Here is a 57671-nt window from a genome sequence, read left to right on the forward strand (position 1 = left end):
CAATCTGCGGCAATACCTGGATTTGTCCAGCATATCAGGCACATATCCTTTCAGCTTCATAAAATGGCGGGCGTTGTCCTGATGGCCTCCAAAATACAAGGCTGATACAAATGCCGTGGTGATAATTTCTGCATCGCTTACTCTTACTCGCAAATCCTCGGTATGCTGCAATGACTTTAAAATATCATCTACAATACAATAAAGAGCTATAATTTTACGGTCTGAAAGCATGGCTATAATTTTTTAGATGTGGTAATCCAAAATTATTATAACATGCTTTCTCTTTTTATTCTTTTATAACTAGCAACTTGGGTTATTTTAGATTATTGAGCCGGGGTATGCTGGTTGAAAATCGTATCCAATTCTTCATAAATACTACTTTCAAGGAAATATTTTTCAAACATTTCTATTCCCTCCTTCCGTTTTTTTTCATAGAAAAGATCATCGCTGATTAAACGGATGATCCCATTTGCAAATTCGGCTTCGGTTCCGGCCAATAAACAGCCATTGTCTTTTTTCTGCGGCAAGCCATCCAGGCCCCGTAGCGTACAAACCACCGGTAAGCCAAATGAAAGGGCTTCTACCACTTTTACTTTAATGCCGGTTCCCTCCAACATCGGGCATATTGCAATACGACTCTGATGATAATACTCCTTTAAATCCTTTGCAAAGGGAATGCTGGTTACATTGGGTAAATCCGGGGGGATAAAGTTTGTGATGCCGCCAATAACACAAATGCGTATACTTTTTGAAAGTAACGGATATACGTGGCTAAAAAACCATTTTGCAGCAGCCTGGTTATGCGGATTAATGCTGGATATATAGATCAAGTCAAAATTAACTGACCCTTTATCAATATCCGCCACATTATTCTTAAACATTACCGGTACAAAACAATGCTTTACCGTTGGTACAAATTGAGAAAAAACATACAATTCATCGGAAGAGATGGACCAGGATTCGTGAAATTGCTTTATAATATTAATTTCTTCTTCAAAAGAAGCACCCAGTTGAAATTTTTTATTATGCTTACACTGAGCCGTCATAAAATCGTGCGTATCGATCACCAACCTGGCATTGCCCACATAAGGGTTATCTCTTATTAACGCAGCACTGTAAACGTAGCTAATGATGATGACATCATACTTTTTCTTCTTTAGCAGATTGTTGAATTGTTGTTTTGCAAAATGGGATATTTCCGACGCTATATAGCGGTGATATTTTTCCTGCCGCTTCCTGTCTATGATAGAAGGGATTTTGGCATTAAAAAAATACTTAAAGTAGTTATCCTTCGCTCCTTTCCTTCCAAGAAAAAATGCGTTTATTTCAGGAAACATTTGTTGTAACGAACCCTGTTCATCTTCAATTTCATCATGCTCTGCGGTAACAAAGTCAACATCCATGTTCCGGGATATAAAATACTCCAGTAACTGGATGGCTCGGGTTACATTGCCATGATTCCTGTTTACAATCGGATGAGGGAAAAAATACAAGACTTTTATGGCCTGCTTCATTCTTAAATCCCTTTTATATATTTTGGTTTATAGCTCTTTATTTTCGAGCACGAAATATTCCTGAGAAAAGCGATTTTGGTTTATCCTCCACTACAAGCTCCCAATTCCCGGCAAAACCGGATAATAACGCCCAGTTAATTCCCTTTCAAGCGCTCCGTATCACAATACGGCAGTTCCGGTTTAAACTGCTTTTTATAATGATCTACTTAAAAAAAGCATCAATTGGTAAAATATCAATACGCCTGATTCTTTAAAAGGTACGCTTCTTAAATAATAGCCTCCGCAGGTAATGCCGTAAGTTCCATTTCATTATAAAACGCACAGCTGTTATTACGGTTCCCTTATTCCCCGGGGCCGTCCGTTCCTGGTTCTGATAAAACACATCGGCCAGCCCCTTCGGATCTTCCTGCTGAAGCTTTTCTGTCCTGGTCATCCTTGCCTGCAACCACAGATCCGCTTTCTGTCGAATTGCATACTCCATATTTCCAACATCGTTTTAACGAACGGAAGATAATCACTATTCTCTGATTTAAAATTTGAAATCAACTTTTTTTTTTAAGAAAAAAATGGCCGGAATCTTTGAGAATCAAATTTGGCTGTATCTTCGCTTATACTTAACCACAGAGGGATATTTAATTGCTTATGCCAAAATGCTTTTTTTGGTTATTGATCGCAGGAGTATCAATAACACAGGGCTGTAACAAGTCAGAAGAGGTTTTATATGCGGAGGAGGTTCCCCTGGCGATGGGGAATCATCATTATTCGGAGCTGCCGGACTATCTTACAGATATCGGGGATATTAAGATATCTACCCAGGCTAATGGAAACTATAACGGAGTGGCCGACCCCTCTTTTATTAAGAATATTTCGAAGCCCAATGACAGTTATTGTCACCCTGACGTACAATATTTTCCACAGGGCTTTAACGGTTATAAGTACTGGATGGTCTTTACCCCGTATTTCGGCTCCGTAGGTAAAACGCCGCATCCGATACGATTTGAAAATCCGACAGTTGTGGTTTCCAATGATGGTATCGACTGGACAGAACCTGCCGGCATTAAAAATCCGCTGGCCGGTACTCCCTCCATCGAGGAAAGTTTTCTGGAGAATAAAAAAGGACACAAACAAGGTTTTTGGTCGGATGTGGACTGGATCTTTACCAATAATACCTTTTACCTCTACTACCGGGGCAGTTTTATTACCGCGCAGGCCTTAAAAAAACGAGGAGCCAAGAGTAAGAACAATGAAGAAAAGCTAAAGCAAAGTGCCCAACGTACAATTGTACGGCAAACTTCTACAGATGGTGTGCACTGGACACCGCTGGAAGTGGCTTTCACCAGCAATCAGCCCTACACTCCAAAAAATGATCATTTGGTGTCTCCTTCATTTATAAAGACGGGGAATACCTTTCTGAGCTACGAAGTTGAGCTGAACCGCGGTGGTAAAGTTTTTAATGGAAAAGAGCCCTCTTATGTAATTCAAAGAACCTCAACCGACGGGCTGAACTTCAGTCTCTTTAAAAAGAGCAAGATTGTCAATTTTATAAACAGCCCCTGGAAAGATATCAATCCCAAATATTCACCCTGGCATTTGCAGGCCACCTATGTTGACGGCTTTTATTTTCTTTGCCTGGCAACGGGCGACGTTGAAAAATATACGGCGGATGCGTTGTTCCTCGCCTATTCCAAAGATGGTGTTAACTTTACAGTATTGCCACAAGCGATGGTGACACAGAATGTTTACCGGTCGGCCGTGTTCCCGATGAAGAGCGATGACAAAACCATTGAGTTTGGCGCCATCATTGGCTATAAAACCGGGCAGTTCAAATACCGGGAGTTTTCCCTCCAAAAAGCGGAACTGAACAGTACATTAAAATAGAGGGGATACTACCGGTTTTATTTGCTGCAGTTAAGTTACCAGCGCTGGCTCAAAAATCGAAACAATTTATTTCTGATGACAACCCAACCGGAAAAAATAATCGTATCCGTTATTATGCCGGTGTACAATGTGGAAGCTTTTTTAGGTGAGGCCATTCAAAGTGTACTGAACCAGCGCTTTAAAAACCTGGAGCTCATCCTGGTAAATGACGGAAGCACGGATGGTTCGGCTTCCATTTGCCAAACCTATTTGCAAATAGATCCCCGGGTACAATTTATCAGCCAGGAAAACTGTGGTGTTTCCATCGCCCGGAACAACGGGTTAAAACATGCTACAGGATCCTACGTATTCTTTATGGACTCGGATGATACGCTGGATCCGGAATTCATTGAAACTTCTGTTCGAATTGCTCAAAAGGAAGCGAGCGATATCACCGTTATAGGAGCATTCTTCTGCAAGCGGGAGCCTTTTTTTACACCGCTGCCTACCTGCGCACAACTGATCCGGATGGATTTTTTAAAGCAGCACCCGGAGATCCGGTTCCCGGCCCATATTCAGCCCTGCGAGGATGGTTTATTTTCGCATCAACTGCTGGCGTTTACAACAAAGATCGGGTTGAACCCTGATGGTTTTTATCACTACCGGCAACATGCCCAGCAAAACCATATCCGGATCAATGATAACTGCTGGAATGTGCTCCGGCAGATTCCCCAATGGCTGCAAATTTTGGAAGACTTTTATACCCGGCACCGGCGGCTTCCTTCGCACACCCTGCATCTGGCGTTTTTTATGCAGCGTGAGCCATTTGAATTACGTTACCTGGGTATGCCCTTAAATACGGAACAAAAAATTTATCTTCATGAGCTGATTATAACGTTCATGAAACGGATGGTACTACCCGCACTTACCAGATCGGAAAAGCAACAACTGAGCAAGCCTTTCCGGTATTTTATCCGTACACAAAATCCCGCTCGTTTCGATGCTTTTTACCGCTTTTACTGCCTTCAAAAAAAAAGGCGCCGGAAGTTCTACCTGTTCCTGACCCGGTTTATTCCGTTTACGCAGCTAAGAAGGAATACAAGAAAGGCAATTGCCGAAAAATATTAGACCATGAAAATCCTGCTCATACAACATCATGGGTTTATTAACGGGCAGGGCGGAACTGAAAAGGTTTGTTCCTTTTTAGCCGATCACTTTGCAGGCGCCGGACATGAAGTGGAGATTGCCACCTGTGAAAATATTACCGGGAAAGCGGTTTATGTACGCCATTCCAACGTGAAAGTCACCAATATTTACTCGCCGGAAATCATTCAGAAGCATCTCCGGCAACTATTTAACTACCCGGGAAAGCATCCCCTGCGCTGGTTTGCGTATAAGATCCGCAAAAAAAGAGACAAGCTTTTGAATCGCCTGCTCTATAAGCGGCTAAAAGGAAATGACGGACTATACCTCTTTAATCTTGAACAACGAGCCAGGGCCTGGAAACAATTTATAGATGCAACAGCTCCGGATCTGATCATCACCATGTCTTTAAGCACTGTTTTGGAAATCACCTATAAAAATAATTACACAATCCCCATCGTTAACTCTACCAATGGCCGGCCCGATTACGACTACACTGACCGGCTCTGGTACCGCAGCCCAATCGACATGCATTGTCTGACTGCTGCATATGGCAACCTTACGGCCATTCAAATATTGTTCGATAGCTACCGGTCGTTTATTCCTGAAACCTTCACCGGAAAATGTTTTACAATACCCAATCCCGTTCCGCAGGTAACAGCGGCAAATCGTGCCAACCTTTTAACAAAAAAAGAACGGTATACAATCGTCAATATCGCCTCGCTTGTCACCAGTTGCAAACAACAGGATCTGGCAATAGAAATTTTCTCCGGGATCGCATATAAATTTCCCCGGTGGGATCTTTCCTTCTGGGGAACAGGTCCCGACGAAGCCGTATTGAAAAACCTGGCTGAAAAAAAGGGGTTGCAAAACCGTATTTTTTTTATGGGATTTACGCCGGCTCCCCTGGAAGCATTAAAACAGGCAGATATTTTTATTTTTCCCAGTAAATTTGAAGGGTTTCCCCTGGCGTTAACGGAAGCGATGGCCGCCGGTTTACCCTGCATTGGCTTCCGTAGCTGTTCGGGCGTTAACGAATTGATACAGCATGGAGAAAATGGTTTCCTGGCGAATGATCCTGCAGAGATGCAGCAACTGCTTGAAACGCTGATTACCCAGCCGGAGCTCCGGCAGCAGATGGGTGCCAATGCCCATCGATCCATGCAAGGCTATGCACCCGAACGCGTTATTGAACAATGGACCGCCCTGATCGAGGCCGTACAGCAGGGTTAAACGCCTGTTAGCGGCGGTCGCCGTTTCCTGGATAATCGCCGGTAGCGCCTTCTTCACAAAGCATACCTTCTGCCATCTGTTCCGGTTTTATGGCGTCACCCGTCTGCAACCTGGCAGCTTTTTTCTCCCGCTCCTTTTTAGCAAGATTGGTAAAAAACACACTGCCAAGAATAATAATCAGGCCCGCAAGCTGCAGCGTTGTAAGGTGGTCGCCATTGATCAGCACGCCCAACAGTACCGCCACCAGCGGGTTTACATAGGCATAACTGCTTACCTGGGCCGCACTGCGTACACTTAGCAGAAATACATAGGCACTGTAGCCAATGATGGATCCGAAGAAAATCAGGTACAGCAACGCTCCCCATCCTTCTGCAGGAATGGCCGACCAGTTCACCGTGGCAATGCTTCCATTGCCAAAGCCAATGATAAAGAACACGATACCGGCAGAGAAGATCTGCCAGGCAGAGTTCACGGAGGGCGATACCTCCTTTACTTTATATTTTGAATACAGTGAGCCCGATACCCACCCGATATTCCCGATAAAAATGGCCAGCAGGGGAACCCATCCCTGGCTGCTGTCATCCCCTGCTATCTTTTCATAAAAAAGGGCAATAACGCCCAGCAGCCCGATCGATACTCCCAGCAGCGTATACCGGTTGGTAAAATTATCGGCCCAGTTGGGCTTATCAAATACCAGGAACCAGATCGGGGCAGATGCCAGGAAAATGGCCACAAAGGAACTGTGCAGGTATTGTTCGGCCCATATGACGGCCCCGTTACCTACAAAAAGCATTAAGATGCCGCTGATAACAGAATGCAGGATGGCAGAGCGGTTCCAAACCTTTTCTCCCTTCAGGCCTACCCAAGCCAGCATAATGATACCGGCCGTAACAAACCGGAGCCCTCCCAGCAACATCGGCGGAATAAACTTTACAGCGCGCTCGATAAAGAAATAGGTAGAGCCCCAAATAATATATACTGCTGCAAATGCCAGCACCACCAGTAAAACGGAGGGTGCTTTTTTCTGAGTCATAAATCAGTCGATTGAAATGTGAGAAGATTCTTTTACCGTTTCCAGCACAATGGTCGTACGCATGGAGATAATATTGGCTATTTTGCTGAAGCGCGACCGCTTTAGTTCCATGAGTTCTGTTGGCCCCGAAACCCTGGCCTTTATCAGGTAACAGTCATCACCCGCAATATGATGTACTTCCATTACCTGCGGGATGGATGCCAGCAGCCGGGCCGATTTATCATCAGCAAAACTGTCCTTCGTTTTAATAAAAATAAAAACCAGCAGGTCTTTGTCGATCCATAGCGGATCTACAATAGCACTGTACCCTTTGATCATTCCTTTTTCTTCCAGTTTGCGAACCCGTTCCAGTGTAGCCGAAGGAGCCATTTTCAGTTGCGCAGCCAGGGCCACATTGGTGATCCGCGCATCCTCCTGCAGCAGCCGCAGGATGGCCAGGTCCGTTTCGTCCAGGTTTATTTCTTTTACACGCATGCTTCAAATTTAACAATATTCTGAATAAAATCAAAAAACAGAATATTATTCACGTATAATTCATATAACCAGGCAATAGTTCGAAAATAAAGCTGCTTATTTTTAAGCTGGCTTAACCATCAGTTTTCAGCCATCAGTTTTCAGTTATCAGTTTTCAGTTGATTCGTCCGGGATCAATGATCTTTCGGTTAACATTGAGTATTCCGGGGTCCCCCCAGTCTATATGTCCCCCAAAGCAAGGGCAATAGTGAACAGCCGACAGATCATCAGCCATCAAACGAGAACCAACGTGAAACGGGTTCAGATTTCAGCCATCAGCCATCAGTTATCAGTTATCAGTTGATTCGTCCGGGATCAATGATCTGACATCTGGCATTGAGTATAATACGGATCTAATGTTGAACATTAAACGTTAAACTGAAACAGATCTTTATAAGCGGCTCCTGCATTCTTTATAAGTTTCTTTATTTTTGCATCCGCCTCCTGGCGAGGCCGTAAATGCATTCATTATGATAAAAAGATCTCTTTTTTCGGTACCGGTTATTTTTATGGCATTGCTTCTATCCTGTAACGGGGATGATAAAACACCCGCACCTACGCCGGAGGTACCCCCCGCCAGTAATGTAAAAAACATCGGCATCTCTGTGATCAATACCTACCCGCATGATACGGGTTCATTTACCCAGGGGCTGATCATTTATAAAGGACAGCTCTATGAAGGAACAGGCGGATCGGAGTATGCACCCGAAGGAAGGGCCTCCGAACTGCTGAAAGTAAACCTTCAGACCGGAAAGGCAGAAAAAACCCTTGCCCTGGATAAAAAATACTTTGGCGAAGGCATCACCATCCTTAACGATACCGTGTACCAGCTTACCTGGAGAGAAAAAGTAGTATTCGTTTATACGCTTCCCGACTTTAAAAAAGTAAAGGAATTTCCGATCAATACCGAAGGATGGGGCATTACAACAGACGGTAAGGAACTAATTGTGAGCGATGGCTCCAGCAACCTGTATTATTACGATCCCTCCACTTTCCGGTTATTGCGCACCCAGTCCGTAACTGTAAACGGCGACTTCCTGGATTCGATCAATGAGCTGGAATTTATAGACGGATTTGTTTATGCCAATCAGTGGAACCGCCCTTATATTTTCAAAATTGATCCGGCAAACGGCCTGGCGGTAGGAAAGATCGACCTGGGCCCGATCTGGGACCGGCTGAAAAGCAGGGATCCTAAAAATGAGGAGAACGTGCCCAACGGCATCGCCTATGATCATGATACCAAAAAGATCTATATCACCGGTAAAAAATGGCCGGAGCTATACGAGGTGCAGCTGGGAAACTAACCGTTAAAAAACATACATCTTTTTCAAACGACATTAGCGAATGATAAAAAACGGCCGCCCTGCGCTGGCAACAGCAATTGTTATTTTAATATTGGGGTCCTGTACGAATATCCCTAAAGAAAACAGTGATGCTTCTTCCGGCTCCCCAGGCCCGGATAGCGTAAAGAATATCGATTTTTCAATCGTTCATACATACCCGCACGACACTAGCTCCTATACCCAGGGGCTTGTCGTTTATAAGGGGCGGATGTACGAAGGCACCGGTGGAAATGAAACGAACGTTGTCAGCAGCAAACTTTCCAGGCTGTTGGAAACGGATATCAATACCGGGAAGATCCTGCGATCGCTGGAGCTTGGTAAAAAATATTTTGGGGAAGGCATCACCATCCTTAACGATACCATTTACCAGTTAACCTGGAAAGAACATACCGTTTTCGTTTATGATCTGCATTTTAAGAAGCTCAGGGAATTCCCGGTTCCTACAGAAGGCTGGGGACTTACCAATAATGGAACGGAACTCATAGTAAGTGATGGCACCAGTAACCTCTACTTTTATGAACCGCAGACCTTCCGGCTGCTAAGAACCCTGCCCGTATCCCTGAACGGAGACCTTATCAACTCTATCAACGAACTGGAATTTATCGATGGCATGGTGTATGCCAATCAGTGGGAGCAGCCCTATATTTTTAGCATTGATCCGGTAAGCGGGCGGGTTGCAGGAAAGATCGACCTCACTCCCGCCTGGGAAAAGATCCGGAAAATTGCTCCGCTTACCGATTCGTTAAATGACGTACCGAATGGTATTGCATATGACGCCGATACCAAAAAGATCTATATCACCGGTAAAAAGTGGCCGGAGCTGTACGAGGTGCAATTGGGGAATTAACATTCAATGTCGTTTCCTTAAAGCCGCAGATGCGCAGATTGGGTACCGGCTTTAACAGCAACAATGTCGCAGAAAAGCGCCGCAGGCGCAATCAGCGTATCTGCGGCAACCATAAACATTGCTTAAGGATATGGTATTGAATGAACATTGCCCTTTCGCGCAAGGTTGTAAAGGCCGGGCGGTTTATATATGGATGTGCCTTCCTCTATATTCGGGTGATAGGGAGACCTCGACGACAATGTAGTATCACACCTTGAACCAGCTACCTTGTGCTTCTTTGTGCCTTCGCGACCTACCCTTCTTTCCGGATCACATAAATCACCGAACTGCATTCCTTTGTATTACGCGTGGCATTGATATTGGAAGATATTCCATGCAATCCGGCACCCATATACTGGGTTTTACCATATTTATATTTACTGCTCAGCAGGCTTACATAAAAACTATCGAACCACATGGGCAATAATTTTTTGATATGAAGTCCGTGCCGTTCCGTAAGCACGTTCATCGCCTTTGGCGAAAAATGATACAGGTGCCGGGGCACATCATAGGCCGCCCAGTACTGCTCATAAATATCTGCGTCGCGGCTCGTATAATTGGGAACAGCGATCAGTAACACACCATCCGGTTTCAGTATCTTCTTTAGCTGATCGAGGTATTCGTGCAGTTCATGCACATGCTCCAGCACATGCCAGAGGGTAATGGCATCAAATTGAGCTTCGCCCAGCTGGTATAATTCGTGAGACGGTGCAATATCCAGGTTATAAAGCTGCTTGGCCATATTGCGTGCATCCGCATCCGGTTCCAAACCAGCCACTTCCCAGCCTCTTTTTTTCATCGTATCCAAAAAGGTACCGGTGCCACAGCCTAGGTCCAGCAAGCGGCCTTTGCGTTTTTGTGCATACCGTTCCACAAGGCCTGCCTTTTGCTGCATCGTGCGTGTACGTACCATCTGGTACAGCCGGCTCACCAATCCTTTGCGGGTATTGGAGTGGGAAATATAATCTTCAGATTTATAATAAGGACCTATCGATAACTGATCCGGAACATCCTGGGTAAAACGGAGCGAACAGGAAGTACATTCCTCAACCGGGAATGCTTCTCCACTAACCGTATAATCCTTTACCAAAAAAACAGGCCGGATCTGCGTGGCTCCGCATCCGGGGCAGGCATCATAATGTATCGGGGGCATGTAATCCATTTAAACGGCAAAACTGGTTCCGCAACCGCAGGTGCTGGAAGCATTCGGATTCGAAAATGTAAATCCACGGTTGTTCAACCCCTCCGACCAGTCTACCTCCATGCCTGCCAGGTATATTTCATGGGCTTTATTAATAATACAGGAAATACCTTCTACCTCAAATTCGCGGTCGTTTGCCTCTTTTTGATCAAAACCCAGCATATAGCTCAACCCGGAACAGCCGCCCCCCTTTACGCCCAGGCGCAGGTACTGGCCGGCCTCAAAGCCCGGATCGCTCATCAATCTTTTTATTTCTTTTACAGCACCCTCCGTAAGTATGACCGGCGCTGCTTCTACTATGCTATTTTCCATTCTACAAAATTAGTCATTTTATGGGCATGATGTGCAGGATTGCCACAGAGACGCAGAAACACAGAAGCTTTGGGATTGGGCTTTACCATCGGTGTTGCGATATATTCAATATAAACCGCAAAGGCCGCAGGAGTTTCGCAAGGTGCACCAAAACATTTTTATGGTCATTTGACCACTGGCGCGCCGGAGGGCCACAGAGGCACTGAAACACAGAAGCTTTAGGGTTGGCTTTCACCATAGTGCAAAATATCCGATATCATCCCGTTGCGATCGTTGCGGATTCCCTGGGTACCTGGCGGTTAAAAATAAACCGCAAGACGTTTTACACCATTTCCCCTCGCTGAAATCATTACCAACACGCAGTGTTTCAGTACCTCAGCGGCTTCTATTCAATAATTTTTAACGTTGCTGCAACAATTCCCCAATTGTAATGTTACTGTAAAATATGAGGGTATTTGATGTACCTTTGCCAAAATTTTAAATCCCGGGAATGAAAAAAATTCATATCGTCTTACTGATACTTGTGGCGGCCGCCATTGCGGTTCTGGTAAGCTTTTTAAAGACCACAACCACCTACGACACTGTAGCAACGGCCAAGGCCAAACCGGGTAAATTTGTTCATTTAATGGCCAAATGGGATAAAAGCGAACCCCTGGAATACGATGCGGTTAAAAACCCCAATTTCCTGGCATTTACAGCCGTTGACAGTCTGGGCCAGAAAGTAAACGTGGTTTATCATAATCCCAAACCCGAAAATTTTGAGCTGAGCGAGCGCCTCGTTATGAAGGGGAAATATACCGGCAATGTGTTTGAATGCCAGAGTATACAAACCAAGTGCCCCAGTAAATATAAAGACCAGGATCCCTCCAAACACGTTCCCCAGGGAGATACAAAAACCACATACAATAATGCCCCTTCTTCTGCCTTGGCAGATAAACAATAAAATCGAATGAATTATATCGGAGAGGATTTACTGCCCGGACAAGTAGGACATTTCTTTGTTATCGTATCCCTTGTTGCATCCCTGGTTGCCAGCTTTGCTTATTTCAAGGCCACAAAAGTGATCATCCCGGAAGACCGGAAGTCCTGGCTGAAACTGGCGCGCGGTGCATTCATCCTTGAAGTAGCTGCAGTCTTTATCATTTTTGCAGCCCTCCTGCATATCCTCTATCATCACCTGTTCGAATACAAATATGCCTGGCAGCACAGCAGCCGGTCGCTTGAATTAAAGTATATCCTGAGTGCTTTTTGGGAGGGACAGGAAGGCAGTACCCTGCTCTGGACCATCTGGCATTGTGTATTGGGGCTGATCGTGATCCGGAAAGACAAAGAATGGGAAGCCCCGGTAATGATGATCGTGAGCTTTGCCCAGTTCTTCCTTGCCACCATGATCCTGGGTGTGTATATTTTTGACGTTAAGATCGGATCAAACCCCTTCATCCTTTTAAGAAATTCCGGTGTACTGGACAATGCGCCGGTAATGCATGCCGGCTTTGATATTGCCAATCCCATACGGCCGGATTATATGACGCTGATCAAGGATGGCAATGACCTCAACCCCCTGCTTCAGAATTACTGGATGACCATCCACCCCCCGGTGCTGTTCCTTGGATTTGCTTCTACTCTTTTCCCCTTTGCCTATGCCATGGCGGGATTATGGACCGGTAAAACAAAGGAATGGGTACACAAAGCCCTACCCTGGGCCTTGTTTTCTGTAGCCATTTTTGGGTTGGGTATTATGATGGGTGCCAAATGGGCGTACGAATCGCTGAACTTTGGTGGCTACTGGGCCTGGGACCCGGTAGAAAATGCTTCCCTGGTACCCTGGCTGATCCTGGTGGCAGGCGTACACACCCTGCTGGTATTTAAGCATACCGGCTTCTCACTGCGGGCTACCTTTATCTTCTTTGGATTAGAGTTTCTTTTTGTGCTCTACTCTACCTTCCTTACCAAAAGCGGCGTACTGGGTGAAGCCTCCGTACATGCCTTTGCAGATATCGGCATGAATGGGCAGTTGTTTTTATTCCTGCTGGTATTTGTGTGGCTGATGCCTTTTGTAGCCGCCACCACCAGCCGCCAGCGGATCATTATTGCGCTGGTGACCGCCGCTCTTTCTATAAGCACCTATTTCCTTGCAGAGCATATTCCCGGTTATCCATTGTATGTGATCCTTTCCGGTATCATCACTTTTGTTGTATTAATGAATAAGCAGGTGCCGGCCGTAAAAAAGGAAGAAAGCGCCAGCTCCCGCGAGTTCTGGATGTTTATCGGAGCATTGGTATTGTTCCTCTCTGCGCTGATCATTATTTTTCAAACATCGCTTCCGGTGTTTAATAAACTATACAAATTAAATACCGCTCCGGGAGAAAACAATGAATTTGCCTATAACCAGATCCAGGTGCTGGTAGCCATTATCATTGGCCTGCTCACCGCCATCGCACAATATTTCCGGTACAAAAGCACCCCGGGAAATATCTTTTTGAAGAAGATCGCACTGCCCACCTTTATCAGTGCGCTGGTGGCCACGTTTATCCTGGTGGTTATTAAGATCAACTATGACAAAGAAGGATTGGGCTTCCTGATCAATATATGGATCGCACTGGTGGCGGGCGTATATGCGGTTATCGCCAATCTCCTCTACCTCTTCATCAGCCTGAAAGGCAATATCCGGAACAGCGGCGGTTCCATCGCACACGTTGGTTTTGGCCTTGTGCTGGTAGGTATTTTACTTTCATCGGGTAAGAAAGAAGTACTGTCGCACAACACCAGCGGCATCGCCATTGATTTTGGCAAAGGAAGTAAAGAGATCTCCGGAGAAAACCTTACGCTTGTAAAAGGCATCCCCATGACCATGGGAAAATACAAGGTTACGTATGAAGGTGATTCCGCACATCCCAAAAAGGCGCTTACCTATTTTAAGATCCATTTCCGTTCGCCGCAGGACAGTTTTACCCTCTACCCCAATGCCTTTATCAATTATAAGAACAATGAAGGGCTGATGGCGAATCCTTCTGCCAGGCATTACTGGGATCATGATGTATTTACCTATGTTTCGGCCCTGCCGGACCCCAGCAAGAACAAAGACACCGCCCAGTTTGCAGTCAGCTCAAAAAAAGTGGGCGATACCATCTATTACAGTCGCGGGTTTATTATCCTGGAAAAAATGGTTGGAAAAGATAATCTTCCGCTTCAAAACTTCGACCGGTCCGATACCGGCTATACCGCCTCGCTGAAAGTACAATCCATCAACGGACCTTCTTACCAGTCGGACCTCCTGATGATCAAAGGCAAGGGACAAGTCCTGTTCCAGTCGCAGGATACCGTAATGGCACAAAGCCTGATCTTGCAGCTCAATGATGTACAAAACGGCGTTGCCAAGATCGGGGTAAAAGAGTCCTCGGCCGTTATGCAATACGTCACCTTGAAAGCGTATAAATTCCCTTATATCAACCTGCTTTGGGGCGGTGTAATTATTACAGTAATTGGTACGCTGATCAGCATGGTTCGAAGACTGCGGCTGAACCGGAGCAGACAGCTTTTATAGGTTCCAGGTTTAAAGTTTAAGGTTGGATCCGTTTCATGCTTTATGAACTATCGGCTGTTCACTATTACCCTTGCTTTGGTGGACATATTGATTAGGGAGTCTATGGACCAATAGCTGATTACAAAATGCTGTTTAATGTTTCAGGCATCACCGATCCCGGACGAATCAACTGAAAACTGATAACTAATGGCTGAAAACTGAAACTGACCAATGAAAACTAAACGCAAAGCGTATGCTCCGGTTAGATACCGTTTCATACTCCATGTACAAGCCATTTTCACATTTTCACATTTTCACATTCTCACATTTTCAAGTCTTCAAATTTCAATGCTGCAACACCTCCGGCATATACTGCTTGCTTTGCTCAATCGCATCCATGAGCTGGTTGGTAATTTCCTGGGCAGACGCATCATAATCAATATTCATGGGGGGCTTAAAAGTAACGGTAAGCAATGTGCCCCTTCTTTTTAAAGTGATGCCGGTTTTATTAAACGCACGCGAAAAGCCATTAATGACCACCGGAATTACAATCGGCTTATGGTGCTTAATAATCAGTGCGGTGCCCTTTCTTGCCGGCGCATAGGGTGTTGTGGTGCCCTGCGGAAAAGTGATCACCCAGTTTTTATCCAGGGCCCGCTGGATCTTCCGGGTATCCGACGGATCCAGCCCGGAACGTTTTTCATTACTGCTTTCATTCCAGGTACGTTTTACGGTAAGTCCTCCGGCCAGCAGGAACAAGCGGCTCAGCCAGCTGCTTTTCATCGTTTGCTCCGCAGCCACATAATTCACCCGGGTATAGGGATTCAAAAAATAATAGGGCACTCCCAGCCTGTCTTTCTTTCCCCATTTATGCGCAGAAAGAATATGAAAAAAGGTGATTACATCTACAAAATAAGTTTGGTGATTGCTTACGAACAAAACATTATTCGGCGGCAGGTTTTTAAGATGTTCTGTACCATGGATCCGCAATTTGTTAGCCATCGCAATACCGGGATACGTAAAAATGCCCACTGTAAAATGAACAAACTTTCTTACAATATTAAAATGCCTTACACGACTACCCGGTTTGCTCATATTGATTGCTACAGATTTTTAGAGATACACAATAGCCTTTAAACAAATGTAAAGGAATTTGATTTGTTTTTTATGAATGCACTTCACAAAACTCAAGGATATTGCCATCAGGATCATACACACGGAAATAACGCAGCGTCGCTTCTTCCACAAGCGGTCCTACTACCACACCTCTGTCTTTTAATACCTGGTATGCCCCGGGCGCGTTCCTTGTTTTAAATATCGGGAATGCCGCCGTTTCCGCCGCCGGTTTTATTTCCTCCGCGGTTTCCCAAAGCGTAAGGCTGCCTAATGCTCCCGTTTGCAGCACTACCAGCAGGGCCGCATCATCCTGCCAAATGGCTTTTAAACCCAGTTGAGCTTCATACCACCGCGTTGCTCGTTCTATGTCCGCAACGCGGATCACCATCGTATCGATACCCTCAATCAATTCCATAAACAATTCGTTTATTTACAAAATACAAACCCCAGCTTTATTCCCTGCATTAAGATAAAACATCCCTGATCTCTTTTACTTTTTCAAATACCGATTTTGCAAAGGGGCAAAGCGGCAGCACTTTTACATGACCGGCCCTTGCAAAAGCAACCAGCTTCATGAGCATTTGTTTTCCCACACCCTTACCGGAAAACCGGGGGTCAACTTCTGTATGATCGATGATCAACTTGGCATCACCCGCCCACACATAGGTCATTTCTCCGGCAACCGCACCTTCGCTCATCGCCTTAAAACTACCCTTTCGCCCATCGTCCTGCTGTATGATTTCCATACTGAATTATTTTATCCACCGTTGTGGCAATATTCGTTTCTTCTTCCTCAACCACATTCGCCCCACGATCAACGATTTAATACCGGTTATGGCGGCGATCTTTTCATAAATATAATAAATTTATTGATGCATCCCATTATGCACGAATGGCAACTAACTTGGAATGCAGCCCCATATTTTTCAGTTCCCAAAGTGTGACCCGGCCCCAATTGCTCTTTGTCATTATTATTTTCTATCTTTAAAGAATGATGCAGATATAAGAGCCAATACCTAATTATGCTTTTCAAAATTGTTAACCATCGGACATTTACAACAGTTATTTTTCTTTTCATTTTTCAGGCGTTGTTTGCGCAGGAAGGATTTATTATCGACTCCGTTGAGTTTTGTTCGCAAAAGATAGCGGTTCCGGATACCTGTATTGCCAAAACTCCCCACAATGTCCGGGGGAGCAATTGGGATCTTGAGTGGCGCTATCCAAACAGCACTACCCGCAGGCTCCCTGTGCATTACTTTTTAGATTTAGGGAAAATAATGGGCTATACTGCTACCAAAAGGAAGGAACGGTTTCTCATATTGGGCAGGGAATATCCAGGCACAATTATTAAGTTTACATCCGATAGCGATGCGCACTATACGATCTATGCCATTGCCAAAATTAATAAACAACGGGTATTAATACTTCTTTCTCAAAAAAACGCTCCAATCGACAATACCAACCTTCCTGACTTTGCAAAAAACATCGTACAACTCAAACAGTAATTTTGTGAAAAAGTATTTTTTATTAACGCTTATATTATTGCTATCCGGTACACGCACCATACATGGGCAGGACACGCTACCGGACAACTTTACCATCGGCGATTTTGTAGAGCTCTATGCTTCCGACAGTATTAAAGTGTACTTTAATTGCGCTGGATGGGTAACTGCCAGAAATTGCGCAGCGTATTACCGGGTAGGAAAAATTGACACCGAACGTTTAAGTACAACGGGCCCATTCCACGACTATTTTTTAAATGGTAAATTATATTTAGAGGGTACTATAAGAAACGGACTTATGGAAGGACCGGCTCAATATTATTATTCAAATGGTCAATTGAAAGAAACCGGGCAATACAAAAACGGCTCCAGAACCGGGAAATGGACATTTTACTATCCAAACGGGAATATACAAAAAGTATATTTATATGAAAATGATATCCCATTAGTGCTTGAAGCATTTTCTGCAGACAATAAGCAGCTTGTAAAAAACGGGAATGGTCATTTTAAAACGGAATTCAGCGGGCAGGATGCCTGCATAAAATTTGAAACTGAAGGAGATCTGATCAACGGGAAAAGGTCTGGTCCATGGACGTTTTCCAATGTCGATGCCCGGCAGCCTATTTCGGAAGAGCTATATGATGATGGAACTTATATTAAATCGCGCGCTCATAACAATGATTATATCGAACGTCCCAATACGGGTTTATATGTACGCTACGGCAATGAAAACATTAAATTAATTACAGGCAGCGCTGCTTGTCTCGGTTACCAGCGTTCATCTTCCCTGCCAAAACTGATTGAAGGATTACAGGCGCAATTTGACACCTGTTCCTTAACCCCCAGGGATCAATGGCTGGTCATCGGGCTAAAAACAGGGAAAAAAAACAACCTGCTCAGTTTAAACGTTGCCTCGTCAGTTAATGATACGGCGCTTGAACAGTATATTTATAACACTATAATAAATATAAAAAAATGGGAATCCGATCTGGTGAATGGCAAAAAAGCAGAGACAGATTTCTTCTTTACCATTTTTACAGAAAATCATAAGATCTTTGTATCAGAATATATATCTAAGAAGGCATTTCGATTATCACTTGGCCTGCCATAAACGCATCTCGCCGATATCGGCAAACGTTTTTATCGCTGAAATAAGCCCGCTACATTGCACCTTTAAACGTTCCTTCTTGCGTCATTCTTCCATATAGAAACTCCATTAAAATTATTTGGCCACCGGCTTCCACGACAAAGCCCCCGAAGGACAATGCGCAATCTGGATCTTTAACGCCTCTGTACCAGCATTCCCCGGCGTTACCCAGGGCGATTCCTTTGGTTTATATACCTGCGGCAGCATTTTCACACAGATGCCCGAATGAATGCACAATTCCGGCTTCCAGATGATCACTACTTCCCCGTTGGAATATTCCTTAACCATATTGCATTTTTACTATTAAATATACCTGAAAAACAGGATATTTCCAACAGGCACACAAAAAACCCCGGCCGGAGCCGGGGCTTTTATATTCAATCGGGTTACTGGTATTACGCAGTAACTTTTCCTTTTACTTTTGCGATCACTTCCTCGGCAATGTTGTTAGGCGCCGGAGTGTAGTGCGAGAACTCCATAGTGCTGGATGCACGTCCGGAAGTTAAGGAACGCAGCTGCGTTACATAACCGAACATTTCGCTCAGCGGCACCTGTGCCTTAATTACCTGGGCTCCTGCACGGGTATCCATTCCTTCCATCATACCACGACGACGGTTCAAATCACCGGTAACATCACCCATGTATTGCTCGGGAGTGATTACCTCTACTTTCATGATGGGCTCCAGTAATACGGGTTTTGCCTTCCGCGCTGCTTCACGGAAACCTTGTTTTGCACAAAGCTCAAACGACATAGAGTCAGAATCCACCGCGTGGAAGCTTCCGTCAAATACACGGATCTTCATGTTATCTACCGGGTAGCTGGCCAGTACACCGCTGCTCATTGAAGTTTCAAAACCTTTCTGAATAGCAGGTACAAACTCTCTTGGGATAGAACCTCCAAAGATATCGTTTACAAACTGGTAGTTTTTGTCGGGGTTTTCTTTCTTCCACTCTTCGTCTACAGGACCCAGGCTAAACTGGATATCCGCAAACTTACCACGACCACCGGTTTGTTTTTTCAGGGTTTCCCTGTGTTCGATGGTGGCGTTGAACGCCTCTTTATAAGCTACCTGGGGTGCACCCTGGTTTACTTCTACTTTAAATTCGCGACGCATACGGTCTACGATGATCTCCAGGTGTAACTCACCCATACCGCTTAAGATGGTCTGACCGGTATCTTCGTCGGTTTTAACACGCAGGGTAGGATCTTCTTCCACCAGCTTTGCAATGGCCATACCCATTTTATCAACGTCTGCCTGGGTTTTAGGCTCAACCGCTACAGAGATCACCGGCTCCGGAATGAACATGTTTTCCAGAACGATCGGGTGGTTCTCGTCGCAAAGGGTATCTCCTGTTTTAATTTCTTTAAAACCAACCGCAGCACCGATATCACCGGCTTCGATAAAATCAATCGGGTTTTGTTTGTTTGCAAACATTTTCATGATCCGGCTGATCCGCTCTTTCTTACCGCTTCTTACGTTCAGTACATAAGAACCTGCATCCAGGTGACCGCTGTAACAACGGAAGAACGCCAGACGTCCTACAAAAGGATCGGTCATGATTTTGAAGGCCAATGCTGCAAAAGGCTCTTTTGCATCCGGCTTCCGGGTCAATACTTTCTCCGGATCATTCGGATCATGACCTTCGATCGCTTCTACATCTACCGGAGAAGGCAGGTAACGGCAAACCGCATCCAGTGCTGTTTGTACACCTTTGTTTTTGAAAGAAGAACCGCACATCATCGGTACGATGCTCAGATCGATACAAGCCTTACGGATCGCTTCATGAATTTCCGCTTCGGAAATAGAATTCGGATCATCAAAGAATTTCTCCATCAGCTGATCGTCATATTCAGCTACTGCTTCAATCAACGCCGCTCTCCATTCTTCCACTTCGTCTTTCATATCATCCGGAATCGGCACTTCGGTATAGGTCATACCTTCTGTAGCATCATCCCAGATGATCCCTGTATTTTTGATCAGGTCTACAACACCTTTAAAGTTATCTTCAGCACCAATAGGCAGCTGCAACGGTACCGCTTTAGCACCCAGCATTTCCCGTACCTGTTTTACCACGTTCAGGAAATCGGCACCCTGACGGTCCATTTTATTTACAAACCCGATACGCGGTACCCGGTAACGGTTCGCCTGGCGCCATACGGTTTCAGACTGAGGTTCTACCCCATCCACCGCAGAGAACAGCGCAATCAGGCCATCCAGAACCCGCATAGAACGCTCTACCTCTACGGTAAAGTCCACGTGCCCCGGAGTGTCAATGATATTAAATGAGTATTTTTTGGTTTCTGGCGTAGCCTTTCCTTTATCGGTAGGAAAGTTCCACTGACAGCTAACCGCGGCAGAAGTAATGGTAATACCACGTTCTTTTTCCTGCTCCATCCAGTCAGTTGTAGCACCACCCTCGTGTACTTCACCTGTTCTGTGAATCATACCGGTGTAACGTAAAATACGTTCAGTTGTAGTGGTTTTACCTGCGTCAATGTGAGCGGCAATACCAAAGTTTCTTTGAAATTTTAAATCTGCCATGATTTTTCTAAAGTTGAAATTATTTTATTTCTGACACCATTCTACTTGTAATCAATGACTTATAAATAAAAAAGCCATATCAGAACAAAATGAATGGAATTTAAGGCTGCAAAGGTAGGAAAAAATAGGAAAAACCAAGGGCATCCTTTTAGTATATTTTCCACAGTTGCCGCCCCCGGGGTATTATGATTTTGTAAATCTGAGTGGAAACCGTTCTCTCCTAACCTTAATCCCAGTCTGCCGCCACCCCTTCAGCAAGGATTTTTCCGGCTGCATCCTTAAATTTTATAAAATGTCCGCTAAGCGCATATGAACGGATCTGCGGCAATACTGCCAGGTAGCGCTCCTCCACTTCCATAAATTCCGCACAGAATTTTTTGGTAGTAGCAATTGCCGAAAAGCGGATCGATGTGCCCGCCCCGGTTTGAACCGTAAACATCGCCCGGTTACATCCCGCCATGCCACCGGTTTGCGCACGGCCGGCCAGGTTGATGGAAGCCCGGGATTTTATCACCAGGTCTCCGTCTGCTCCATCCAGCTTTTTCAACATCCATTCCCGGTGCAGTGGGTTCCAGGTGCTTCCCGGCAGGTTTGCTTCAGGACCGGCATCCGCAACCGCCTCCAGTAACAGCACATCCTCCCGGTCCAACAATTTCAGCCGGTTACCGATCACCTGGTATTTTGCCACCAGCGGCAGTGCTTTGGAGATGATCGATTCAAAACCGGCAACATCTTTACAATACTTATAGGTACCGGTAATATGAGCAATAGAAATGGAATACGGCAGGGAGATATGTGTTGCAAACCGAAGCTGGTTACAGCCCACAAAAGCACCGGATGCCGGAAGATCGGTAAAATCGATAACCGGATGTTGCATCGCAAAACTGTCGGACGCTACATGGATCATTTTTGTGATCCGCCACCGGCGCCGGATGCTGCCCATTTCATCTTCGGGGTCAATAACGGCCTTTAAAAGGCTGTGCCCCTCCCGGTTCATCAGTTCCAGCTTTCCATCCTTCAGGCTGAAATAGTAAGCCGCCAAAAGGTTTTCCTTCAGGATCCTGCTCAACGCATCGTTGCCACAATTGCGCGTAGCGGGATAAAATGCCAGGTCATCCAGCGCAATCCGGTGCTGATGACCAAACCGCGGTGTAAGCGCCAGCGTATCGCAACCCGCCATGGCAAATGAATGGTATACATTCCGGAGATCCAGCCCCGTTTGGGTAAGCGGTTCGGTATAGCCTTCCAGCGTGGTAATTTTCCATTTATGATGAAGCGCTTCTGTTTGAAGTGTACTGACCAATGGTGCTGTGCGGCGGTTGCAGCCTGCCATAAGCATACCTATAAACACAACCACATACATTAAATATATTCTCATATTATTTATAAACTGGAATATAATTCATATATTCGTAAATTAACATATACTAATCTCCGAATTGTACACAAATCATACTAAAGCTAATGAAATTCAGATTTATTTTATTGTTCCTATCCGTTACCGGTTTGTATGCCTGTCAAAAAAACAATCCCAAACAACCGGAGGAAAAGCCGGGTACAAGAACGGAGATCGGGACAAAGGTAGTCATTGATCAATCATACCTCACAGATAATACAAAAGCGGTTAACAGCAATTATGAAAAATTTGCCGGGGTTTGGAAACTTAGCTTATTTGTGTGTGGTACCTGCGGAGCACCCGGCCCACTAACAGATACTACCGAAATTCTTACACTTCGTAAGAATGGGCAATACGAGATCATAAAAAGCGATACGATCCATTATACAGGAAACTACCGTATCCGATATGATTACCGCTGTGGCAGCAGCACCCTCGAAAAAACATTCCTCTTTGAAGACATCGCATCTATAGAAAAAGCAAAAAACTCTGGGATCTCGTTCCCCGTTGAAATGCTTTCCTCAACCATTGATATTTCCAATGCTGTACTTACCATTGCCGCTCCAAAATGTATGGTAGACATGGATGGTTATAGAACCTATAAGAAAATTACAAAGTAATATCGCTGCTTTTCGGGGATGAAAGGCTCATCTATCGGTCCATTGCGCTCTGATTGGTCCGGAGTAAATTTCGTTGCCTCCAAAATTGGGCTATCAATTTAGGGAAACAATCTTTCATGGATCTGTTTCTCAGAATGTCATGCGTATTTCGGTCTCAAAGTAAAAATGCAGTTCCTTTTTCATGCAACGGGATATACCGAAAAACACCGCATACATTTTATTTAAACAGGTGCTTTATTGCCGGCCTCTCTTTATATAAATACATACCTATCATAAAATGAACCGGCTGCACAACCCGGCCCCGCCTTATTCTGCAGCAATAATGATCTGGTATTTTGATATATAAATGAAGCACACACATTGCTTATACGTTTAAAATAGAGTATTTTTTTGAGTTTTAAAATAATATACTATTTTCCGACGGTAACAAACTAATAATTATTTGAATATGAGCTTAATTGTTTATGAGAAAAAGAACGGACAGAACCGTTCTTTTTCAAGTAGCGCACAAAAAACCGGAATACCCCTTTTGTTGTTTTTGTGTCTTGTATTCCAGGCAAAAGCTAACGTATCCTACGGAAATGCACCTGGTACCAAAACGAACACTTATAAGAACACGGTTGTTTTCAAAACTATTACCGGGAAAGTGGTTGACCAGGATGGCAATGCAGTAGCCGGAGCGGTGATCCGTGTTACGGATGGACGGTCCAGCGTTATGACAACAGCCGGCGGCTTCTTTACCATCAACGCCAATGAAGGCGATGTATTGGAGATCTCACACGTCTCTTTTCTTTCTCAAACCGTTAAAGTAGGAAAGGAAAACGACATCACTGTTACCCTTCAGCAAAACGTTAATCACCTGGAGCAGGTAGTGATCACCGGCTATACGCAATATTCAAAAAGCAAAAGCCCCAGCGCTTCTGTACAGGTAAATGCTGCGGATATTAATACCGTACCCATGAGCAGCGTTGAACAGATCCTGCAGGGGCGCGTACCCGGTCTCAGCGTTATTTCAAGTTCCGGTCAGCCAGGCCAGGCCGCATCCGTTGTGATCAGAGGCATTGGTTCCATCAACGGCTCTACCTCCCCCTTATACATTATGGACGGAATTCCTATTGAAAGTGGTTATTTTCAAACCATCAACCCGGAAGATATCGAATCGATGACCGTGCTGAAGGATGCATCCGCCAAGGCCCTTTACGGTTCCAGAGGGTCAAGCGGGGTAATTGTGATCACCACTAAAAAAGGCAAAAAAGGAAGGCTTAGTGTGGGCTATAGTTCACAATACGGTTTTTCAAACCTTACCCAGCCAACCTTCGAAATGATGGATGGGCGGGAACGCCTGAAATTTGAAGAAGAAGTAGGTTCGGAAACAGGGCGGAGCATCGGCCCCGGATGGACCTTTTCGCCGCTGAACCCGGATTATGCCAAACAAACGGCAGACTGGCAGCACCGGGCGGATGGAATACTCGATAGCCTGAGGGGAATGAATACCGACTGGCGAGACCTGTTCTTCCAGCATGGCAGCTTTATGGAGCAGCAGCTAAACCTGAGCGGCGGTAACGAAAACATTCAAACTTATAATGCATTAGGATTGTGGAAAGAACAGGGTATTGTAAAAGAAACAGGACTGGACCGGTACTCGCTCCGCAGCAATACCAATTTCAATTATGGTAAATTCACCGCAGGTGTCAATATCAACCTGGGTTATTCCGCTTCCCGCTTTACCTATAACGAAGGAGGCACCGGGGTTGGCTCGCCCATGGCATCTGTTTATTATGCACTGCCTTATGAATACCCCTTTACTTCAGACGGTGTGTTCTATGCAACCGACGACGGCAGAGGATTTTATGATACCCGTGAGGGAAGCCGCGGAATAGATGTATTGTACGGAACATCTGATAAAACAGAGCAGTTCAAAACAATACTGGGCGTAAATATGGCTTATGAAATTGCAAAAGGATTAAAGATCAGCACCCGTGCGGGTATGGACTTCCGCAACTCTGTTGACCAGACATTCATTAACCCGCTGTCCTATATCGGAAGCAAACAGGCCGGCGGCAAAGGCGCTTTCGGAGAAGGCTTCAGAAGATACCTCAACCTTGTTTCAACCTCCGGCCTTACGTATAAGAAACGGATCAACATACACGATATTGAAGTTTCCGGTTTTTTTGAATACCTGTATAACAACGCGCGGTCTTTCAGTTACAAAGGATATGGGTTGGATGACCGGCTGCCGGAAACACCCGCAGGCATAACGGTAAGTACCGCGTTTCTTCCGGGCCTAAGTGGTAGCCGCTCCAACAGTGCGTTGCTTTCTTATATGGGAACAGGCCGTTATACACTGAACAATAAGTATACACTAACGGCCAGTTACCGCTACGATGGTGCTTCCGTTTCATCCGTACCGCTCAAAAACCGCTGGCACGGCTTCTACTCTTTTGGCGCCAGCTGGGATGTGAAAGAGGAAGCCTTCCTGAAATCGACCGAATTGATTTCCCTCCTGAGGCTGCGGACCAGCTATGGCCAAACCGCCAGTCCCTTTGGCAGCAGCTTTGTTTACCTGCCCACCTATTCTGTAAATACAACCTACGGTGGACTGCCGGTGATCCGGCCCCGGAACATTGGCAACCCTGATTTTGACTGGGAATATGTAGACGAGTTCAATGCAGGGTTCGACCTGTCGCTTTTTAAAAACCAGCGGATAAAACTCATAGTGGATTTCTACAATAAAATCACCCGGAACATGTTTATCAATCAGCAACTTTCTGCTTTCTCGGGAGCCGGAGCAGGCGGAACCGCACCGTTGAGCTCTGCAAGAATGGGCAACAAGGGGATTGAATTCAGCCTGAGCGGCGATGTAATCCAGAATAAGAACGTTAACTGGAATATTGGCGCTAACGCAGCCTATAACCAAAACAAAATTCTACGGGTAAGTGAGGTTACGGATCAGTTGCCGGATGGCGACACCAGGATCATCAAAGTAGGACTTCCCTACGGCACCTATTATGCACCAAAGTGGGCAGGTGTAGATCCGGCTACCGGCGATGCACGCTATTACAACCGGGATGGTTCTGTTACCAATGTGTATAATGCCGAACAACAATCGGTGCCGCTTTCCGCTGTGATGTATCCCAAATTAACCGGCGGTATCACGACTTCGGTACGCTGGAAAAACATCACGCTGAATACCCTGTTTTCGTTTGTATCCGGCGTACAGCGTTGGAATAATATCGACTTTTATATCGAGAACGAGGGGTACATGACCAGTAATCAAAGCAAAAGAATGCTGTACGACCGCTGGAAAAAGCCGGGCGATGAAGCACTGCTGCAGCGCATCGATGTTCCGAGAAATTTTACATCGAAAGATATACAGGAGGCCTCCTTTATGCGCCTGAGAAATGTAAAGCTGAATTACAGCATTCCCAAAACACTGTTGCAGGCAACAAGAATTCTTAAATCGGCAGATATTTTTATCCAGGGAGAGAACCTGTATACCTGGACTTCCTGGCGGGGACTCGATCCCGAAAACAACCGCCAGTACGGCCGGTTTGAGTATCCAAATGCCCGGAAGTATACAGCAGGCATCAATGTTAACTTTTAATCTACGCGTTATGTATATAAAGAAAATAATTGTTTTTTTATCGCTGGCTGCACTTGTATTCCAATCTTGCTCCAAGCTGGATACACCGCCCTCCGATTATATTGATCCCACCAAAGCATTCCGTAATTTAGACGACCTGAATATGGGTGTGCTGGGCGCCTATGCCCCTTTGAGCTCCACGTTAATCGAAAATGTGGCCATTGTGTCGGACGAAGCCATGCTGCCTACCGAAAATACGGTATCCAATACATCAGCACACCGTTGGCTTTACAACTCCACTTCCGGTTCGGTTACATCGGCCTTTTACGAGTATTGTGTGGCAATCGACCGCGCCAACCGGGTGCTGGAAGCTGTTCCCAATATTCCTGCATATGGCGCACAAAGCCGTTTGGATCAGTACCAGGCCGAAATGCTGGCCCTGAGGGCTTATGCGTATTTAGAGTTATTAAGCGCTTATGCCTCCTCCTACGAGCCGGATGGGATGGGGCTGCCTTATGTAAAGAAACCTACACTTGAATACCTTGCAAGAGAGCGCGTAAAATCCAATTTCGACAATATGAATGCAGACCTGAAAGCGGCCAGGGAGCTCATGCCTTCCGGTTTCAGCGACAATAGCCGCATCACCAAAGCAGCCATATCGGCTATACAGGCAAGGGTGGCCCTGTATGAAAAAAAATGGACCGATGCCATTGCGTATGCATCAGAAGTAATTGCAAGTGAGCCCCTGGCCCCTAAAAATGATTTTGCAAAAGTGTGGAAAGACTCAAGTCAGGCAGAAGTTGTATGGAAACTTGCAAGAGTAAGAGGAGATTCCCGTATCGGGGGCATCTTCTTCCGTGAAACGGGAGAAATCGTTTTGTATGCTCCTTCTTTCAAGCTCATTGACCAATTTGGCACGCCCACGCAGCGGGCCGATGATGTCCGTTTCAGCAGCTATATCCAATACGCCCCCACCCGTCCGGCTGGTAAATCGCAATACCTGGTTAACAAATATGTAGGCGGCGATTCTGCTTACCGTGGCCTGACGGCGGTGAAGCTGTTCCGCACCGGCGAAATGTACCTGATCCGGGCAGAAGCAGCATTGGAGAACAATGACCTCGCCGCCGCCGCAAAAGATCTGAATGACCTGAGAAGAGGCCGGATCTACAACTATATCGACCAGACATTTACAGACAAGCAAAGTCTTATGAATGCGATATACAATGAACGGTTTAAGGAACTGGCTTTTGAAGGCCATCGCTTCTTTGATCTCAAACGCAGGAACTTACCGGTAGAGCGTACCACGCAGGATGCCATTAATACATCGGGAGCTGTAAAGCTTATGCCAACGGCAGCCCAGTACTGCTTCCCCATTCCGGCAGATGAAATGGCCGTTAACAAAAAGATGATCCAAAACCCCAATTATTAACCCCGATATTATTGAGTAATGAAATTATTTTACCCCATATGCTTGGCCGCGGTGTTGTTGATGAGCTGCAGCAAATCGGAAGATCCTAATAATCCGTTCAGACCCGGTGCTCCCAAACCTCCGCCGCCGGTTACCCGTTCGGCCTCTATCGGCATTGTAGGCGATGCCGCGGATGTGCAAACCACCACCAAAAGCGGGATCGTGATCATGGGTGGTGGCACTGATGTAGAAGCTGCCTTCCGATGGATGATTGAACGAAGCGGCGGTGGAGACGTAGTGATCATCCGGGCCACAGGAACAAACGCGTATAACGCCTATGTAAAAGGGCTGGGAAACGTAAACTCCGTGGAAACCCTGAAAATAGATTCGCGCAAACTGGCAGATGACGATGGTGTGGCTAAAATCATCCGCGATGCGGAAATGCTGTTTATTGCCGGGGGCGACCAATCGGATTATACCGGTTACTGGAAAGGCACAAAAGTGATGGCCGCCATTAATTATTTGCTGACAGAAAAAAAGGTACCCGTAGGCGGAACAAGCGCCGGAGCCGCGATCCTGGGCAACTACTATTTCAGTGCCGAAAGAGGCGGTATCGAATCTCCGGAAGCATTGCTGAATCCTTATGCGCAAAAAATAACCATCGGCAAAGACGATTTCCTGAAAACGCCGTTTCTTCAAAACGTGATCACCGATCAGCATTTCACCCAGCGCGACCGCCAGGGCCGGTCTGCCATTTTCCTGGGCAGGGTGATGCAGGACTGGGGCAAAACACCCTATGGTATTGCTGTAGATGAGAACACAGCCGTTTGCATCGATGAAACCGGAATGGCGCATGTAGTGGGCAGCAACAAGGCCTTTTTCCTAAAAACAGATGCGGCCAAAAAGCCGGAAACATTTGAAGCCAATAAAGCCGCTACCTGGAACAGCGATGGCAAGGCCATACAGGTATCGGCCATAGCTGCAATAGCCGGTAACAATAAATTCAATATGAATACATTTGAGCCGGATAATACCTCGGGACTGGAAAAATTCTGGTGGTCGGTCGTTTCCGGAAACTGGGCTCAGGGTGCCCGTCCATAACCTTATTTGAAATGCCTATGTTTTAAAAACAACGCATGATGATAACGCGACTCATCTGACCTGATTAAAAAAAACTAAAAAGATACAATGAAAAATATATTTAAAACAATCTGTGTAATTGCTGGATGCAGTGTTGCCATGCTTTCCTGTAAAGAGCAACCCGGCACCACCGAAACCACCAGATACGTCATGGTTATCCACGGAGGTGCCGGAACCATTGAGAAGCAATTTATGACCCCTGAAAAAGAAAAGGCTTATACGGATGCATTAACCGAGGCACTTCAAAACGGTTATAACCTGATCAAAGAAGGAAAGCCTTCAATGGATGCTGTGCAGGCAGCCATTAATGTAATGGAAAATGCTCCTTTATTTAATGCGGGCAAAGGTGCCGTATTTACCCATGATGGCAAGAATGAGCTGGATGCATCTATCATGGACGGGCAAACATTAAAGGCCGGTGCAGTGGCCGGCGTTACCAATATCAAAAATCCCATTAACGCTGCAAGGGCCGTAATGGAACGGTCTGAACATGTAATGATGGTAGGCCGCGGTGCGGAACAATTTGCCGCAGCAAACGGTTGCGATACGGTTCCGCCCTCCTATTTCTTTACACAGGAGCGCTGGGATCAGTTGCAACGAACCATAAAAGAAGAAGAAAAAGGCAGGGCGGCCTTTAATGACGTGGATCCGCGGAAGAGCCGGATCTATGGCATCTCTGAAAAGGACAAAAAATTTGGCACGGTAGGCGCTGTGGCTTTGGATAAAAACGGCAACCTGGCTGCGGGTACTTCTACCGGCGGTATGACCAATAAAAAATATGGCCGGGTGGGCGACTCCCCCATCATCGGCGCGGGCACTTATTGTAACAACGCCACTGCAGGTATTTCCTGCACCGGCTGGGGCGAATACTATATCCGCGAGGTAGCCGCCAACCGCATGTCTTCATTGATTGAATTAAAAAAACTTTCGGTACAGGAAGCCGCAAAACAGGTCATTACCGAGATCGGGAAAATGGGCGGCGACGGCGGTATCATCGGTTTAGATAAGTCTGGCCAAGTGGCTATGGCATTTAATACCTCAGGGATGTATCGCGGTACGGTGGATGAAAATGGCAACATATCAATTCATATTTATAAGTAATGAAACAATATTTCAATAAAAAAAGCATTTTATTAGCTGCCTTTGTTTTTACAACACTGGCTGCATATAGTCAAAACAAAGGCAGCCTGTTTATTATCGGTGGCGGCGACCGTTCGCCCCAATTAATGCAGGAGCTGGTAAAGACTGCAGGATTCCGGGCCAATGATTACATCGTTATCCTGCCCATGGCAACCGGCATTCCGGAAGAATCCGCTGCATTCATCAGCGGGCAGCTGGCGGAGATCTGTAAAAATCCCATCACCAGTTTTAATTTCTCCGGGGAGCAGGCCAATAGCCATCAAAGCTGGATCGATTCCGTACGCAATGCAAGGCTGATCTATATCGTTGGCGGGGATCAGAATAAATTTATGGATGTGGTTAAAGGTTCCAGGTTGTTTACGGCCATGCACCAGGCTTTTGCAAACGGTGCCACCATCTCCGGTACCAGTGCGGGAGCAGCGGTAATGTCGGAGATCATGATCACCGGCGAAGAACGCGATAAAAGCGATAAGGACAGCTTCCGGGAAATTAAAAGGAACAATGCTGTTACCACACAGGGAATGGGCTTTATCACCAGCGCCATTGTTGATCAGCACTTTATTAAGCGCAGCCGGTATAACCGTCTTTTGAGTGTGTTAAGTGATCACCCGGATAAAACAGTAATCGGTATCGATGAAAGCACGGCCATTATTGTAAAAGGCAAAAAAGTGCGGGTCGTGGGTGAAAGCCAGGTGCTCGTTATTGCTAATCCCCGCAAGTTGAACGTATTTAACAACGACAAGGCCACTTTTAAAAATGCATCCCTGTCCCTCTTTTCAGCGGGAGAAGGTTTTGAATTAAAATAATGAACAAACGGCTTCCGGAGCAACCGGGAGCCAGGAACACAAGACTTAAAACGCTAAATGATGATCGTATTAAAAAAACTGCTTCCCGCTTTTCTAATCGCTTTAATAGCTATGGCGGGTTGTAAAAAATCGAAATACAATTTTGACGATTTACATCCTACGGTAAAGAGTTTCTTTACCATCAGTAATACAGAGTTGAATATTAACGAACCCATTCAATTTAAAAATGCATCGTTGAATGCCGGATCGTATAGCTGGGATTTTGGTGATGGCACAACAACTACCGAAAAAGACCCAACAAAAACTTACCCTACTCCGGGCAACTATACGGTAAAACTAAAAGCCGTTGGTGCCGGTGGTACCGGTAGTTATGCTATGGATCTTGTTGTTAAAGATCCCAACGCTGTCATCGACACCGATAAAGAGCTTTATTTTATAGAGTACGGCACCAAGCTTGTACGAAAGATATCGCTTGTACCAGGCTCAGCAGCCGAAACGGTAGTAAATATGACCGGCAAAGAAGCCCATGGAATGGCTTACGATTCGGTGAATAAAAAAATCTATTACTGCGATTTTCAAAACGCCAATGCCGGAAAGATCTGGCGTATGGATGTAGACGGCAACAACCAGGAAGAACTGCTCTCCGGATTGGCCGCCCCCTATGGTATTGCCCTGAATATGGCGGATGGCAAAATGTATATAGCCGATGGTCCAAACGTATCAAGAGCCAATTTAGATGGCAGCGGTTATGAAAAAACGTTTATCAATATATCCGGCGGTGCGCTGAGAGCCATCGGGTTCAACAGCAAAACAAACATCCTTTACTTTTATGAAGTGAATAATGAGAACCTGTACGCAGCAAAATCTGACGGAACCGGGATCGGCAAGATCATTGAGGGGGCTTATGGCTATGGTATTTTTGTAGACGAAGTAAATCAAAAAATCTATTACGACGACCGGAGAAAAACAGGCATTATGCAGGCAAACGCAGATGGTTCCGGCATTGTAAAAATCGTCAACGTAGCGGGCAACCGGGGTGGTTCGGGTATTACGATTGATTACAAAGACCATAAATTGTATTGGGCCGAAACCAATAATGGTTTTATAAAACGGGCTAACCTGGACGGAACCGGTACCGAAACCTTCCTGTCTAACGTAAATAATCCCAGAGGTATGTTTATTAAGTAAAGAAGGAAACATACTATACATAAGGAAATGGCCGCCACAAAATCGGGTGGCCATTTCTGTTGAGATTATAAATTATTTAAATGCTTTTTATTGATTTTTTATATTATTTGATATACAGAGCGTATGCGGGCTATAAAACCGAGAAAAGTCCGGACTCGACGTCTTCCGGGATTCTAGGTGGACTTTTTACCTTTAATATAACCGCCGTATATATGCTTATCATAATTATTAGTAGTGAAAAAATAGTTCTTAATACACTATTGATCATCGGCGTATTTGTCATTCTTCAGATATGGACTTATATCAGGTATATATATAAGGACAATCGTTCCATTGAAATTTTGGAAAAAGAGTGGCTCAATAAATCAGATGCTTATAGAAACAGCGTTACGATTCTTGCCTGGATTTATGTGATCATTAGTATAGCCGGGCTTTTGGCATTGGCCATTTATTTAGGAAAAAAGAACAGCGTATAGTAGCTCCCCTTTCAGCATACTGGGCTCCGGTTTCCTCTTCTGGTCAGTGGAAATACTACCCGTTGCTACGTCGTGGTTTGTTGTCCGCAAACCATTTGGAGGCATTTCAATAAAATTGATACCGGTTTATTATTATATAGCGCCGCTTTCATTTTTCTACCAAGATGTGGCCGCAGGAAAAAAGAAGGCCGGCTGATACCAGCCGGCCTTTCAAAATCGTATTCTTATAAAAAATCTAAAAACTGTTCTATCGCAGGTACCCCAGTATCTTCAGCATACTCTGAGAGGTTTGCTCTTTGGCATATACCCACTCAATCAGTTTACCATTCTTGTCATACTCGAGGATGATGTGTTTAGGCGAAGGAATCAGGCAGTGTTTAATCCCCCCGTAACCGCTGATCTGATCCTGGTAGGCACCGGTATGAAAGAAGCCCACATACAACGGCTCCGCATCGCTTTCTGCATTCTTTGGCGTGGCCTCAATTGCAGGAACACCCAGTCCGCCCACCCGGTTATCATTATTGATTTTAGGCAGGAATACTTCATTGATATGTTCCTCCGAATCGTAATAATCATGCCCGTCGCAGGTAATGCCGCCCAGCACCACCCGCTGGTACTCATTGTTCCACTTATTAATGGGCAGCATCAGGAACTTTTCACCAATGCCCCAGGTATCAGGCAATGTCGTAATGAAAGAAGAATCGATCATATACCAGGTTTCGCGGTCGTTCTGTACTTTTTCCCCGATCACACTGTAAATATGCGCCATGCTCTCCCCTACGGTAAAGCTTCCAAACTCCGTATAGATATTGGGCACCGGTACCTTAGCCTTTTTACAGGCCGATTTGATATTGCTGATGATCTCATTGATCATGAACTGGTAATCGTATTCAAAAGCCAGGCTGTGTTTAATGGGGAAGCCCCCACCGATATTGATGGAATCCAGCTCCGGACAGATCTTTTTAAGCTGGCAGTAGAGGTTGATGCTTTTACGCAGCTCACTCCAGTAATAAATATCATCCTTGATACCCTTGTTCAGGAAAATATGCAGCATTTTAAGCTGGAACTTTTCTTCGTTCCCCTCAATTTCATCTACATAAAATTCCAGCACGTCTTTTGCCCGTATTCCCAAACGAGAGGTATAGAACGGAAAGGTAGGCTCTTCCTCCGCTGCAATGCGGATGCCCAGCTTAAACGGCTCCTTGCTCTTCACACTCCGCTTATACATCTGCAGCTCTTCCTTGTTATCCAGCACCGGGATCACATTTTTAAACCCGCTGTTGATCAGCTTTGCAATGCGTGATGTGTATGCTTTTTGCTTAAAGCCATTGCAGACAATGTTGATGTCTTTGGTAATCTTTCTTCTTTTGTACAATTGATTGATGATATCGATATCATAAGCAAAAGAAGTTTCCAGGTGAATATTGTGCTTCAGCGCCTCTTCCACTACAAATGAAAAATGCGAGCTCTTGGTACAGTAACAATAAAAATATTGTCCTTCATACTTATGCCGCTTCATGGCCGTGGCAAAATATTGTTTTGCCTTGTTGATATTGATACCGATCTTGGGAAGGTAGCTGACCTTGAGGGGCGTGCCGTGCTTCTTGATCAGGGCTTTCAGGTCGATGCCGTTAAATTTCAAATAGCCATCTTCTACTTCAATGCCTTCCTGTGGGAAGTTAAAGGTCTGGTCTACTAAGCCTAAGTATGAATTATTCATTACCCTACAAATCCGGTGAATGCCGGCAGCTTTTAAGTTTTTTTAAATTGCCCGCTAAATTAGGCATTTCCTCAAAATACTTTGATAAAATTCGGATTTAAGTTAAAGTCTCTCCCAGCAGGAATTGACGCCCATATTGCGTGCTGATTATTTCCCATTGCTATTGACCGACGATACGCAGGCGGCCAGTTACTTCCGCCTTGCCAACGAAGTCAAATTTCCCTTAGCTTTGCAGTAAATCCAAACCTTATGAGCCGGTTGAAACTATTGCTTTCCTTATCACTCCTTTTTATTATACCTACCGCATTCAGCCAGGTACACTGGTTCATCCGGCCCGAAGGAAATTTTTCAGTTATCAGGAAAACCAATAATACGACATCCTATCCTACAACTATAGACAATGTAGCAGTAAGGGCCACTGTTTCGGGGCAATCTGATTTTGACCGCCAGTTGAGCGCAGGACTTTCTGGGGGCATAAAAATTCCGACCACCGTTAAGCGACTTTCACTGGAAACATCCGCAGGTCTTGTAATGACCAGCTACCGGGCCCATACAACCCTTAAATTCGAATCAACCGGTGATATTTCCCGTCTGAATATGCCCGGCTTCAGAAGCCTCCTGTTAATGTTTGACGGCTATGCCGGGGGATTTGCCGGAGACCCGGTTGACGGGAACTTCTCATATACCGTTTCACCGGAAACCACTGAAAGAAATTTTAAACCAGGACAGGTTCATCATCTTTACGCCCAACTCAACCTGGGAGCACACTATCAACTGCTAAAACGAACAGCAATCGGGTTGAGCGCTGCGCCCTATCTATTGGTAAAAAGTACCACACACACTTATACGGAATCCGCACAGCCAGCCACGACCCCTCCTTTGTTTACAGAAACCAAAAGCAGTTCTAAAGACGACTACCGCCCGGCAGGTTTGGCCGGACGTGCGGCAATAGAGCAAACATTAAGCACCCAGTTTGCAATACAGGCATCTTTTACCCATCACTTTTCAAAGATCTATAAGGAACGCACCAATGATATACCGGGCAGAAAGCCCCGGATGCAATATGTTGCGTTAGGGCTGAGCTACTATTTTAAATAAGCACACTCATTCAGCACCGCCTTTACCCCAAAAACCGGCTGCAAAAGGAATTGCAGGCAGCTCCTGTGCTTTTAATTTAAGGTTAAAAAAGGTTGTATCCCTTCGTAACATTCAATACGGAGATAAACACCCAACAAAAAAGGCCGCCTCTTATCGGAGACAGCCCTTTATACTATTTTTTAAAAGCCGCTTATTTAACAGAAGCAACCAGCGCCTTGAACGACTCAGGATTGTTCATCGCAAGATCCGCCAGAACTTTCCGGTCCAGATCAATTTGCTTTTCTTTCAGTTTGTTGATAAAAACAGAGTAAGTTAATCCTTCTTCACGAACAGCAGCGTTGATACGCGCGATCCATAAAGAACGGTAATCTCTTTTCTTTAATTTGCGACCCACATACATGTAGGTCATCCCTTTTTCTACAACGTTTTTGGCAACGGTAAATACATTTTTACGTTTGCCATAAAAGCCTTTGGCTTGTTTTAATATCTTTTTCCGGCGGGCTTTAGAAGCTGCTGAGTTTACTGAACGTGGCATATCTGAATAATTTTAATTGTAAATAATAAAATAAAAATCAAGCAATCGCTTACTTTAAACGTAATAAGCGCTGTACAAAATTCATGTTGGATTTTGCAACAACACCGTCAATACGCATACCGCGTTTACGCTTGGTTGATTTTTTAGTCAGAATGTGACGTTTGAAACTTTTTTGGTGAGTGATCTTACCAGTAGCGGTTACTTTAAAACGCTTTTTTGCACTGGAATTCGTCTTTACTTTAGGCATGATACCTTTATTTTGTTGTGACACCTTTGAGGTGTTGACGCCCGGGCGCCCCCCTTTTTGAACCTCTTCAGTAATGCTTCCGTTTTTTAAACGGGATGCAAAGGTAAGTAAATAATTGAAAAACTGCCTGTTTCTATGTGAAAATACGTGCTTCTTTCGGATCTTCATTAAAATTATCATAAAATTGGGGGTATGAAGTGCCGCCAAATCCGGTACAAATGTTAATTTTCGCTTTTACTATGATGATAAGATTAAAGCTTTCAGCCTTTTATAAAAAAATTTCGTTATTGGCGCTGGCCGTTCCGGGCCTGTTTATTTCCCTGCAGGCACAGGACATGATGAGCAAAATTGAACGGTTTGCCAGCGCTTTCACCCCCGAACGGACCTATATTCATTATGATAAGAGCAGTTATTCGCCAGGGGAAACGATCTGGTTTAAAGCATACCTGATGACCGAAGTGGTACCCGCAGAAGCCAGTAAAACCTTTTATATCGACTGGATCGATGATAAGGGCAAGATCCTGCAGCACACAACCGGACCGCTTGTAAATGGCATGACCAACGGTCAGTTTGATTTACCTTCCGGCTACACCGGCAAATCCATCACCGTAAAAGCGTATACCAGCTGGATGCTGAATTTTGATTCAGCCTTCCTCTATACCAAAAAGATCCCGGTGGTAACGGATGCTCCGCCCGCAGGCAAGGCGGGTGCGGATCTGAAACCCACCCTTAGTTTTTTCCCGGAAGGCGGAGATGCCATCGCCGGGCTTTCAAACAAAATTGCGTTTAAAGCGGTCAATGCCTTTGGCGATCCTATAAAATTTTCCGGTGTTGTTGTAGATGGAACCGGAAAATTTGTAGACAGCCTCCGGAATACCCACGATGGAATGGGTTATATCCTGCTCACCCCCAAACCCAATACCACCTATACGGCTAAATGGAAAGATGAAAAGAAAACAGAGTATACAACCCCACTCCCTGCCATCCGTCCTGAAGGGATCCTTTTAAAAGTGGCCCTGGCCCAGGGTAAGCGTAATTTTGAAATACAGGCTTCACCAGGTGCAGCCGCAGAAACAGATAGTGTGCACATTATTGGTACCATGTACCAGCATGTGGTGTTCAGCATCAGCCGGGCCATTAAAGGCACGCCTGTAAATGGCAGCATTCCGCTGGAAAGCCTGCCCTATGGCATTTTAACGATCACCGTTTTTGACAAAAGCTGGAAGCCCCTTGCAGAGCGCATCACCTACGTAGATAACAACCGTGCCTATTCCTGGCCGGCCACTATGGAAGTAGAGCATTGGGGCCTCAGCCATCGCGGACGGAATGAGCTGGTCATTTCGCTGCCCGAAGCTGCTCCTGCCTCTCTTTCCGTTGCAGTTACAGATCTGGCTATCGGCGCAGACAGTAGCGAAAATATCCTTTCCGGACTGATGCTTACCGGTGAACTGAAAGGAAAGGTTAACAATCCCGCCTATTATTTCAGGGACAGTTCACTGGCAACACAGCAAAAGCTGGACCTGGTAATGCTTACGAACGGCTGGCGCCGCTTTAACTGGAGCCAGCTGGTATCCGGCGCGCTACCGGCGATCCGGTACCCGCGGGACTCTACCTATATTTCTGTTTCGGGAAAGCTGGCCGGTATTATGCCCTCTTCAATTTCCCCCGCCTCCTCCATTATTGTAATGATGAAGCAAAAAGATACAGACGGTAAGATGCTGATGATGCCGATTACAAAGGACGGACGTTTTAATGATCCCGCTGCCATCTTTTTTGACACGGCAAGGGTTGCTTATAAAATACAGGATAAAACGCTCGACGGATCGATGGTGCAGTTCATGCCTGATAAACTACGTGTTCCCGACCCGGGTAATGCCTGGATGATCCCGTTTAAAGCAGATACGGCCGGCAGCGCCTATCACCTCAAAATGGCCTCCGCAGCAAACGCCATTGCAGAGAAAAATAAATATAAGGAGCTCGAAGCCGTTACTGTTGCTGCCAAAACCAAATCGCCGGTGCAGATCATGGATGACAAATACGCTTCCGGGTTATTTAAAGGCGATATGAACTCCATTCAAATGGACGTACTGAACGATCCCTTTGCCAAAAGTGCCCTGGATATATTCACCTATCTCCAGGGAAAGGTAGCCGGACTTCAGATCAGCGGCAGCGGTTCCAATGCATCGTTAAGCTGGAGAGGCGGCGCGCCCCAGATCTATATTGACGAAATGCCGGCAGATGTGAGCTTTGCCTCCTCTATCAATGTGAGCGATATTGCCTACATCAAGGCTTTCCGTCCGCCATTTATGGGTGGTACAAATGGAGCCAACGGCGCTATCGCCATTTATACACGAAGAGGCGATGATGTAAAACCAGAGCCGGGTAAGGGGCTGTCGGCAAGCCGTATTGAAGGCTATACCGTCATCAGGGAATTTTATACCCCAAAATATTACAGTCAGTTTGTGTCTCCGGATGCAGACAAGGATGTGCGCACAACCATCTACTGGAACCCCAATGTAGTGGTTGATCCCAAAAAGAAGCAGGTCCTGATCTCATTTTACAATAACGATGTGAGCGATGCGTTCCGGGTAGTGATCCAGGGTATGACACTGGACGGCAAACTGATTCACCACGAAGAGAATATGGAATAATACACGCTTTTTCTGAAGGCAGAAAGCATCCGTTAATGCGTATATATCCTTTCCGGAAAGAAAGGGTATATTTGTATGAACCCGTTTATACATAACGGGCAACAGGCAGTTTTTAAACAGCCGGTATATGCCGGCCAAAAACGACCTGTTTAAAAAGTTGAAGACTATGAACTCCAGACTACTGTATGCCTTTCTTTTCTTTGCGCTGTTACCAGGGTACACAGTTGCGCAGCAGGAAACCATACCGCATCCGCGGTTAAATATTATTAAAACAAATCTTACTTCCATCCCCCTTAAGAACTATGCCTTACAATATGAGCGCATTCTTGGAAAACGTCTTTCCATAGCAGTTTCCGGCAGGGTAATGCCTTCCGGCAGGCTTCCGTTAAAACAGCTGCTGTTATCCAATATTGGTGAGAACCAGGTCACAAAGGACCTGATCGAAAAAATACATGTAGCCAATTGGGCCATTACCCCGGAACTGCGGTTTTATCCCGGGAAAAAAGGCTATGGGCAGGGATTATATTTAGCGGTATTTTACCGCCATGCTCAATTCTCATCCAGTGATCTTATGATCCGTTATGCAGATTATGGCGGCACGGATGGCACGGTTCTGTTATCCGGGAAGCTGACCGGCGATACAGGCGGACTGCTGCTGGGTTTACAAAAGACACTGGGTAAAACCCTTTGCCTCGATCTTTGGTTGCTGGGCCCTCATGTGGGTGCAGGCCGGGGCAATTTTACGGGAACACCCGACCGGCCGCTGACGGAAAGCGAACAGGATGAACTGCGCCGGGCACTGGAAGACATTCAAATAGCGCATGTTCGTTCATCAGCAACGGTAGATGCCCGTTTTGCCCGTTTAAAGCTTAACGGACTTTGGGGTGGTGTTCGTGCAGGAATATCCCTGGGGGTACGGTTCTAGAAAGGTTGTATTAAAAATCGACTGATTGCACATGATCGTTCTGAGTAACTATTTAAGCTGCAAAATCAGCCGGGCGTTCGGATGAAATGATGACAATCACTCCGGCCGTCATTCTGTCCGCCGCGGTTGACGGCATAACTAAAAATTTAATTGATTTCTCATGCATAGGGTGATCTGTCATTGGCAATTTTGGCCGCATTACTTATAAAAACAAAAAAATCAGCCCCGGAAACGGGGCCGATTCATACACTTTAAATTATGAAAAACTAAACCTTACCCATCTTAAAATCTTCTTCCGTTTTCTGAACGGCCTCTGCCACCACCATCGCCTCCACGGGAACCGCCATCTCTGGAATAGCCACCGGCATCACTTCTCTGTGGCGCGCTTCTTTGAACCTGAACCTCCCGGCTGCGGGCTGCTTCCTGCCGCTGAGCACTTTCCTGGCTGCGGCGCGCTTCCATCTGCTGATTCCGTTGTTGCTGCATACGCTGGGCATTATCCTGGTTGCGGCGCGCTTCCATTTGCTGATCACGTTGCTGGCGCATTTGCTCCATCCGCTGAGCGTTGTCCTGGTTGCGACGTGCTTCCATCTGCTGGTCACGCTGCTGACGCATTTGCTCCATCCGCTGAGCGTTGTCCTGGTTGCGACGCGCGTCCATCTGTTGATCACGCTGCTGGCGCATTTGCTCCATCCGCTGAGCGTTGTCCTGGTTGCGACGTGCTTCCATTTGTTGATCACGCTGCTGGCGCATCTGTTCCATCCGCTGAGCGTTATCCTGGCTGCTACGTGCGTCCATCTGCTGATCGCGTTGCTGACGCATCTGCTGTCCCCTTTGCTGACCTGTGGCATCATTGCCCCGGGCATTTTCAATACCTCCCCGGCGCTGCCGGATGGCATCATTTTGTCCTCCAACCGGGTTATTATCCGTACCCCGGTTATCCTGTACACGTCCGTCCATTTGGCCATTGCCACGGGTTCTGCCGATATTGTTCCGGTCATCTCTCCGATCCATACCGGTATTGTTATTTCCATAACGGCCTCCGTTTACATCCCCTCTTCTTCCGGCTTCTACATTACCCCGGTTGCTGTTGCCGCGGTCACCTCTTGTAGCGTTCCGGTCATATTCCTGCACATTTCTGGGGGCATACCGGGAATTGTCATTACCCCGCTGCACGGAAGGACGGTAAACAGAAACCTCGTTCCGGCCAACTGATGCCCTTCCGGGACGGTTTGCATCCCGTACGCGCACCGGTTGAATACGGCCGGCGTACCGTTCTACATCCGCACGGCGCGGTCCGTTGGTGTAGTAGCCACCACCACCTCTGCGGGAGTTCCGGCCGCCATAGTTATTAATGATCGTAGTATTATTGATTATAGTAACATTATTCCGGTATGGATAGTAGTACCTGTTGATATAACGGGAGCCCATATACCTGCAAGGGGCAAACGTCCAGTAATCATACGGAGGGTTGTAGTTCCCAAATCCAATGCTGATGCTGATACCGGGACGCAACGGAGCCCATCCGTAATAATCGCCGCCACCTCTCCAGGCTACCCATCCGGGTGACCATTCATAGCCCGGCACCCAGAGCCATCCGTAAAGAGGATCATAAAACCAGCGCCCGTAGTGGAATGGCGCCCAGCCCCAGTCGTAGTCCGATGCCCACATCCAGTCGTCATTATCTGAATAGATCCAGCTTCCGTTTGTTGAGTAGGGACGAAAATCCGAACCCACTCTCGGACGCCAGGTATACCCGTAGTCTGGATAATCGATCCATTCCCCGTAAGGGCTCAGTTCGTCATAGAAGGTCTGGAAATTGATGCTCACCCCAACTCTTGGCTGGGCGGCAGCCTTCTGAGAAACAGACAAAGCCAGCACCAGGAATAAACCAACGCTCCATGTGGTAATAAGTCGTTTCATGTTTAAAAATTATTTTATTTTGAGTTAAAATTGTTACCCGAGGCCGCTGGCATTTTAGTGCATTTGCGCGCTCTTATTTTATAGACGGTAATTTATTGCTGAAGTTGTCAAACACCCAAACAACAAACAATACTTAAGAAAAATTTAAGCAAAAATCCTTAACATTTCTGAAAAGGAGGAAATAATTTCAATTAAAGGCCAGCACTAGCTTTCAGTTTTCAGTTTTCAGCTTTCAGATGATTCCGTTCGTGATATGCAGATCCGTTATTCAATGCTATCCCTCAATAGAGGTGTGATCACAGGAACGCCACAGCTGAAGGCTAAAGGCTAAAAGCTGAATGCTTATCACACTAGCTATCAGTCATCAGCAATCAGTTTTCAGTTTTCAGATGATCCCGTCCGGGATAAACAGATCTTTTAATTCAATGTGGTTCCTCAAAAAGTTTATCATCCCTGAACAGGGACGCCACAGCTGAAGGCTGAAAGCTAAGAGCTGAACGCTCATCACACTAGCTATCAGTCATCAGCAATCAGTTTTCAGTTTTCAGATGATCCGGGCGAGATAAGCAGATCGTTTATTCAATGCGAATCCTCAAAAGGTTTATCATCCCTGAACAGGAACGACACAGCTGAAGGCTAAAAGCTGAACGCTTATCACACTAGCTATCAGTCATCAGCAATCAGTTTTCAGTTTTCAGATGATCCTGGCGGGATAAACAGATCGTTTATTCAATGCGATTCCTCAAAAGGTTTATCATCCCTGAACAGGAACAGACACATTGAAGGCTAAAGGCTAAAAGCTGAATGCTTATCACACTAGCTATCAGTCATCAGCAATCAGTTTTCAGTTTTCAGATGATCCCGGGCGGAATAAACAGATCTTTTATTCAATGCGGATCCTCAAAAGGTTTGTCATCCCTGAACAGGGACGCCACAGCTGAAGGCTAAAAGCTGAATGCTTATCACACTAGCTATCAGTCATCAGCCATCAGTTTTCAGATGATCCGGGCGGGATAAACAGATCGTTTATTCAATGCGGTTCCTCAAAAGGTTTGTCATCCCTGAACAGGAACGACACAGCTGAAGGCGGAACGCTTATCACACTAGCTATCAGTCATCAGCAATCAGTTTTCAGTTTTCAGATGATCCGGGCGGGATAAACAGATCTTTTATTCAATGCAGATCCTCAAAAGGTTTATCATTTCCCGAACAGGAGAAGCCACAACTGATAACTGAACACTGATAACTGAGCACTGAAAACTGATAACTAAACGCTAAAGGCTGACCACTGAAAACTTCCAAGGTCTTAACTTTGCATTTAAACCGTTTTTATTGAAGGATTATTATCAGATACTGGGCCTTACACCTTCCGCTTCCATTGGTGAGATAAAAATGGCGTACCGCAAACTGGCGCACCTTTATCATCCTGATAAAAATCCATCGGATACCTATGCCGAAGCCCGGTTTAGCCTGATAAAGGAAGCTTATGACACACTTACCCGGTCTGATCTGAAAGAACAATACCTGCAGGAACGCTGGCTTAGCCAAACCATGGGCAACCGCATGGAGCCGGTCGTTAACACCCCTCCGCAGGTACTGCAGGCGCTGCTAAACGCCCATCAGCAATTGATTCATTATGATGAATACCGGGTCGACAAAAAAGGATTGTATCATACCCTGGAGTCACTCATTGCCGATTCCCGGATCGATATCCTGAATCATTTTAATGAGGAGCCGGTCAATAAGGAAGTGATCCGGTGGATGGCCGATAGCCTTTCTTTATTATACCCGGAAGACCAGCTGCGGATACTGAACCAGTTAAAGCGGATCCATGCACCTGCAAACAGCCGGAACCTCATTGAAAAGAAAGAACAAACTACCCGGCAGATGATCCGTTTGAACCGGTATAAGCCCTTTTTGATTTTAGGTTTAATTATCCTACTTTGCATGATCATCGCATATTCTTTATAACAAGCCATTGGTTAACTTTAAACTTTATCCGCTATGATGCCGATCGGAGATGATAATACCGGGCGCACCCTTACCCCCTATGTGAATTACCTGCTCATTGCGCTTAATATTTTTGTTTTTGTTTACTACCAGCGGTTTGGTACCAATATTGATTTTTTGCTGAGTTACGCCGCAGTACCGGGAGAGCTGCTTACCGGAACGGATATTGTAGGAACCAATGGACTGGGGCCCAGCCCTTCCCCTGTTTACATTACCGTTTTTACTTCCATGTTTATGCATGGGAGCATCGGCCATATTTTTGGCAATATGTTGTACCTGTCAATTTTTGGCGACAATATTGAAAATGCCATGGGGCATTTCCGGTACCTGGTCTTTTACCTTTTATGTGGTGTGCTGGCTTCATTGGCCCATGTACTGATGTCGGCGGTATTAGGAGATGGCTTATTGGTTCCCAGCCTGGGCGCCTCCGGTGCCATTTCCGGCATACTGGGAGCCTACCTTATTCTATTTCCCCGCAACCGGATACGCATCTGGGCCCTGCTCTTTACATTCCGGGTACCCGCGATCATCACTCTTGGTTTATGGATCGCCATGCAGATCGTTAGTCAGGTAAATACGATCGGCGGCCGGGAGCAGTCGGGCGTTGCCTATTCTGCGCATATTGGTGGCTTTTTAGCGGGGATGTTACTGGTTGGCTTGTTTGTGAAGAAGCAGCCGGTTTCAAGAGGATTTTAGATAGCTATCAGTTATCAGTTATCAGTTATCAGAATGATCCGTTCGGATAAGCAGATCTTTTATTCATTGCTAATCTTCAACTGATTTATCATCCCCGAACATGAACGCTACAACTGATAACTGAAGACTGAGCACTGAAAACTGATCGCTCTCATACTAGCTATCAGTCATCAGCTATCAGTTATCAGAATGATCCGTTCGGAACAAGCAGGTCCTTTTTCTAATGCGAATCCTCATTGATTTATCACACCCGAACAGGAACGCCACAGCTGAAGGCTGAAAGCTAAAAGCTAAGTGCTCATCATACTAGCTATCAGTCATCAGCTATCAGTTTTCAGATGATTACGGACGGATAAGCAGATCTTTTATTCATTGCTAATCTTCAACTGATTTATCATCCCCGAACATGAACGCTACAACTGATAACTGAAAACTGATAACTGATAACTGATAACTGATAACTGAACTCTGAAATCTGACTCCCGACTGCTAAACGCCCGCCTCCCTCCCTTCCAGCCAGCTTTTAAACAACGACACCCGCTCCCGGCTGACCACGGTGTCCGTATCGGCTTCGGGGCTGAGCTGCAGGATGAGGCGGCTGTTATAGTAACTATTGATTTTTACGATGGCATCTATACAAACGATCATTTTCCGGTTGATGCGGAAGAACATGGTTTTATTCAGCATTTTATCCATCTGATCGAGCGAGTAATCCAGGGGTAGTTTTTTGCCAGTATGTGTAACCGCCTTTGTAATGCCATCCGCATAACAGATACAGGCAATATCTTTTGATTTTACATATACGATCTGGTTATTGGTCCGGCCTGTAAAACGGGTATTTTCCTGCCGGTAGAAGACCTCTGCTATGCGGGAGAGATCCAGCGCCGGACGGGCACCGGACTGCGGCCGGAAATAGCTGAACTTCTGTAATGCCCGTTCCAGTTCATTTTTATCGATGGGTTTCATTAAATAATCGATGCTGTGCACTTTAAAGGCCTGCAAGGCAAACTTGTCATAAGCCGTTGTAAAGATCACGGGCATCCGTACTTCCGCCTGTTGAAACAATTCAAAACAATTACCATCTGAAAGTTGTATATCCATAAAGGCAAGGTCTGCCTGCGCGCCGTGCACCGCCAGCCATTTAGCACCCTCATCAACCGATTCAATCACCCGGAGCACCTTCAATCCGGGCACCAGTCCCTCCAGCAACTGGATCAGCCGGTCTGCATTCAGCTTTTCATCTTCAAATATAATTACGTTCATACCGTTTCCTTTTTTTAAAACTGGTCCTTTAATCTTTCCGGAAGAAAAGGAAGCTGTACTATAAAATTTCCATCAACCTCCCGGATAGCTACATGTTCTTCCGTTATGAGTTCATATCGCTTCCGGATATTTGAAAGTCCCACTCCTGTTGAAAACCGGATCCCGTTTCGTTTCCGGAGATCGTTGGTAACAATAATGTGCTGGTCTGTAAACCGGATCTTTACATGTAACGGGTCGTTTGCAGCAAAGCGGTTATGCTTTACGGCGTTCTCCACCAGCATTTGCAAGGCCGATGGAGGCAACAGGGAATGTTGCTGCTGTTGAGAAGGTGCATCAATATGAAAAACGATGGAGTTTTGATGCCGGATGCGAATGAGGAATAAATACGATTCAAGAAAAGACAGCTCCGTTTGCAGTGAAACCAGGTTCTCTTCTTTCTGATCGAGAATATAGCGATAGCATTTTGAAAGCTGTGTAATATATTCTGCAGAAAGATCTGCACTTTTATAAACAAGCCCGGTAAGCACGCTCAACGAGTTAAAAAAGAAATGCGGATCGATCTGGCTTTTTAACACGTCATAACGGGCCTGCATATTTTCTCTTTTCAGCCTCTCTGCATTGAGCCGGGCCTCCTGCCAGTTCTTATAATAAAACAGGATGCCGTTAAAGCTTAATATGAGCAGGTAAAAAATAAAGGCCCCAAAAATAAGATCATAGCTCAGCCGGCTAAAACTTTTCCAGGCCTCATAATTATCAAAAAAATAAATATCAAAAAAAGAATAGGTAAGTCCGAAAAGAAATGCTGCAAAAATGCCAAACAATACAAGCCCCAAAAAAGGGAATACGATCGTGTAGGGAAATTTCTTTTTAGAACTGCGGCGTTGTATGAACCCCGATAATCCTTCGCCTCCTGACCAAATCAGAAGTCCAAGTAATACAAACATGATGCTGAACGACTGCTTCCTGAAAAAAGAGGCACCTGCAGCACTGGTAAAGGACATATCAAAAGACCGGAACACCACACTAAAACCATAGAGAATGATGATCCTTGCCAGGTATTTTACCAGCGTATGCTGCAATATCCGTTCCATTTGCCTGCGCGTTATTTTTCGCAAAAGCAGTATCAGGGCACCTAAGATCATACGCGGGTGTTATCATTTTTCTGAAACCATTCCAATGCTTCCGCTACCGCAACGGCAACCGGTGTATAATTCAATCCCAATGCCCGTGAAGCCTTTTGACCCGAATAATAATTCTGTAAACACAGTAAATAAGCCGATGCATAATTCAGCTTCAACCGCCTGCCCAACAACCGGCCCATCGCTGTTCCCAATATCCCGCCAATTCTTAAGGCCAACCCCGGAATGCGCAACAAGACGGTTCTTTGGCGTGCCAGCTGGTTCACCATCCGGAAGAATTCCCGGTAACTCAGGTTTTCTCCGGCAATAAGAAAACAATCTCCGTTTTCCCCGTTCCGGCAGGCAAAAACAATGGCCCGGCTTACATCCCTTACATGTACAAAATTCTTTCCGCCCGGCGGATAAAACAGGAGGCCCTTACCCAGCGCATATTTCAGCAACTGACCGGAGCTGGGCTTTTGATCGTGCGCACCGATCATAAATGTCGGATTTAATACCACCGCCGGCAATCCCTTTTCCACCACGGCTTCCAGCACTTTTTGCTGAGCGATATATTTGGTATTGATATACGGTGAATTGATCTTAAAAAGCGAAAAAGCATTCAACTCCGTGCCCGGACATTCAAGGGACCCGGGAGCAATGGTATTGGCCGTGCTGATATATACCAGCCGCTTTACCCGGTGCAACAAACAAGCCTGGATGATATGTTCCGTGCCGCGGATATTTACCGCTTCATACGCTTTTAAACCGATCCCCCACTGTTCCGTAAGTGAAGCCGTGTGCACCACATAGTCGCAACCGCTCACCGCTTCGCTTACAGCCGCTGCATCTTCAACGGACCCATAATATACTTCGCAAAAAAGTCCGTTCAGCAGATCGGCATTTGAGGACTTACGGATCAATACCCGCACCTCAAAACCATTCCTGCAACATTCAAGAGCGGTGTTATATCCCAGCAAACCACTGGCACCGGTAATGAGAACCTTGGGCATACTTAATGTGTTAATTGTAATTCACGTTTAACGGCTCCGGAGATCAGGCGCACTTTTACAGTTGAGGGTATCAGTCCCATTAAGGCCTGGTTCATCCGGTTCCACCAGCCGGGAACAATCTCTGCCCTGCCGGCCAGCGTGTGCCGGATGATGCGGCCGGCCAGGTCCATTGTTGAGAAAAGTCCAAGCCGACCTTTATAACCCTGCAGCAGGATCCGCCGGGAGGTGTCGGAATTGGTCATGATCGGGCCCGGATATGCAACGCTTACAGATACGCCTTTTTGCTGCAGCTCTTCCCGGAGTCCCAGGGAAAAGGAAGATACAAACGCCTTTGATGCGGGGTAAACCGTTTTATAAGCGATGGGCGAGAATGCCGCCATACTTGCAATATTGAGAATAAAACTTTTTTCCTGTTGCAACAACTGCGGCAGCAGTTCGCGCGTAAGCAAAGCGGTACAACCAATATTCAATTGAATGATCTTATCGATCAGTTGCGGCGAACAGTCCAGCATAGACACCGTTCCACCCATACCGGCATTATTGATCAGAAAATTTACCGGGTATTCCTCTTTAATAAGAGCGATATGCGTTTCAAATGCCACCCGGTTTGTAAGGTCAAATTCAAATACCTGCACATCGATCCCATACAAACGGATCAGTTCTTCGGCCGTGGTTTTGATCGTACTTCCCGGCAGCGCAATCAGGACCAGGTTCATTTTTAAACGGGCACAACAAAGGGCAAAGGCACTTCCCAATCCGCTGCTGGCCCCGGTGATCAGTGTATACTTTTTATTCATATGCATTTTAATGATATTGTTGCAGTAAAGATTTAAACCGCGACATCGTTGTAATGATGTTGTCGTATACAATCGGATCAGAAACCCAACGGGGTACGGTACCGCTCTTATTGGTAAGGATCTGGTAGGTAATGCGCGATTGCCGGTGCTCCAGGGGATCTACCGTCCATTTCCCGGATGTTCCTTCCAGGCGGGTTACATTTTTAAACTTCGGGTATACCTGGTGCTGGATACTTTCGAAATAAATGGTCTGAGCACCTGCAGCCGCAGCGGATGCATTGTAAAAATATTTCAAGCTGCAGTCCTGGTCTTCCATCGGCCATGGCAGGGAATAACGGATATAGTTCAGCCATACATGCTCATCCGGAGTTCTGGTAACTTTGTACTGACTGGATCTTACATTCCAGCGGCTTCCTTTTCCCGCATCTTTCAAAAGGGCTACCACATCGGGAAGGCCGGCTTCGGCAACATCAAAGGAAGCTTTCAACTCCCGCACCTTATTGCCATTGTGCATCACCCACCGCTCATACAACATAATTCCGTTAGTAATTTTCACCAGCTTAAAATCGGCCGGAGCGCCTGCGTTTGAGAAACTGCTGAACAATAACAGCAGCCATAAGAAAAGTATTTTTTTCATAAACTATTTTTTTACAAACATAGATGCGTTATGTACCCATTAAAAACAATACTGGCTGAGCCGTAAGATTTTGAGGGTGGAATGTTGGTTTTTGCTATAAACCGACACCCTGTTTTTTGATGAAATAATTTTTAGACTTTTGTTTAAGTAAACCTTAACAACGTGCAGGTAATACGGAACAAAACTTGCCGCTCCTGCTACCTGCATGTATGGCTGAATGTATGCCGTATGGGAATCATCTGTTACAGCCGTCTTCAAAAAGCATCAGAGCGCTCTTACATTTCCAGACCCCGTGATGGAAGTAGCGATAACCGGCGTACCCACATAGCGCAGGTTTCCGCTTCCTGTGATCGTTACGTTTAACTGGTCCTTCGCCCATACTTTCGCATTTCCCGACCCGGTAATCCGCACGTTCGCTTCCTTGCTTTGCATCGGATGTGCGTTGTAGTTACCGCTTCCGGTTATGGTTACATCCTGGCTGCTCGTTTCGCCATTATTGATGTACAGATCCCCGTCACCGCTGATCTGGCTTTTCAGTGATACGGCTTTTAACCGGTCGATCGTGATATTGCCCGAACCTGTAAGTTTCAGTTCCAGGGCACCGGTCTCCAGCACATCAAAGGCGGTAAAATTTCCGCTTCCGGTAAGTGTTACTGCGGTAAGCGCGGGTGCCGTTACGTATACGGTTACACTGCCTCTTTTGATGGACACATTATTGGGTGTACGGATCACCAGTTTATCATCAACTACCTCTGTGATCACATAGTGTTGTATATTATCTGCAGCCAATACTTCTACTTTAGATGCGCCGGTACGGTATTCTACATGTGCGCTAAAAGTGGTTTCAACTTTTCCAAACGCCCCAACATTACGCGTTTCTTTTACAGCAGGCCCATCCGGATATACTTTTTTGCAACTCTGAGCAATGGTTAACAGTACAGCGATAAATCCTAAAAAAAGTGTTTGTTTCATTTTGTTTTGATTTTTATAAATATTTGATGAATGAATTAAAGACGGATATTGATCCCTGCTACAGCACCCGGTGCCAACAGGAGGAAGGATGCTCTTTTTTTGAATTTCCAGATATAATGACCGGCAAACAATTCCGAATCGGATTGTTCGGTGAGATACATTGCCGGTCCAATGGTCAGTTCCAACCCCGGGGTAATCTTCCAGCCCGCCAGTATTCTTAAAGATTCCACATGTTTGATGAAATTATGTACATCTGTACGCGCTATAATAACGGCCTCTGTATTCATACGGAGCCGGTGCGCCAGCGGTATCCGGTACCCCAGACCGGTTTCCATCTGAAGAACGGTTTTCTTCTGATCTCTTGCAAGGCCGGCTCCGATGATACCATAGGTTTTATAGCTGCCGGTACGCAGCAGGATACTGGCAGACACATCATCATACACCTGTACCCCGATCTGCTTTTCGCCGTTTTTAATAAAGTTTAAAATACCAATGGGATATTGGGAGCTGTCTGCAACATTGATCAGGCCCGACAATTGCAGTCCCTTAACCGTTCCGGCTTTATTAAAGAGCCCCGCGATCTGGTAACCGGCATTTTGTGTAGTGTTTACCAGGCCGGAAAGCTGCAGCAAACTGTAATGACTACTGTTGCTGATGCCACCCACCTGTATAAAACCGTTGCCCGTGTTCTGATTGTGCAATCCTGCAACCTGGATCCCTCTTCCGTTTTGTGCCGTATTTATTAACCCCGCAATGGCAACGCCTTTATCGGATCCCTTTACGCGGTTCATAAGCCCGCTGATCATTACACCACGGTTACTGCCGTAAAGGGTTGTGTGTAACCCGGCAATAGAAGCGCCCTTGTTATCCCGGTTCACACCCTGTAATGCATGCAAGGCAAATACAGGACTTATTTCACGGGCATGAATACCCTGAGTACTGATGGGCGTAACCAATCCCAGATGAACCGCTTTGCCCGCCTCTTCCTGGGCAGCAAGCTGAAAACCGGTAATAATGAATGCTGGTAGTAAAATGCAATTTTTTATTTTCATATCTTTAGTAATGTATACCAGTAATACATCCTAAAGAGGGTTTACCCCTACTCCCTTATCAAAAAATATTTATTCCCATCGTGCAGCCAAGATCCAGCGGGTGGCGTGCACTTCCATTCAGGGCAATCATATTTCTCCGGAAACCCGAATACACTGTTTGCCCGGGATGTTGTGAAGGGAGCTGGTATTGCAGCCTTGGACCTGCAAACAATTGCAGTTTTTTATGCGCCTGCCAGATAAAGAGGGGCTGAAAATTGATATTGTTATAATCACTATTAAAACCATGCGCCGGTGTATAAAATAAATTTACCAGCTCAGCCGCCATTTTTATATTGCGTTTTAATGTCCACTCACTGCCCAATCCATAACCGAACAGGTAATATCCTCCGGGGTTATGCGCATCGATCCAGCCAAGCTGCAGGATATTATAAAGGGCTTTATTTCCCGATTTATAGCTGATATTAACCTGGGCATTCTCCTGTACGGATATGGAGAAAGCATGCTTGCCGTTCCGCTGGTAGTTGAATGGCCCAATGGCAATACCGTGCAGCGTATCGGCAAGATTCAGGACCCCCACCTGCAGGCCGCTGATCGTTTTCGCACGATTTACCAAACCGGAAAGCTGAACACCGGAACCCATTTCCCCGGCAATATTTACCAGCCCCGAAAGCTGTACGCCGCTTCCGAAAGCCGGGGCATGATTTACGATACCTGCCAGCTGCATTCCTTTATCAACGCGTCGGGCGCTGTTTACGATACCACCGATCTGTAAACCGGTGAAGGTTTTACTTTCATTATACCAACCGGCGATCTGCACACCGCTCACTGCACTTTTATCGGCATTGGCCAGGCCACCAACCTGCAATCCGCGAAGGGTATCACCAGCATAATTATACAATCCGCCGATCTGTACACCATTTACACTGCCGCCCACAAGATTCGCCAATCCTCCCACCTGTACGGAACGTACATGTTTCTGCACAATATTAAAGAGGCCGCCAATCTCCAGGGCATCTACCTGCGCGGCATACCCGCCCAGTACATTAAAGGAAAGATTGTTCTCCTGCTGCCCCTTCAATACATTCTTGGTAGCAATGCCGGGAAGCAGTCCTAACTGGAATTTTTGCTGGTAGAAATAATTTTTAAGGTTGATACTGCTGAGCCGCTGACGGGTACCAATCAGCCTGCGGGCCAGCCAGTGGCGCTGTACCGACGTCATGCGTACTTCATTTTCCTCCATGATCCTGGGCACCAGGGGAACGGTTAATGCCGGGTTGTTTTTGCTATCGATCGTTAACACCGTATCATAGTAAGAAACGCGGTTTACCGTTAATACCGGCTGTTGCGTCAGGGGCATCCTCAACGAAAAAAAACCCTGTTCATCCGACATGGTTCCAATCTGCAGTTCGGGTATATATACGCTTACATACGCCACCGGCGTTTGATCGGTTTGATCAATAAACCGTCCCTGCACCACAATATGTGGCGGTTCCTTTTTCCGGATAACCACTTTATTATTCTGAACGATGTACTGGTAGTCATTATCAAACAGCATGTCCAGTATTTCGTGTACGGGTTTATCGGAAGCAGTAAAGGATACCCGTTTCTGGTTCCTGATCAGCTGGTTGTCATAAGAAAAATAAAAACCAGCCTTAGATTCGATCTGCATCAGCGCATCATACATGGTGATGTTTCTGAAATCGACCGTAATCACTTTTTGCAACATCACCGGTTGTGCCGATACCCATAAGCCGGAAGTAAACAGCAATACAATAAAAAAAAGCTTTTTCAAAAAGGTTTATTTAGTAATGATATAATGGTCGTCTTTTTTATGCCAGGTAGCGTTGATCATCAGTGCAATGTTCTCCATTACCTGCTCCGGCGATTCGTAGGAAAAATATGTGCTCGTAATCCGTTTGCTGCCGATGGCCGGGTCAAACTGAACATCTACATTGTACAGTTCCTTAAGAATATTTGCCAGGCTGTCGATACGCATATCCTTACAGCGGATGGTTCGCGTTTGTAACACGGTTTCAATAGGCGTTTGGATCGCGCGCAGTTGCAGTTGATGTGTGTTGTTATCCTGCACGATCTTTTGCCCGGCAACCGCCGTTACGGTTTGACTGCCCAGGGTTGCTTTTACCTTTCCGGAGTGCACATATACGGTGTTAAATGCGGTACGTTGCTGAATGGTAAAGGACGTACCCAACACCTGCACATCCATGTTATGACTATTATGAATAATAAACGGCTTATCCGGGTCTCTGGCGATATCAAAGCGTGCATCGCCCTTTAGGGTTACGGTTCTTGTTTTTTTGTTAAAGGCCGGGTCTATTTCCAATATACCATTCGCATATAATTCAATATTGCTGTTATCTTTTAAATGCACGTTCCGGGTTTCGTTACCTGCTACTAACGGTGGGTTGGCAGGACTATACCATACCAGGAACAACAATACGATCCCCGCAATTGAAGCAGCAACTGCCGCTACCCGCCACCATTTCAACGAAACGATCCTGCCTCTGTTCTTTACCGCAGGAGCCTGACCGATCTGTGCCTGGATCTTATCCCAGGCCCGTTCTTTATTATATTGGGTATATTCCACCTTATTCCTGGATTGCTCCCATACCCGGATAGTTTTGTCATAAATGCCCTGGTGTGCCGGATCCTGCTGCAACCATTGCTCTACCGCTTTCCGTTCCGAAGCATCCAACAGCTGCTCATGATAGGCTATCAGTTTATGCTCCATATCTTATACATTGAAAAGTTGATAAATGAATAAAAACAACAGGCTCACCTGGTAGGCCGCCAGTCCGCCGCGCAGGAATTTCAATGCCTTTGTCATATGATTTTCCACCGTCTTTATCGACAGGTCTAATTCCTCCGCCACCTCCCGGTAGCTGAGCCCCAGTTGCCGGCACATATAAAAAACGGTGGCACATTTCTCTGGCAAACGGTCTAAAAGCCCCTGTATATGTTCCTGCAGCTCCTTTTGCTCTGCCTTATTGCCGTGGTCGGCCTCCGTTCCCGTAATCTTTGCAGTATGTGCATATACGGCCTGCACCCCTTTATGCTTCAGTTGATTGAGGCACTCGTTGCGCACCGCTGTATACAGGTATGCTTTTACAGACGCCACCTGTATCGTGGCGCGGGTTTCCCAAAGCTTTATAAAAATGTTCTGCAAAATGTCTTCTACATACACTTCCGATCGCAGTATGGAGCAGGCATACCCGTATAATGCCTCATAATGAAGATCAAAAACATTTTTATATTGAACCTGGTCCAAAGCCATTCTAATCTGCAAATATACTAGCGCTACTATTGAATACAACCGAAAGAGTAATTCCCCCTACTCCTTAAAAATATTTTTTTTGGGATTCCATTTTCCTGCCCGGTTTCTCTAAACCCTGCGTTAAAACCGCCCGGCGACACCATTCAGCTGCTTTTTTTTGGCTATCTTTAAAAAAATGTGTGCATGAAGAAGATTTTTACGCTGATGCTTACCCTTGTTGTCACCGTTGGCTTTGCCCAGGATGGTTACTGGCAACAAAGCCTGAAATATGATATGCAGGTAACCCTGGATGACAAAGCCCGGTCGTTAACCGGCAAACAGGCCATCCAATACAAAAATAATTCACCCGAAACGCTCAATTTTATCTGGTTTCATATCTGGCCCAATGCCTATAAGAACGACTCTACAGCCCTCTTCAAGCAGATCCGGGGCGATCTTTCGCGCACTGAAAAACTGGGTGCCATAACCTATGGTTCTATTGATGGGCTTAATTTCAAAGTAGACGGGCAGCCGGCGAAAACAGCGCCCCATGCGAACCCGGAATACATTGATATTATTAAGGTACTGTTGCCCACCCCCTTAAAACCCGGGGCTACGGCTACCATTACCACCGACTTTAAGGTAAAATTACCCTCCTATTTTTCAAGATCCGGGTTCGCCGACGGTGAATTTATGATCTGTCAATGGTATCCCAAACCCGCCGTATTTGACAAAAACGGTTGGCATGAATTTCCCTACCTGGATATGGGCGAGTTTTACAGTGAATACGCCGACTACCATGTTAAAATAACGCTTCCCTCCGACTATGTAGTAGGTGCCACGGGCGTTTTGCAGGACAAGGAAGAATTAGCACAATACAAATCTGTTGGAGCAGCGAATGCAGCGGGAAGAGATGTATCACCCAAACTTTACAAGCCGGCAAAAGCAGGTTTGAAAACACTTACCTATACAGCAGAAGATGTGCCGGACTTTGCATGGTTTGCCGAAAAAGGCCTGGTCATCCAGTATGATACCATACAGCTAAAGAATAAAACGGTAGATGTATTTACCTATTATCATTACCAGCCGGGTACATTATGGAACAACAGCATCGACTATGTAAAAGATGCTGTTCATCATTACAGCAGGTGGATCGGCGCATACCAGTACCCAACGGCACAGGCTTTTGAAGGCCCCAAAAACAATTCCAGCGGCGGTATGGAATATCCGATGATCACGCTCATTACCTGTCCCGATGCCACGAAGGAATACCTGGACGGTGTTATTGCCCATGAAGTAGGCCATAACTGGTTTATGAGCATGCTGGGGTCCAATGAACGTGCCCATACCTGGCAGGATGAGGGATTGAATACCTATTACCAGTTCCGGTACGAAGCGGAAAAATACCATTACAATTCAGTGGCGCGGGAATCGATACCCGAGGAAATCAAGAAACTGCCGGTACCGGAGTTCCAGGAGCGTATCTATTTTGCCCTTTCACAGATCCCTATGCAAAGTATGATTGAGCAGCCGGCAGCTGATTTTAAGACCTCCGAAGATTATGGATTGGTTTCTTATATCAAAACCTCCATCTGGATGTATTTGCTGGAGCGCCAGTTTGGGCAGGATAAAATAGACCAGGCATTCCGGGATTATTTTAATACATGGCAGAATAAACATCCGCAGCCGGAAGACATGAAGGCTTCGTTTGAAAAAAGCCTGGGAACCAATCTTGACCGCTTTTTTGCATTGCTGAAAAAACAAGGATCTATCACGCAATAAATCATTATGCAGATTTCTTTAAAAAATAAAAAAGCGCTGGTAGGTGCCAGCAGCAGCGGATTGGGAAAAGCAATAGCCCTGCAACTGGCGGCTTCCGGCGCTACTGTAACCCTGGTAGCACGAAGAGAGGCGGTATTGCAGGAACTGCAGGCAGCACTACCGCGCCCGGAGCAGCAGCAACATCAATACCTGGTAGCGGATTTTTCAGACATTGAGGCCTATAAACAAAAGGTCGATGACTATTTTGCAACCAACCAGGCAGATATACTGGTAAATAATACCAGTGGCCCCGCCCCGGGTACCGCACTGGAGAAAAAAGATGCAGACTATGTAACCGCGTTTAACCTGTTGTTCCGGACGGTTCAATACACGACCGAAAAGGCGTTACCACATATGATCGCCGGCCGGTTTGGGCGTATCATTAACCTCACCTCCCGGTCGGTGAAAGAGCCCATTGAAGCATTGGCTTTGTCCAATACGATCCGATCTGCAGTAGTAACCTGGGGGAAAACACTGGCTACGCAGGTAGCAAGGGACCAGATCACGGTTAACAATATTCTTACCGGCAATTTTGAAACCGACCGGATCCTGGAGCTTTATGAAAAAGAAGCAGCAGCCAAAGGGCTGCCCCTGGAAACCTACAAAGCCCAGGCCCTGGAAAGCATCCCGGCGAAGCGTTTGGGACAGCCCGGAGAAATGGGAAACCTCGTAACCTTCCTTGCTTCGGATCAGGCGGCCTATATTACAGGAACCAGTATTGCCATCGACGGGGGATTGATCCGGAGCGTCTGAGGGAGTGGTTAGAAGTGCGTAGTAAGATGTTTTAAGTGAAAAGTTTGATTGTGAATGGCGGTTAACGCTTCACTTTTCATGAACGACTTCTCACTTACAACTTCTCACGATCAACATCATAAAGAGCCGCTCAAACTTCCCTACCTTTGCCGGATGCATTATGTTTCTGCGGAAGGATTAGGGAAAAGTTACGGGATACAACCCCTGTTTTCAAATATTTCATTCCATATTGAGGAAGGTGATAAAGTGGCCATTGTAGCCCGCAACGGTACGGGTAAGTCTACCCTGTTAAAAATACTGGCGGGAAAAGAAACACCGGATAACGGTAAATTATGGATTCACAAAGACGTGGAAGTGATCCTTTTTGAGCAGGAACCCGACCTGGAAGACGAGCTTACTGTTTCCGACAATATTTTTTTCCATGATCATCCTACGGTAAAAGCCATACGGGAGTATGAGCTGGCCAGCGAAAGCGGCGATGCGGACAAGATTGGCCAGGCCCTGGTGCGGATGGATGAACTGAATGCCTGGGATTTTGATTCAAGG

General features: G+C 45.9%; 50 protein-coding genes and 1 pseudogene (1 of these 51 running past the window's edge). 24 read left to right on the plus strand and 27 right to left on the minus strand.

What is annotated here, in order from left to right:
- The 3 genes and pseudogenes from Q1V85_RS21795 to Q1V85_RS21805 form a co-directional block, all read right to left on the minus strand.
- Nucleotides 1–231: pseudogene (locus tag Q1V85_RS21795) on the minus strand (IS982 family transposase); the annotation flags it as partial.
- Nucleotides 232–323: 92 nt separating this feature from the next.
- Nucleotides 324–1514, minus strand: a complete 1191-nt coding sequence (locus tag Q1V85_RS21800) for a glycosyltransferase (RefSeq protein WP_300603217.1) — start codon at nucleotides 1512–1514, stop codon at nucleotides 324–326.
- A 250-nt stretch (nucleotides 1515–1764) separates the two neighbouring features.
- A complete protein-coding gene (locus tag Q1V85_RS21805) occupies nucleotides 1765–1995 on the minus strand; it encodes a hypothetical protein (protein WP_300603219.1) in 231 nt (76 codons plus the stop codon).
- Between the two features lie 161 nt (nucleotides 1996–2156).
- Here Q1V85_RS21805 and Q1V85_RS21810 point away from each other — a divergent pair, with 161 nt between their 5' ends.
- From Q1V85_RS21810 to Q1V85_RS21820, 3 genes are all read left to right on the plus strand, one after another.
- Nucleotides 2157–3392 carry a hypothetical protein gene (locus Q1V85_RS21810; RefSeq protein WP_300603221.1) on the plus strand — a complete coding sequence of 412 codons (1236 nt, stop codon included), beginning with the start codon at nucleotides 2157–2159 and terminating at the stop codon, nucleotides 3390–3392.
- Between the two features lie 75 nt (nucleotides 3393–3467).
- Entirely contained in the window at nucleotides 3468–4499 is a 1032-nt protein-coding gene (locus Q1V85_RS21815) for a glycosyltransferase family 2 protein (RefSeq protein WP_300603224.1), read from the plus strand.
- Nucleotides 4500–4502: 3 nt separating this feature from the next.
- Nucleotides 4503–5747 (plus strand): glycosyltransferase, encoded by a 1245-nt coding sequence (locus Q1V85_RS21820; RefSeq protein WP_300603228.1) that lies wholly within the window; start codon nucleotides 4503–4505, stop codon nucleotides 5745–5747.
- Between the two features lie 7 nt (nucleotides 5748–5754).
- Here Q1V85_RS21820 and Q1V85_RS21825 read toward each other — a convergent pair whose 3' ends face one another.
- Nucleotides 5755–6780 (minus strand): EamA family transporter, encoded by a 1026-nt coding sequence (locus tag Q1V85_RS21825; protein ID WP_300603230.1) that lies wholly within the window; start codon nucleotides 6778–6780, stop codon nucleotides 5755–5757.
- 3 nt (nucleotides 6781–6783) lie between these two features.
- On the minus strand, nucleotides 6784–7254 hold the full coding sequence (locus Q1V85_RS21830) for an Lrp/AsnC family transcriptional regulator (RefSeq protein ID WP_300603233.1): 471 nt from the start codon (nucleotides 7252–7254) through the stop codon (nucleotides 6784–6786).
- A gap of 509 nt (nucleotides 7255–7763) precedes the next feature.
- Here Q1V85_RS21830 and Q1V85_RS21835 point away from each other — a divergent pair.
- Nucleotides 7764–8597, plus strand: a complete 834-nt coding sequence (locus Q1V85_RS21835; protein WP_300603235.1) for a glutaminyl-peptide cyclotransferase — start codon at nucleotides 7764–7766, stop codon at nucleotides 8595–8597.
- Nucleotides 8598–8637: 40 nt separating this feature from the next.
- On the plus strand, nucleotides 8638–9483 hold the full coding sequence (locus Q1V85_RS21840; protein ID WP_300603236.1) for a glutaminyl-peptide cyclotransferase: 846 nt from the start codon (nucleotides 8638–8640) through the stop codon (nucleotides 9481–9483).
- A gap of 292 nt (nucleotides 9484–9775) precedes the next feature.
- Here the strand turns inward: Q1V85_RS21840 and Q1V85_RS21845 are convergent, their stop codons facing one another.
- Nucleotides 9776–10675 carry a class I SAM-dependent methyltransferase gene (locus Q1V85_RS21845; RefSeq protein ID WP_300603237.1) on the minus strand — a complete coding sequence of 300 codons (900 nt, stop codon included), beginning with the start codon at nucleotides 10673–10675 and terminating at the stop codon, nucleotides 9776–9778.
- Between the two features lie 9 nt (nucleotides 10676–10684).
- Nucleotides 10685–11035, minus strand: coding sequence for an iron-sulfur cluster assembly accessory protein (locus tag Q1V85_RS21850; RefSeq protein ID WP_300603238.1), 351 nt, complete (start codon nucleotides 11033–11035; stop codon nucleotides 10685–10687).
- Nucleotides 11036–11525: 490 nt separating this feature from the next.
- Here Q1V85_RS21850 and Q1V85_RS21855 point away from each other — a divergent pair, with 490 nt between their 5' ends.
- Both Q1V85_RS21855 and ccsA read left to right on the plus strand, forming a co-directional pair.
- The gene (locus Q1V85_RS21855) at nucleotides 11526–11978 is read left to right on the plus strand and encodes a cytochrome c maturation protein CcmE (protein WP_300603239.1); all 453 of its coding nucleotides are present in this window, start codon (nucleotides 11526–11528) and stop codon (nucleotides 11976–11978) included.
- 6 nt (nucleotides 11979–11984) lie between these two features.
- Nucleotides 11985–14579 carry a cytochrome c biogenesis protein CcsA gene (gene ccsA, locus Q1V85_RS21860; RefSeq protein ID WP_300603240.1) on the plus strand — a complete coding sequence of 865 codons (2595 nt, stop codon included), beginning with the start codon at nucleotides 11985–11987 and terminating at the stop codon, nucleotides 14577–14579.
- 324 nt (nucleotides 14580–14903) lie between these two features.
- Here the strand turns inward: ccsA and Q1V85_RS21865 are convergent, their stop codons facing one another.
- The 3 genes from Q1V85_RS21865 to Q1V85_RS21875 all read right to left on the minus strand — a co-directional run bounded on the left by Q1V85_RS21865 (nucleotide 14904) and on the right by Q1V85_RS21875 (nucleotide 16420).
- A complete protein-coding gene (locus tag Q1V85_RS21865) occupies nucleotides 14904–15653 on the minus strand; it encodes a lysophospholipid acyltransferase family protein (protein ID WP_300603241.1) in 750 nt (249 codons plus the stop codon).
- 70 nt (nucleotides 15654–15723) lie between these two features.
- Nucleotides 15724–16089: a VOC family protein gene (locus Q1V85_RS21870; protein WP_300603242.1), complete on the minus strand. Its 366-nt coding sequence runs from the start codon at nucleotides 16087–16089 to the stop codon at nucleotides 15724–15726.
- 49 nt (nucleotides 16090–16138) lie between these two features.
- On the minus strand, nucleotides 16139–16420 hold the full coding sequence (locus tag Q1V85_RS21875; RefSeq protein ID WP_300603243.1) for a GNAT family N-acetyltransferase: 282 nt from the start codon (nucleotides 16418–16420) through the stop codon (nucleotides 16139–16141).
- A gap of 276 nt (nucleotides 16421–16696) precedes the next feature.
- On the opposite strand from Q1V85_RS21875, the gene Q1V85_RS21880 reads away from it, so the two are divergent.
- Entirely contained in the window at nucleotides 16697–17179 is a 483-nt protein-coding gene (locus tag Q1V85_RS21880; protein ID WP_300603244.1) for a hypothetical protein, read from the plus strand.
- A gap of 4 nt (nucleotides 17180–17183) precedes the next feature.
- Nucleotides 17184–18287, plus strand: a complete 1104-nt coding sequence (locus Q1V85_RS21885; protein WP_300603245.1) for a hypothetical protein — start codon at nucleotides 17184–17186, stop codon at nucleotides 18285–18287.
- Nucleotides 18288–18398: 111 nt separating this feature from the next.
- On the opposite strand, the gene Q1V85_RS21890 is transcribed toward Q1V85_RS21885, so the two are convergent.
- The 3 genes from Q1V85_RS21890 to Q1V85_RS21900 form a co-directional block, all read right to left on the minus strand.
- Nucleotides 18399–18611 carry a (4Fe-4S)-binding protein gene (locus tag Q1V85_RS21890; protein WP_300603247.1) on the minus strand — a complete coding sequence of 71 codons (213 nt, stop codon included), beginning with the start codon at nucleotides 18609–18611 and terminating at the stop codon, nucleotides 18399–18401.
- Between the two features lie 107 nt (nucleotides 18612–18718).
- Nucleotides 18719–20866, minus strand: coding sequence for an elongation factor G (fusA, locus tag Q1V85_RS21895; protein WP_300603249.1), 2148 nt, complete (start codon nucleotides 20864–20866; stop codon nucleotides 18719–18721).
- Between the two features lie 226 nt (nucleotides 20867–21092).
- On the minus strand, nucleotides 21093–22244 hold the full coding sequence (locus Q1V85_RS21900; protein ID WP_300603251.1) for an META domain-containing protein: 1152 nt from the start codon (nucleotides 22242–22244) through the stop codon (nucleotides 21093–21095).
- An 86-nt stretch (nucleotides 22245–22330) separates the two neighbouring features.
- On the opposite strand from Q1V85_RS21900, the gene Q1V85_RS21905 reads away from it, so the two are divergent.
- From Q1V85_RS21905 to Q1V85_RS21935, 7 genes are all read left to right on the plus strand, one after another.
- Nucleotides 22331–22882 (plus strand): hypothetical protein, encoded by a 552-nt coding sequence (locus Q1V85_RS21905; RefSeq protein ID WP_300603253.1) that lies wholly within the window; start codon nucleotides 22331–22333, stop codon nucleotides 22880–22882.
- 448 nt (nucleotides 22883–23330) lie between these two features.
- A complete protein-coding gene (locus Q1V85_RS21910; protein ID WP_300603255.1) occupies nucleotides 23331–26486 on the plus strand; it encodes a SusC/RagA family TonB-linked outer membrane protein in 3156 nt (1051 codons plus the stop codon).
- Nucleotides 26487–26496: 10 nt separating this feature from the next.
- Entirely contained in the window at nucleotides 26497–27894 is a 1398-nt protein-coding gene (locus tag Q1V85_RS21915; protein WP_300603257.1) for a RagB/SusD family nutrient uptake outer membrane protein, read from the plus strand.
- 18 nt (nucleotides 27895–27912) lie between these two features.
- On the plus strand, nucleotides 27913–28974 hold the full coding sequence (locus tag Q1V85_RS21920; protein WP_300603259.1) for a cyanophycinase: 1062 nt from the start codon (nucleotides 27913–27915) through the stop codon (nucleotides 28972–28974).
- Between the two features lie 87 nt (nucleotides 28975–29061).
- On the plus strand, nucleotides 29062–30114 hold the full coding sequence (locus Q1V85_RS21925; protein ID WP_300603261.1) for an isoaspartyl peptidase/L-asparaginase family protein: 1053 nt from the start codon (nucleotides 29062–29064) through the stop codon (nucleotides 30112–30114).
- Entirely contained in the window at nucleotides 30114–30959 is an 846-nt protein-coding gene (locus Q1V85_RS21930; protein ID WP_300603263.1) for a cyanophycinase, read from the plus strand. Before Q1V85_RS21925 ends, Q1V85_RS21930 begins: the two co-directional genes overlap by 1 nt.
- 57 nt (nucleotides 30960–31016) lie before the next feature.
- Nucleotides 31017–32147, plus strand: coding sequence for a PKD domain-containing protein (locus Q1V85_RS21935; RefSeq protein ID WP_300603265.1), 1131 nt, complete (start codon nucleotides 31017–31019; stop codon nucleotides 32145–32147).
- Nucleotides 32148–32870: 723 nt separating this feature from the next.
- On the opposite strand, the gene Q1V85_RS21940 is transcribed toward Q1V85_RS21935, so the two are convergent.
- Nucleotides 32871–34343 (minus strand): arginine decarboxylase, encoded by a 1473-nt coding sequence (locus Q1V85_RS21940; protein ID WP_300603267.1) that lies wholly within the window; start codon nucleotides 34341–34343, stop codon nucleotides 32871–32873.
- Between the two features lie 249 nt (nucleotides 34344–34592).
- Between Q1V85_RS21940 and Q1V85_RS21945 the strand changes: the two genes are divergently transcribed.
- Nucleotides 34593–35441, plus strand: a complete 849-nt coding sequence (locus Q1V85_RS21945; protein WP_300603270.1) for a hypothetical protein — start codon at nucleotides 34593–34595, stop codon at nucleotides 35439–35441.
- A 190-nt stretch (nucleotides 35442–35631) separates the two neighbouring features.
- Here Q1V85_RS21945 and rplT read toward each other — a convergent pair whose 3' ends face one another.
- Together rplT and rpmI are read right to left on the minus strand one after the other, a co-directional pair.
- Nucleotides 35632–35976, minus strand: a complete 345-nt coding sequence (gene rplT / locus Q1V85_RS21950; RefSeq protein ID WP_231003264.1) for a 50S ribosomal protein L20 — start codon at nucleotides 35974–35976, stop codon at nucleotides 35632–35634.
- A gap of 49 nt (nucleotides 35977–36025) precedes the next feature.
- Nucleotides 36026–36223 (minus strand): 50S ribosomal protein L35, encoded by a 198-nt coding sequence (gene rpmI, locus Q1V85_RS25255; protein WP_026309486.1) that lies wholly within the window; start codon nucleotides 36221–36223, stop codon nucleotides 36026–36028.
- A gap of 239 nt (nucleotides 36224–36462) precedes the next feature.
- Here rpmI and Q1V85_RS21960 point away from each other — a divergent pair, with 239 nt between their 5' ends.
- Nucleotides 36463–38874, plus strand: coding sequence for a hypothetical protein (locus Q1V85_RS21960; protein ID WP_300603278.1), 2412 nt, complete (start codon nucleotides 36463–36465; stop codon nucleotides 38872–38874).
- Nucleotides 38875–39040: 166 nt separating this feature from the next.
- Nucleotides 39041–39799 (plus strand): hypothetical protein, encoded by a 759-nt coding sequence (locus Q1V85_RS21965; protein ID WP_300603281.1) that lies wholly within the window; start codon nucleotides 39041–39043, stop codon nucleotides 39797–39799.
- Nucleotides 39800–40081: 282 nt separating this feature from the next.
- On the opposite strand, the gene Q1V85_RS21970 is transcribed toward Q1V85_RS21965, so the two are convergent.
- The gene (locus Q1V85_RS21970; RefSeq protein ID WP_300603284.1) at nucleotides 40082–41722 is read right to left on the minus strand and encodes a DUF6600 domain-containing protein; all 1641 of its coding nucleotides are present in this window, start codon (nucleotides 41720–41722) and stop codon (nucleotides 40082–40084) included.
- 1332 nt (nucleotides 41723–43054) lie between these two features.
- Between Q1V85_RS21970 and Q1V85_RS21975 the strand changes: the two genes are divergently transcribed.
- The gene (locus tag Q1V85_RS21975) at nucleotides 43055–43693 is read left to right on the plus strand and encodes a J domain-containing protein (protein ID WP_300603286.1); all 639 of its coding nucleotides are present in this window, start codon (nucleotides 43055–43057) and stop codon (nucleotides 43691–43693) included.
- A gap of 33 nt (nucleotides 43694–43726) precedes the next feature.
- The gene (locus Q1V85_RS21980; protein WP_300603289.1) at nucleotides 43727–44428 is read left to right on the plus strand and encodes a rhomboid family intramembrane serine protease; all 702 of its coding nucleotides are present in this window, start codon (nucleotides 43727–43729) and stop codon (nucleotides 44426–44428) included.
- Between the two features lie 489 nt (nucleotides 44429–44917).
- Here the strand turns inward: Q1V85_RS21980 and Q1V85_RS21985 are convergent, their stop codons facing one another.
- From Q1V85_RS21985 to Q1V85_RS22030, 10 genes are all read right to left on the minus strand, one after another.
- Nucleotides 44918–45691: a LytTR family DNA-binding domain-containing protein gene (locus Q1V85_RS21985; RefSeq protein ID WP_300603292.1), complete on the minus strand. Its 774-nt coding sequence runs from the start codon at nucleotides 45689–45691 to the stop codon at nucleotides 44918–44920.
- Between the two features lie 14 nt (nucleotides 45692–45705).
- Nucleotides 45706–46782, minus strand: a complete 1077-nt coding sequence (locus Q1V85_RS21990) for a sensor histidine kinase (protein ID WP_300603295.1) — start codon at nucleotides 46780–46782, stop codon at nucleotides 45706–45708.
- Between the two features lie 47 nt (nucleotides 46783–46829).
- Nucleotides 46830–47822 carry an NAD-dependent epimerase/dehydratase family protein gene (locus tag Q1V85_RS21995; protein WP_300603298.1) on the minus strand — a complete coding sequence of 331 codons (993 nt, stop codon included), beginning with the start codon at nucleotides 47820–47822 and terminating at the stop codon, nucleotides 46830–46832.
- 2 nt (nucleotides 47823–47824) lie between these two features.
- Nucleotides 47825–48619 (minus strand): SDR family NAD(P)-dependent oxidoreductase, encoded by a 795-nt coding sequence (locus Q1V85_RS22000; protein ID WP_300603301.1) that lies wholly within the window; start codon nucleotides 48617–48619, stop codon nucleotides 47825–47827.
- A gap of 7 nt (nucleotides 48620–48626) precedes the next feature.
- Nucleotides 48627–49256, minus strand: coding sequence for a hypothetical protein (locus Q1V85_RS22005; protein ID WP_300603302.1), 630 nt, complete (start codon nucleotides 49254–49256; stop codon nucleotides 48627–48629).
- Between the two features lie 264 nt (nucleotides 49257–49520).
- Nucleotides 49521–50228: a head GIN domain-containing protein gene (locus Q1V85_RS22010; RefSeq protein WP_300603305.1), complete on the minus strand. Its 708-nt coding sequence runs from the start codon at nucleotides 50226–50228 to the stop codon at nucleotides 49521–49523.
- Between the two features lie 35 nt (nucleotides 50229–50263).
- On the minus strand, nucleotides 50264–51280 hold the full coding sequence (locus Q1V85_RS22015; RefSeq protein ID WP_300603308.1) for a hypothetical protein: 1017 nt from the start codon (nucleotides 51278–51280) through the stop codon (nucleotides 50264–50266).
- Nucleotides 51281–51338: 58 nt separating this feature from the next.
- Entirely contained in the window at nucleotides 51339–53072 is a 1734-nt protein-coding gene (locus Q1V85_RS22020; RefSeq protein ID WP_300603310.1) for an STN and carboxypeptidase regulatory-like domain-containing protein, read from the minus strand.
- A gap of 6 nt (nucleotides 53073–53078) precedes the next feature.
- Nucleotides 53079–54029, minus strand: coding sequence for a FecR domain-containing protein (locus tag Q1V85_RS22025; RefSeq protein ID WP_300603313.1), 951 nt, complete (start codon nucleotides 54027–54029; stop codon nucleotides 53079–53081).
- A gap of 3 nt (nucleotides 54030–54032) precedes the next feature.
- Nucleotides 54033–54572 (minus strand): RNA polymerase sigma-70 factor, encoded by a 540-nt coding sequence (locus tag Q1V85_RS22030; protein ID WP_300603315.1) that lies wholly within the window; start codon nucleotides 54570–54572, stop codon nucleotides 54033–54035.
- 183 nt (nucleotides 54573–54755) lie between these two features.
- Here Q1V85_RS22030 and Q1V85_RS22035 point away from each other — a divergent pair, with 183 nt between their 5' ends.
- The 3 genes from Q1V85_RS22035 to Q1V85_RS22045 form a co-directional block, all read left to right on the plus strand.
- Nucleotides 54756–56333 carry a M1 family metallopeptidase gene (locus Q1V85_RS22035; RefSeq protein ID WP_300603318.1) on the plus strand — a complete coding sequence of 526 codons (1578 nt, stop codon included), beginning with the start codon at nucleotides 54756–54758 and terminating at the stop codon, nucleotides 56331–56333.
- 6 nt (nucleotides 56334–56339) lie between these two features.
- Nucleotides 56340–57125 (plus strand): SDR family oxidoreductase, encoded by a 786-nt coding sequence (locus tag Q1V85_RS22040; RefSeq protein ID WP_300603321.1) that lies wholly within the window; start codon nucleotides 56340–56342, stop codon nucleotides 57123–57125.
- Nucleotides 57126–57203: 78 nt separating this feature from the next.
- On the plus strand, nucleotides 57204–57671 hold the start of the coding sequence (locus Q1V85_RS22045; protein WP_300603324.1) for an ABC-F family ATP-binding cassette domain-containing protein. It continues 1488 nt past the right edge of the window; only the first 468 of its 1956 coding nucleotides appear in the window; it begins with the start codon at nucleotides 57204–57206; the stop codon falls past the right edge of the window.

The organism is Niabella sp. (assembly GCF_030150205.1).
Classification (GTDB): Bacteria; Bacteroidota; Bacteroidia; order Chitinophagales; family Chitinophagaceae; genus Niabella.

Coding starts and splice junctions, on each gene's coding strand:
- Q1V85_RS21825 (WP_300603230.1), bottom strand. CDS start 6,780: ATGACTCAGAAAAAAGCACCCTCCGTTTTACTGGTGGTGCTGGCATTT.
- rpmI (WP_026309486.1), bottom strand. CDS start 36,223: ATGCCTAAAGTAAAGACGAATTCCAGTGCAAAAAAGCGTTTTAAAGTA.
- Q1V85_RS21985 (WP_300603292.1), bottom strand. CDS start 45,691: ATGAACGTAATTATATTTGAAGATGAAAAGCTGAATGCAGACCGGCTG.
- Q1V85_RS21980 (WP_300603289.1), top strand. CDS start 43,727: ATGATGCCGATCGGAGATGATAATACCGGGCGCACCCTTACCCCCTAT.
- Q1V85_RS21880 (WP_300603244.1), top strand. CDS start 16,697: ATGCTTTTCAAAATTGTTAACCATCGGACATTTACAACAGTTATTTTT.
- Q1V85_RS21870 (WP_300603242.1), bottom strand. CDS start 16,089: ATGGAATTGATTGAGGGTATCGATACGATGGTGATCCGCGTTGCGGAC.
- Q1V85_RS21920 (WP_300603259.1), top strand. CDS start 27,913: ATGAAATTATTTTACCCCATATGCTTGGCCGCGGTGTTGTTGATGAGC.
- Q1V85_RS21840 (WP_300603236.1), top strand. CDS start 8,638: ATGATAAAAAACGGCCGCCCTGCGCTGGCAACAGCAATTGTTATTTTA.
- Q1V85_RS22030 (WP_300603315.1), bottom strand. CDS start 54,572: ATGGCTTTGGACCAGGTTCAATATAAAAATGTTTTTGATCTTCATTAT.
- Q1V85_RS21850 (WP_300603238.1), bottom strand. CDS start 11,035: ATGGAAAATAGCATAGTAGAAGCAGCGCCGGTCATACTTACGGAGGGT.
- Q1V85_RS21890 (WP_300603247.1), bottom strand. CDS start 18,611: ATGGTTAAGGAATATTCCAACGGGGAAGTAGTGATCATCTGGAAGCCG.
- Q1V85_RS21970 (WP_300603284.1), bottom strand. CDS start 41,722: ATGAAACGACTTATTACCACATGGAGCGTTGGTTTATTCCTGGTGCTG.
- Q1V85_RS21930 (WP_300603263.1), top strand. CDS start 30,114: ATGAAACAATATTTCAATAAAAAAAGCATTTTATTAGCTGCCTTTGTT.
- Q1V85_RS21995 (WP_300603298.1), bottom strand. CDS start 47,822: ATGCCCAAGGTTCTCATTACCGGTGCCAGTGGTTTGCTGGGATATAAC.
- Q1V85_RS21900 (WP_300603251.1), bottom strand. CDS start 22,244: ATGAGAATATATTTAATGTATGTGGTTGTGTTTATAGGTATGCTTATG.
- Q1V85_RS21875 (WP_300603243.1), bottom strand. CDS start 16,420: ATGGAAATCATACAGCAGGACGATGGGCGAAAGGGTAGTTTTAAGGCG.
- Q1V85_RS22010 (WP_300603305.1), bottom strand. CDS start 50,228: ATGAAACAAACACTTTTTTTAGGATTTATCGCTGTACTGTTAACCATT.
- Q1V85_RS21940 (WP_300603267.1), bottom strand. CDS start 34,343: ATGAATAATTCATACTTAGGCTTAGTAGACCAGACCTTTAACTTCCCA.
- rplT (WP_231003264.1), bottom strand. CDS start 35,976: ATGCCACGTTCAGTAAACTCAGCAGCTTCTAAAGCCCGCCGGAAAAAG.
- Q1V85_RS22025 (WP_300603313.1), bottom strand. CDS start 54,029: ATGGAGCATAAACTGATAGCCTATCATGAGCAGCTGTTGGATGCTTCG.
- Q1V85_RS21865 (WP_300603241.1), bottom strand. CDS start 15,653: ATGAGCAAACCGGGTAGTCGTGTAAGGCATTTTAATATTGTAAGAAAG.
- Q1V85_RS22005 (WP_300603302.1), bottom strand. CDS start 49,256: ATGAAAAAAATACTTTTCTTATGGCTGCTGTTATTGTTCAGCAGTTTC.
- Q1V85_RS22040 (WP_300603321.1), top strand. CDS start 56,340: ATGCAGATTTCTTTAAAAAATAAAAAAGCGCTGGTAGGTGCCAGCAGC.
- Q1V85_RS21855 (WP_300603239.1), top strand. CDS start 11,526: ATGAAAAAAATTCATATCGTCTTACTGATACTTGTGGCGGCCGCCATT.
- Q1V85_RS21835 (WP_300603235.1), top strand. CDS start 7,764: ATGATAAAAAGATCTCTTTTTTCGGTACCGGTTATTTTTATGGCATTG.
- Q1V85_RS21905 (WP_300603253.1), top strand. CDS start 22,331: ATGAAATTCAGATTTATTTTATTGTTCCTATCCGTTACCGGTTTGTAT.
- Q1V85_RS21935 (WP_300603265.1), top strand. CDS start 31,017: ATGATGATCGTATTAAAAAAACTGCTTCCCGCTTTTCTAATCGCTTTA.
- fusA (WP_300603249.1), bottom strand. CDS start 20,866: ATGGCAGATTTAAAATTTCAAAGAAACTTTGGTATTGCCGCTCACATT.
- Q1V85_RS22000 (WP_300603301.1), bottom strand. CDS start 48,619: ATGAATAAAAAGTATACACTGATCACCGGGGCCAGCAGCGGATTGGGA.
- Q1V85_RS21815 (WP_300603224.1), top strand. CDS start 3,468: ATGACAACCCAACCGGAAAAAATAATCGTATCCGTTATTATGCCGGTG.
- Q1V85_RS21965 (WP_300603281.1), top strand. CDS start 39,041: ATGAACTCCAGACTACTGTATGCCTTTCTTTTCTTTGCGCTGTTACCA.
- Q1V85_RS22035 (WP_300603318.1), top strand. CDS start 54,756: ATGAAGAAGATTTTTACGCTGATGCTTACCCTTGTTGTCACCGTTGGC.
- Q1V85_RS21830 (WP_300603233.1), bottom strand. CDS start 7,254: ATGCGTGTAAAAGAAATAAACCTGGACGAAACGGACCTGGCCATCCTG.
- Q1V85_RS21915 (WP_300603257.1), top strand. CDS start 26,497: ATGTATATAAAGAAAATAATTGTTTTTTTATCGCTGGCTGCACTTGTA.
- ccsA (WP_300603240.1), top strand. CDS start 11,985: ATGAATTATATCGGAGAGGATTTACTGCCCGGACAAGTAGGACATTTC.
- Q1V85_RS21945 (WP_300603270.1), top strand. CDS start 34,593: ATGAGCCGGTTGAAACTATTGCTTTCCTTATCACTCCTTTTTATTATA.
- Q1V85_RS21820 (WP_300603228.1), top strand. CDS start 4,503: ATGAAAATCCTGCTCATACAACATCATGGGTTTATTAACGGGCAGGGC.
- Q1V85_RS21990 (WP_300603295.1), bottom strand. CDS start 46,782: ATGGAACGGATATTGCAGCATACGCTGGTAAAATACCTGGCAAGGATC.
- Q1V85_RS21805 (WP_300603219.1), bottom strand. CDS start 1,995: ATGGAGTATGCAATTCGACAGAAAGCGGATCTGTGGTTGCAGGCAAGG.
- Q1V85_RS21845 (WP_300603237.1), bottom strand. CDS start 10,675: ATGCCCCCGATACATTATGATGCCTGCCCCGGATGCGGAGCCACGCAG.
- Q1V85_RS21910 (WP_300603255.1), top strand. CDS start 23,331: ATGAGCTTAATTGTTTATGAGAAAAAGAACGGACAGAACCGTTCTTTT.
- Q1V85_RS21960 (WP_300603278.1), top strand. CDS start 36,463: ATGATGATAAGATTAAAGCTTTCAGCCTTTTATAAAAAAATTTCGTTA.
- Q1V85_RS21800 (WP_300603217.1), bottom strand. CDS start 1,514: ATGAAGCAGGCCATAAAAGTCTTGTATTTTTTCCCTCATCCGATTGTA.
- Q1V85_RS22015 (WP_300603308.1), bottom strand. CDS start 51,280: ATGAAAATAAAAAATTGCATTTTACTACCAGCATTCATTATTACCGGT.
- Q1V85_RS21810 (WP_300603221.1), top strand. CDS start 2,157: ATGCCAAAATGCTTTTTTTGGTTATTGATCGCAGGAGTATCAATAACA.
- Q1V85_RS21925 (WP_300603261.1), top strand. CDS start 29,062: ATGAAAAATATATTTAAAACAATCTGTGTAATTGCTGGATGCAGTGTT.